The sequence below is a fragment of the Candidatus Nitrosopumilus sp. genome, from assembly GCF_028278985.1.
Classification (GTDB): Archaea; Thermoproteota; Nitrososphaeria; order Nitrososphaerales; family Nitrosopumilaceae; genus Nitrosopumilus.
On record NZ_JANQTA010000022.1, the window covers coordinates 1 to 56,117 of the forward strand.

The 56,117-nt window shown below is 33.3% G+C and carries 70 protein-coding genes and 2 tRNA genes (1 of these 72 running past the window's edge); 36 read left to right on the forward strand and 36 right to left on the reverse strand.

Translation table 11 applies throughout. From position 1 onward, the window contains the following. The first annotated feature begins 4 nt into the window (after positions 1-4). Together Q0941_RS07480 and Q0941_RS07485 are read left to right on the forward strand one after the other, a co-directional pair. Positions 5-97: transfer RNA gene (locus Q0941_RS07480), tRNA-Arg, on the forward strand. 45 nt (positions 98-142) lie between these two features. Beyond that, the gene (locus Q0941_RS07485; RefSeq protein ID WP_299292607.1) at positions 143-670 is read left to right on the forward strand and encodes an NADPH-dependent FMN reductase; all 528 of its coding nucleotides are present in this window, start codon (positions 143-145) and stop codon (positions 668-670) included. A gap of 310 nt (positions 671-980) precedes the next feature. Here Q0941_RS07485 and Q0941_RS07490 read toward each other — a convergent pair whose 3' ends face one another. Then, positions 981-1,463 (reverse strand): hypothetical protein, encoded by a 483-nt coding sequence (locus Q0941_RS07490; protein ID WP_299292609.1) that lies wholly within the window; start codon positions 1,461-1,463, stop codon positions 981-983. A gap of 86 nt (positions 1,464-1,549) precedes the next feature. After that, positions 1,550-1,780 carry a hypothetical protein gene (locus Q0941_RS07495; RefSeq protein ID WP_299292611.1) on the reverse strand — a complete coding sequence of 77 codons (231 nt, stop codon included), beginning with the start codon at positions 1,778-1,780 and terminating at the stop codon, positions 1,550-1,552. Positions 1,781-2,026: 246 nt separating this feature from the next. On the opposite strand from Q0941_RS07495, the gene Q0941_RS07500 reads away from it, so the two are divergent. Then, on the forward strand, positions 2,027-2,503 hold the full coding sequence (locus Q0941_RS07500) for a peptidylprolyl isomerase (RefSeq protein WP_299292613.1): 477 nt from the start codon (positions 2,027-2,029) through the stop codon (positions 2,501-2,503). Beyond that, entirely contained in the window at positions 2,504-3,400 is an 897-nt protein-coding gene (locus tag Q0941_RS07505; RefSeq protein ID WP_299292615.1) for a hypothetical protein, read from the forward strand. It begins immediately after the preceding gene. On the opposite strand, the gene Q0941_RS07510 is transcribed toward Q0941_RS07505, so the two are convergent. Both Q0941_RS07510 and Q0941_RS07515 read right to left on the reverse strand, forming a co-directional pair. Further along, entirely contained in the window at positions 3,387-3,542 is a 156-nt protein-coding gene (locus tag Q0941_RS07510; RefSeq protein ID WP_299292616.1) for a hypothetical protein, read from the reverse strand. The two genes, Q0941_RS07505 and Q0941_RS07510, sit on opposite strands and share 14 nt — an antisense overlap. Before the next feature lie 227 nt (positions 3,543-3,769). Further along, on the reverse strand, positions 3,770-4,246 hold the full coding sequence (locus tag Q0941_RS07515) for a hypothetical protein (protein ID WP_299292618.1): 477 nt from the start codon (positions 4,244-4,246) through the stop codon (positions 3,770-3,772). A gap of 131 nt (positions 4,247-4,377) precedes the next feature. Here Q0941_RS07515 and Q0941_RS07520 point away from each other — a divergent pair, with 131 nt between their 5' ends. From Q0941_RS07520 to Q0941_RS07530, 3 genes are read left to right on the forward strand one after another with little or no spacing between them, the layout of a single operon-like run. Continuing rightward, on the forward strand, positions 4,378-4,830 hold the full coding sequence (locus Q0941_RS07520; RefSeq protein ID WP_299292620.1) for a hypothetical protein: 453 nt from the start codon (positions 4,378-4,380) through the stop codon (positions 4,828-4,830). Between the two features lie 11 nt (positions 4,831-4,841). Beyond that, positions 4,842-5,735, forward strand: coding sequence for a PfkB family carbohydrate kinase (locus Q0941_RS07525; protein ID WP_299292621.1), 894 nt, complete (start codon positions 4,842-4,844; stop codon positions 5,733-5,735). Positions 5,736-5,772: 37 nt separating this feature from the next. Beyond that, on the forward strand, positions 5,773-6,126 hold the full coding sequence (locus tag Q0941_RS07530) for a dUTPase (RefSeq protein WP_299292624.1): 354 nt from the start codon (positions 5,773-5,775) through the stop codon (positions 6,124-6,126). Here Q0941_RS07530 and Q0941_RS07535 read toward each other — a convergent pair. Next, positions 6,120-6,599, reverse strand: a complete 480-nt coding sequence (locus Q0941_RS07535; protein ID WP_299292626.1) for a tetrahydromethanopterin S-methyltransferase subunit A — start codon at positions 6,597-6,599, stop codon at positions 6,120-6,122. The two genes, Q0941_RS07530 and Q0941_RS07535, sit on opposite strands and share 7 nt — an antisense overlap. Beyond that, positions 6,596-7,678, reverse strand: a complete 1,083-nt coding sequence (locus tag Q0941_RS07540; RefSeq protein ID WP_299292628.1) for a DegT/DnrJ/EryC1/StrS aminotransferase family protein — start codon at positions 7,676-7,678, stop codon at positions 6,596-6,598. Before Q0941_RS07540 ends, Q0941_RS07535 begins: the two co-directional genes overlap by 4 nt. A gap of 82 nt (positions 7,679-7,760) precedes the next feature. On the opposite strand from Q0941_RS07540, the gene Q0941_RS07545 reads away from it, so the two are divergent. After that, entirely contained in the window at positions 7,761-8,333 is a 573-nt protein-coding gene (locus Q0941_RS07545; RefSeq protein ID WP_299292630.1) for a hypothetical protein, read from the forward strand. Between the two features lie 43 nt (positions 8,334-8,376). Then, positions 8,377-8,565 carry a C2H2-type zinc finger protein gene (locus Q0941_RS07550; protein WP_299292632.1) on the forward strand — a complete coding sequence of 63 codons (189 nt, stop codon included), beginning with the start codon at positions 8,377-8,379 and terminating at the stop codon, positions 8,563-8,565. A 14-nt stretch (positions 8,566-8,579) separates the two neighbouring features. On the opposite strand, the gene Q0941_RS07555 is transcribed toward Q0941_RS07550, so the two are convergent. Beyond that, complete coding sequence (locus Q0941_RS07555; RefSeq protein ID WP_299292634.1) at positions 8,580-8,768, reverse strand: hypothetical protein; 189 nt, start codon at positions 8,766-8,768, stop codon at positions 8,580-8,582. Positions 8,769-8,853: 85 nt separating this feature from the next. Between Q0941_RS07555 and Q0941_RS07560 the strand changes: the two genes are divergently transcribed. Continuing rightward, entirely contained in the window at positions 8,854-9,894 is a 1,041-nt protein-coding gene (locus Q0941_RS07560) for a tyrosine--tRNA ligase (protein ID WP_299292636.1), read from the forward strand. On the opposite strand, the gene cobJ is transcribed toward Q0941_RS07560, so the two are convergent. The 6 genes from cobJ to Q0941_RS07590 are packed head-to-tail and all read right to left on the reverse strand — an operon-like array spanning position 9,891 to position 15,048. Next, positions 9,891-10,685, reverse strand: coding sequence for a precorrin-3B C(17)-methyltransferase (cobJ, locus tag Q0941_RS07565; RefSeq protein WP_367277483.1), 795 nt, complete (start codon positions 10,683-10,685; stop codon positions 9,891-9,893). The genes Q0941_RS07560 and cobJ overlap by 4 nt on opposite strands. A gap of 47 nt (positions 10,686-10,732) precedes the next feature. Next, entirely contained in the window at positions 10,733-12,196 is a 1,464-nt protein-coding gene (locus Q0941_RS07570; RefSeq protein ID WP_299292640.1) for a hypothetical protein, read from the reverse strand. A gap of 39 nt (positions 12,197-12,235) precedes the next feature. Next, entirely contained in the window at positions 12,236-13,639 is a 1,404-nt protein-coding gene (locus Q0941_RS07575) for an aspartate kinase (RefSeq protein ID WP_299292642.1), read from the reverse strand. A gap of 35 nt (positions 13,640-13,674) precedes the next feature. Next, positions 13,675-14,421 carry a proliferating cell nuclear antigen (pcna) gene (gene pcn, locus Q0941_RS07580; protein WP_299292643.1) on the reverse strand — a complete coding sequence of 249 codons (747 nt, stop codon included), beginning with the start codon at positions 14,419-14,421 and terminating at the stop codon, positions 13,675-13,677. A 34-nt stretch (positions 14,422-14,455) separates the two neighbouring features. Next, positions 14,456-14,767 carry a transcription factor S gene (locus Q0941_RS07585; RefSeq protein ID WP_299292644.1) on the reverse strand — a complete coding sequence of 104 codons (312 nt, stop codon included), beginning with the start codon at positions 14,765-14,767 and terminating at the stop codon, positions 14,456-14,458. 2 nt (positions 14,768-14,769) lie between these two features. Beyond that, entirely contained in the window at positions 14,770-15,048 is a 279-nt protein-coding gene (locus Q0941_RS07590; RefSeq protein WP_299292646.1) for an RpoL/Rpb11 RNA polymerase subunit family protein, read from the reverse strand. Between the two features lie 51 nt (positions 15,049-15,099). Between Q0941_RS07590 and Q0941_RS07595 the strand changes: the two genes are divergently transcribed. The 3 genes from Q0941_RS07595 to Q0941_RS07605 are packed head-to-tail and all read left to right on the forward strand — an operon-like array spanning position 15,100 to position 15,977. Next, entirely contained in the window at positions 15,100-15,636 is a 537-nt protein-coding gene (locus Q0941_RS07595) for a hypothetical protein (RefSeq protein ID WP_299292648.1), read from the forward strand. A gap of 30 nt (positions 15,637-15,666) precedes the next feature. Then, on the forward strand, positions 15,667-15,819 hold the full coding sequence (locus Q0941_RS07600) for a hypothetical protein (protein WP_299292650.1): 153 nt from the start codon (positions 15,667-15,669) through the stop codon (positions 15,817-15,819). An 11-nt stretch (positions 15,820-15,830) separates the two neighbouring features. Continuing rightward, positions 15,831-15,977: a hypothetical protein gene (locus Q0941_RS07605; protein ID WP_299292652.1), complete on the forward strand. Its 147-nt coding sequence runs from the start codon at positions 15,831-15,833 to the stop codon at positions 15,975-15,977. Between the two features lies 1 nt (position 15,978). Here Q0941_RS07605 and Q0941_RS07610 read toward each other — a convergent pair whose 3' ends face one another. Beyond that, the gene (locus Q0941_RS07610; protein ID WP_299292654.1) at positions 15,979-16,473 is read right to left on the reverse strand and encodes a dual specificity protein phosphatase 23; all 495 of its coding nucleotides are present in this window, start codon (positions 16,471-16,473) and stop codon (positions 15,979-15,981) included. Positions 16,474-16,517: 44 nt separating this feature from the next. Continuing rightward, complete coding sequence (locus Q0941_RS07615) at positions 16,518-17,159, reverse strand: cyclase family protein (protein WP_299292656.1); 642 nt, start codon at positions 17,157-17,159, stop codon at positions 16,518-16,520. Positions 17,160-17,235: 76 nt separating this feature from the next. Between Q0941_RS07615 and Q0941_RS07620 the strand changes: the two genes are divergently transcribed. Further along, complete coding sequence (locus Q0941_RS07620) at positions 17,236-17,493, forward strand: Lrp/AsnC ligand binding domain-containing protein (protein ID WP_299292658.1); 258 nt, start codon at positions 17,236-17,238, stop codon at positions 17,491-17,493. Here Q0941_RS07620 and Q0941_RS07625 read toward each other — a convergent pair. Then, complete coding sequence (locus Q0941_RS07625; protein ID WP_299292660.1) at positions 17,488-18,636, reverse strand: aminotransferase class V-fold PLP-dependent enzyme; 1,149 nt, start codon at positions 18,634-18,636, stop codon at positions 17,488-17,490. The genes Q0941_RS07620 and Q0941_RS07625 overlap by 6 nt on opposite strands. Positions 18,637-18,662: 26 nt before the next feature. Between Q0941_RS07625 and Q0941_RS07630 the strand changes: the two genes are divergently transcribed. From Q0941_RS07630 to Q0941_RS07640, 3 genes are all read left to right on the forward strand, one after another. Beyond that, on the forward strand, positions 18,663-19,268 hold the full coding sequence (locus tag Q0941_RS07630) for a hypothetical protein (RefSeq protein ID WP_299292662.1): 606 nt from the start codon (positions 18,663-18,665) through the stop codon (positions 19,266-19,268). A 109-nt stretch (positions 19,269-19,377) separates the two neighbouring features. Next, entirely contained in the window at positions 19,378-19,677 is a 300-nt protein-coding gene (locus Q0941_RS07635; RefSeq protein WP_007402606.1) for an ATP-binding protein, read from the forward strand. 178 nt (positions 19,678-19,855) lie between these two features. After that, positions 19,856-21,571, forward strand: coding sequence for a HAMP domain-containing protein (locus tag Q0941_RS07640; RefSeq protein ID WP_299292665.1), 1,716 nt, complete (start codon positions 19,856-19,858; stop codon positions 21,569-21,571). Here the strand turns inward: Q0941_RS07640 and Q0941_RS07645 are convergent. From Q0941_RS07645 to Q0941_RS07665, 5 genes are all read right to left on the reverse strand, one after another. Next, positions 21,568-22,722, reverse strand: coding sequence for a J domain-containing protein (locus tag Q0941_RS07645; protein ID WP_299292666.1), 1,155 nt, complete (start codon positions 22,720-22,722; stop codon positions 21,568-21,570). The genes Q0941_RS07640 and Q0941_RS07645 overlap by 4 nt on opposite strands. A 101-nt stretch (positions 22,723-22,823) precedes the next feature. Then, complete coding sequence (locus Q0941_RS07650; protein ID WP_299292668.1) at positions 22,824-23,246, reverse strand: universal stress protein; 423 nt, start codon at positions 23,244-23,246, stop codon at positions 22,824-22,826. Between the two features lie 78 nt (positions 23,247-23,324). Beyond that, positions 23,325-23,981: a hypothetical protein gene (locus Q0941_RS07655; RefSeq protein ID WP_299292670.1), complete on the reverse strand. Its 657-nt coding sequence runs from the start codon at positions 23,979-23,981 to the stop codon at positions 23,325-23,327. 80 nt (positions 23,982-24,061) lie between these two features. Further along, on the reverse strand, positions 24,062-25,507 hold the full coding sequence (glnA, locus tag Q0941_RS07660) for a type I glutamate--ammonia ligase (RefSeq protein WP_299292672.1): 1,446 nt from the start codon (positions 25,505-25,507) through the stop codon (positions 24,062-24,064). Between the two features lie 78 nt (positions 25,508-25,585). After that, positions 25,586-26,932, reverse strand: coding sequence for a lysine 2,3-aminomutase (locus Q0941_RS07665; protein ID WP_299292673.1), 1,347 nt, complete (start codon positions 26,930-26,932; stop codon positions 25,586-25,588). A gap of 127 nt (positions 26,933-27,059) precedes the next feature. Between Q0941_RS07665 and Q0941_RS07670 the strand changes: the two genes are divergently transcribed. From Q0941_RS07670 to Q0941_RS07690, 5 genes are read left to right on the forward strand one after another with little or no spacing between them, the layout of a single operon-like run. Further along, positions 27,060-28,802 (forward strand): mechanosensitive ion channel domain-containing protein, encoded by a 1,743-nt coding sequence (locus tag Q0941_RS07670; RefSeq protein ID WP_299292675.1) that lies wholly within the window; start codon positions 27,060-27,062, stop codon positions 28,800-28,802. Between the two features lie 42 nt (positions 28,803-28,844). After that, entirely contained in the window at positions 28,845-29,723 is an 879-nt protein-coding gene (locus tag Q0941_RS07675) for a ribose-phosphate pyrophosphokinase (protein ID WP_299292677.1), read from the forward strand. Further along, positions 29,723-30,670 carry a DNA methyltransferase gene (locus Q0941_RS07680; RefSeq protein ID WP_299292679.1) on the forward strand — a complete coding sequence of 316 codons (948 nt, stop codon included), beginning with the start codon at positions 29,723-29,725 and terminating at the stop codon, positions 30,668-30,670. Before Q0941_RS07675 ends, Q0941_RS07680 begins: the two co-directional genes overlap by 1 nt. Then, entirely contained in the window at positions 30,667-31,566 is a 900-nt protein-coding gene (gene rnz, locus Q0941_RS07685) for a ribonuclease Z (protein WP_299292681.1), read from the forward strand. Before Q0941_RS07680 ends, rnz begins: the two co-directional genes overlap by 4 nt. Then, on the forward strand, positions 31,563-32,291 hold the full coding sequence (locus tag Q0941_RS07690) for an NAD-dependent deacylase (RefSeq protein ID WP_299292683.1): 729 nt from the start codon (positions 31,563-31,565) through the stop codon (positions 32,289-32,291). The genes rnz and Q0941_RS07690 overlap by 4 nt, the downstream gene beginning before the upstream one ends. Here the strand turns inward: Q0941_RS07690 and Q0941_RS07695 are convergent. From Q0941_RS07695 to Q0941_RS07705, 3 genes are all read right to left on the reverse strand, one after another. Further along, the gene (locus tag Q0941_RS07695) at positions 32,286-33,017 is read right to left on the reverse strand and encodes a hypothetical protein (protein WP_299292685.1); all 732 of its coding nucleotides are present in this window, start codon (positions 33,015-33,017) and stop codon (positions 32,286-32,288) included. The two genes, Q0941_RS07690 and Q0941_RS07695, sit on opposite strands and share 6 nt — an antisense overlap. Before the next feature lie 69 nt (positions 33,018-33,086). After that, entirely contained in the window at positions 33,087-33,497 is a 411-nt protein-coding gene (locus tag Q0941_RS07700) for an RNA-binding domain-containing protein (protein WP_299292687.1), read from the reverse strand. Continuing rightward, positions 33,494-34,042 (reverse strand): AAA family ATPase, encoded by a 549-nt coding sequence (locus tag Q0941_RS07705; RefSeq protein WP_299292689.1) that lies wholly within the window; start codon positions 34,040-34,042, stop codon positions 33,494-33,496. Before Q0941_RS07705 ends, Q0941_RS07700 begins: the two co-directional genes overlap by 4 nt. 71 nt (positions 34,043-34,113) lie before the next feature. Here Q0941_RS07705 and Q0941_RS07710 point away from each other — a divergent pair, with 71 nt between their 5' ends. Genes Q0941_RS07710 through Q0941_RS07725 form a run of 4 tightly spaced genes read left to right on the forward strand, consistent with a single transcriptional unit; the run spans position 34,114 to position 36,716 of the window. Next, complete coding sequence (locus Q0941_RS07710) at positions 34,114-34,236, forward strand: hypothetical protein (RefSeq protein WP_299292691.1); 123 nt, start codon at positions 34,114-34,116, stop codon at positions 34,234-34,236. Between the two features lie 26 nt (positions 34,237-34,262). Continuing rightward, on the forward strand, positions 34,263-34,652 hold the full coding sequence (thpR, locus tag Q0941_RS07715; protein ID WP_299292693.1) for an RNA 2',3'-cyclic phosphodiesterase: 390 nt from the start codon (positions 34,263-34,265) through the stop codon (positions 34,650-34,652). Then, on the forward strand, positions 34,649-35,980 hold the full coding sequence (gene cca, locus Q0941_RS07720; protein ID WP_299292695.1) for a CCA tRNA nucleotidyltransferase: 1,332 nt from the start codon (positions 34,649-34,651) through the stop codon (positions 35,978-35,980). The genes thpR and cca overlap by 4 nt, the downstream gene beginning before the upstream one ends. Continuing rightward, positions 35,955-36,716, forward strand: coding sequence for an RIO1 family regulatory kinase/ATPase (locus tag Q0941_RS07725; protein WP_299292697.1), 762 nt, complete (start codon positions 35,955-35,957; stop codon positions 36,714-36,716). Before cca ends, Q0941_RS07725 begins: the two co-directional genes overlap by 26 nt. Here the strand turns inward: Q0941_RS07725 and Q0941_RS07730 are convergent. After that, positions 36,717-36,790: transfer RNA gene (locus Q0941_RS07730), tRNA-Pro, on the reverse strand. 55 nt (positions 36,791-36,845) lie between these two features. On the opposite strand from Q0941_RS07730, the gene Q0941_RS07735 reads away from it, so the two are divergent. Further along, positions 36,846-37,055 carry a hypothetical protein gene (locus tag Q0941_RS07735; protein ID WP_299292699.1) on the forward strand — a complete coding sequence of 70 codons (210 nt, stop codon included), beginning with the start codon at positions 36,846-36,848 and terminating at the stop codon, positions 37,053-37,055. On the opposite strand, the gene Q0941_RS07740 is transcribed toward Q0941_RS07735, so the two are convergent. Both Q0941_RS07740 and Q0941_RS07745 read right to left on the reverse strand, forming a co-directional pair. Then, positions 37,052-38,203: an FAD/NAD(P)-binding oxidoreductase gene (locus Q0941_RS07740; RefSeq protein ID WP_299292701.1), complete on the reverse strand. Its 1,152-nt coding sequence runs from the start codon at positions 38,201-38,203 to the stop codon at positions 37,052-37,054. The two genes, Q0941_RS07735 and Q0941_RS07740, sit on opposite strands and share 4 nt — an antisense overlap. Position 38,204: 1 nt before the next feature. Continuing rightward, positions 38,205-38,945 carry an SDR family oxidoreductase gene (locus tag Q0941_RS07745; protein WP_299292703.1) on the reverse strand — a complete coding sequence of 247 codons (741 nt, stop codon included), beginning with the start codon at positions 38,943-38,945 and terminating at the stop codon, positions 38,205-38,207. A 109-nt stretch (positions 38,946-39,054) separates the two neighbouring features. On the opposite strand from Q0941_RS07745, the gene Q0941_RS07750 reads away from it, so the two are divergent. Next, on the forward strand, positions 39,055-39,276 hold the full coding sequence (locus Q0941_RS07750) for an AN1-type zinc finger domain-containing protein (protein ID WP_299292705.1): 222 nt from the start codon (positions 39,055-39,057) through the stop codon (positions 39,274-39,276). Here the strand turns inward: Q0941_RS07750 and Q0941_RS07755 are convergent. Further along, positions 39,273-39,557, reverse strand: a complete 285-nt coding sequence (locus Q0941_RS07755) for a hypothetical protein (protein WP_299292707.1) — start codon at positions 39,555-39,557, stop codon at positions 39,273-39,275. The two genes, Q0941_RS07750 and Q0941_RS07755, sit on opposite strands and share 4 nt — an antisense overlap. Before the next feature lie 33 nt (positions 39,558-39,590). Continuing rightward, entirely contained in the window at positions 39,591-40,148 is a 558-nt protein-coding gene (locus Q0941_RS07760) for a hypothetical protein (RefSeq protein WP_299292709.1), read from the reverse strand. 53 nt (positions 40,149-40,201) lie between these two features. Between Q0941_RS07760 and glnA (Q0941_RS07765) the strand changes: the two genes are divergently transcribed. Next, entirely contained in the window at positions 40,202-41,662 is a 1,461-nt protein-coding gene (gene glnA, locus Q0941_RS07765; RefSeq protein ID WP_299292711.1) for a type I glutamate--ammonia ligase, read from the forward strand. Here the strand turns inward: glnA (Q0941_RS07765) and Q0941_RS07770 are convergent. Together Q0941_RS07770 and thsB are read right to left on the reverse strand one after the other, a co-directional pair. Beyond that, a complete protein-coding gene (locus tag Q0941_RS07770; protein ID WP_299292713.1) occupies positions 41,659-41,937 on the reverse strand; it encodes a hypothetical protein in 279 nt (92 codons plus the stop codon). The two genes, glnA (Q0941_RS07765) and Q0941_RS07770, sit on opposite strands and share 4 nt — an antisense overlap. A gap of 53 nt (positions 41,938-41,990) precedes the next feature. After that, a complete protein-coding gene (thsB, locus tag Q0941_RS07775) occupies positions 41,991-43,700 on the reverse strand; it encodes a thermosome subunit beta (protein WP_299292715.1) in 1,710 nt (569 codons plus the stop codon). A 105-nt stretch (positions 43,701-43,805) separates the two neighbouring features. Here thsB and glyA point away from each other — a divergent pair, with 105 nt between their 5' ends. Beyond that, entirely contained in the window at positions 43,806-45,128 is a 1,323-nt protein-coding gene (gene glyA, locus Q0941_RS07780) for a serine hydroxymethyltransferase (RefSeq protein WP_299292717.1), read from the forward strand. Between the two features lies 1 nt (position 45,129). Here the strand turns inward: glyA and Q0941_RS07785 are convergent, their stop codons facing one another. Together Q0941_RS07785 and Q0941_RS07790 are read right to left on the reverse strand one after the other, a co-directional pair. After that, positions 45,130-48,507: a DNA polymerase II large subunit gene (locus tag Q0941_RS07785; RefSeq protein WP_299292719.1), complete on the reverse strand. Its 3,378-nt coding sequence runs from the start codon at positions 48,505-48,507 to the stop codon at positions 45,130-45,132. Positions 48,508-48,519: 12 nt separating this feature from the next. Continuing rightward, complete coding sequence (locus Q0941_RS07790; protein ID WP_299292721.1) at positions 48,520-49,269, reverse strand: geranylgeranylglyceryl/heptaprenylglyceryl phosphate synthase; 750 nt, start codon at positions 49,267-49,269, stop codon at positions 48,520-48,522. Between the two features lie 65 nt (positions 49,270-49,334). Here Q0941_RS07790 and Q0941_RS07795 point away from each other — a divergent pair, with 65 nt between their 5' ends. The 3 genes from Q0941_RS07795 (at position 49,335) to Q0941_RS07805 (ending at position 50,727) form a co-directional block, all read left to right on the forward strand. After that, entirely contained in the window at positions 49,335-49,697 is a 363-nt protein-coding gene (locus Q0941_RS07795; protein WP_299292723.1) for a hypothetical protein, read from the forward strand. A 126-nt stretch (positions 49,698-49,823) separates the two neighbouring features. Further along, entirely contained in the window at positions 49,824-50,426 is a 603-nt protein-coding gene (locus Q0941_RS07800; protein ID WP_299292725.1) for a winged helix DNA-binding protein, read from the forward strand. A 139-nt stretch (positions 50,427-50,565) separates the two neighbouring features. Continuing rightward, entirely contained in the window at positions 50,566-50,727 is a 162-nt protein-coding gene (locus Q0941_RS07805) for an AbrB/MazE/SpoVT family DNA-binding domain-containing protein (protein ID WP_299292727.1), read from the forward strand. A gap of 5 nt (positions 50,728-50,732) precedes the next feature. On the opposite strand, the gene Q0941_RS07810 is transcribed toward Q0941_RS07805, so the two are convergent. After that, positions 50,733-51,119: a hypothetical protein gene (locus tag Q0941_RS07810; RefSeq protein ID WP_299292729.1), complete on the reverse strand. Its 387-nt coding sequence runs from the start codon at positions 51,117-51,119 to the stop codon at positions 50,733-50,735. A gap of 489 nt (positions 51,120-51,608) precedes the next feature. On the opposite strand from Q0941_RS07810, the gene Q0941_RS07815 reads away from it, so the two are divergent. Continuing rightward, complete coding sequence (locus Q0941_RS07815; protein ID WP_299292731.1) at positions 51,609-52,811, forward strand: AAA family ATPase; 1,203 nt, start codon at positions 51,609-51,611, stop codon at positions 52,809-52,811. Here Q0941_RS07815 and Q0941_RS07820 read toward each other — a convergent pair. Continuing rightward, positions 52,788-54,233, reverse strand: a complete 1,446-nt coding sequence (locus Q0941_RS07820) for a DNA-directed DNA polymerase II small subunit (protein ID WP_299292733.1) — start codon at positions 54,231-54,233, stop codon at positions 52,788-52,790. The genes Q0941_RS07815 and Q0941_RS07820 overlap by 24 nt on opposite strands. A gap of 110 nt (positions 54,234-54,343) precedes the next feature. On the opposite strand from Q0941_RS07820, the gene Q0941_RS07825 reads away from it, so the two are divergent. Next, a complete protein-coding gene (locus Q0941_RS07825; protein WP_299292843.1) occupies positions 54,344-54,850 on the forward strand; it encodes a stage II sporulation protein M in 507 nt (168 codons plus the stop codon). A gap of 73 nt (positions 54,851-54,923) precedes the next feature. Continuing rightward, on the forward strand, positions 54,924-55,838 hold the full coding sequence (locus Q0941_RS07830) for a hypothetical protein (protein ID WP_299292735.1): 915 nt from the start codon (positions 54,924-54,926) through the stop codon (positions 55,836-55,838). Here the strand turns inward: Q0941_RS07830 and cbiE are convergent. Continuing rightward, positions 55,835-56,117: the end of a precorrin-6y C5,15-methyltransferase (decarboxylating) subunit CbiE gene (cbiE, locus tag Q0941_RS07835; protein WP_299292737.1), read on the reverse strand. It continues 434 nt past the right edge of the window; the window shows 283 of its 717 coding nt (coding positions 435-717); its start codon lies beyond the right edge, outside the window — the gene reads right to left on this strand; its stop codon occupies positions 55,835-55,837. The two genes, Q0941_RS07830 and cbiE, sit on opposite strands and share 4 nt — an antisense overlap.

A 56,117-nucleotide genomic window follows, 5' to 3' on the forward strand; every position in this document is an offset into this window, starting at 1 on the left:
TGCTGGGCTTGTGGCGCAGAGTCAATTTGACGCGAAACATGGATAGCGTGGTAGCCTCCTAAGTTACAGGTCGAGGGATCGAAGCCCTCCAAGCCCGTTAAAAAATTTGGAAATTTAAATACAAAGACAAATTGTTCAATGTATGAAAGTTGTTGTGATTTCAGGAAGTCCTAGAAAAACAGCTAATACACAATATGTAATGAATTATGTTTATGAATATACAAAAACAAAAAATCAAGATACAAAACTAATCAATTTATCTGATGGTCAAGTTGAATGTTATAGAGGACCCGATGAGGACTATAATCAGGCTACAATTGATGCTGCAAATAGCCTAATGGATGCAGATGTTTGGTTAATTGGCACTCCAATCTATAATTCATTTTTTAGTTCTGCCTTGAAAAATCTCTTTGAGTATGTAAATTATAAAAAAACTGAGGGTAAAGTTGCAGGTATGGCAATTCTTGCAGCAGGCCAAATAGGATTCATAGATGTTCAAACTTTGCTTACCCAATTACTTTCATACTTTAGAATCATAACAAATCCTAAAGCAGTTTTCTTAACTACAGAATCAATATCTGAAAATTCTGTTTCAGATACAGATGCTCAAGATAGACTAAAACAAATGGTGGATGAGACATTAGAAATTGCTTCCAAGTTGAGAAAATAATTTGTTAAATAAAAAAAATTTTGAAACTAGAAAAAATTTGATTGGTTTTTAATTGAAAATTATGGTTTTTATTTAGAAAAAAAATAGATTTCAATATTTTTTCACAAATGCTGAATTTAGATAAATTTGGCATATTCTATTAAAATTAGAATGTAAAAGTAAAATATTATGAATATTCTAGGAACTTTGTGAGTATGAAAGAAGATCTAACCGAAATTTGTTCATGTAAATGTCATTTTGGTGGGGCAATCAGTTGTCCTAGTTGTAAAAGTAATCACGGAATGGAATGTTCTCACTGTAGTAAATAATTCTATTTTCCTTTAGTCTTTCGTTCAGATGCAAGCATTTTGAGATTTGCAAGTTCTGTTTTTAGTGATTCAATTTGTACAAGTGTTTGTAAATTAGATATTTCTTGATTTAATCTTTCAATCTCACTATCTTTTATCTTTACAGATTCTTTTAGATCATTTAATTCTGAAGATAATTCATTTTGAATTTGTTTTATCTCTGTTAGACTAACTTGTGAACCAGAAGTTGTTGTTTGAATAGTCTCTGTGTTACTCAAGCTTTTTTTTTCGCTGTGAGCGTGTGCTGGAGCATGATTATGCATGTAATCAGCACTTTTTTGTGCTATCCAACATGTGAAAACTAGAAACCATGTGATAGGAACTGCCATAATGAATACAAAATTCAATATTGGTGCCATGTCTACAAAGTAGGGCCACAAACCAGTAAGAACTGCAGCAAAAATACCTGTGGAAATTGTTGCCAAATGGTTTCCTAAATATCCCATAAATTAATTGAAAAAATCATTGTTTATAATAGTAATGCTGGGATCCGTGCCTTGATAATATAATTAAAAAGAAAAAGGAACCGTGTTTATTGGTCTTCTTCAGTAGCAGCAGTTGCTTTAGGCATATCGGATTGTAGAATTTGGATTTTTTGTAGTAGTTCAGTTCTCAGATCCCTTGCAACTCGTCTGACTGTTGGTCTTGGAACACCAAGTTCATCAACAACTTTGGTGTAGATATCTTGCTTGTCGGTTACCCCTTTGTCAAGATAAGAATTAATTGCTTCTTTAATGATTGTACTTTGGTTTGTACGATTCAACGAATTCTAAATTTTAGTTGTTCTATATAAGACTATAACTTTGAAAATTCTAAAATGTCATTTTTGAAAGTTGCAGATTTTTGTTTTTAAAAAAATAAAAAAATTTTCAAAGTCCTAATTCTAAAAATTGATCAACGAAAAACGTACAGAGAATTATGGATTTTTCAACATCCTTCATGTATCTATAAAAATTTTCAAGTATTGATTCACAAAAGACTCTTATGATAAGACATCAAATCGTTCTTAATGACAACAGCTAATATTGAAACAAATTTTGGAAAAATTTCATTTAACCTATTACCTGAATTAGCTCCTGAAACAGTCAGAAACTTTGAGAAATTAGTAAAAGACGGATTCTACGATGGAACTCTCTTTCATAGAGTTATTCCTGGATTTATGATTCAGGGAGGGGATCCAAATACAAAAACAGATAACAAAGGTTCATGGGGTATGGGAGGACCAGGGTATACTGTCAAAGCTGAATTCAATTCTCGTTCACATTTGAGAGGCATAGTTTCTATGGCTAGAGCACAAGATCCTGATAGTGCAGGCTCACAATTTTTCATCGTTACATCAGATAGCACTTTCTTGGATAGACAGTACACTGTATTTGGTGAAGTTACAGAAGGAATGGATGTAGCAGACAAAATTGTAAATCTTGACAGAGATGGCAATGACTGTCCATTAGAGAAAGCACAAATGGTTCGTGTAACTGTGGAATAAATGAAGAAAATTTTATTTTCGTTTTTAATTTTATTTTCATTAATTGTGATTTTACCTTCAGCATATGCACAAGAATTTAGTTTTGGAGAAAAAGCTAAACAAAAATCAGTTGAAGTAAATATTTCAGAAGATGGTAGATTATTTGTTACCCATATAATTGATTCATCAAATTCTCAACAACAATTAGATCTAATGGATGGAACAATCAAGAATCTGTCAGTAACAGACGAAAACGGAAATAAAAGACAAATTACAACAATTGGAGAGAATAGTATCTTAATTTTATCTTCACAAACAGATACAATTGTAAATTATGAGTTAGAAGATGTTTTAGAATTTAACAATGATTATTGGACACTAGAATTTTTGTATTTAGAATCTACCAAATTCTTCATGCCAGACAGAATACAGTCATTTTATGTAAATGATCAAATAGTAAATTTGGGAGACAAGCAAGGTTTTGTTTGTCATGGATGTCAAATGATTTTAGAGTATTCATTTGATGAACCAAGAATTATACAAAATGTAAAATGGGAAGAACAAAAATTTGATGTAGAAATAATTTCTCATGTAGAAATTAGTAATTTTGTTTTTAATCAGCCAGAAAAAAGTTTGACATTTGAGATTTCAGAAGAAAGTAAATTTTTGACAATTGTAATTCCACTGGAATTACTTTGGGAACCATACACAGTATTTTTAGATGATGAAATAATCAAAGTTCTTCCAATTAGTAGTAATGGAACTCATGTTTCTTTGTTGATAAAACCTGAAACTTCAGGAGAGATCAGTATTATTGGAACTACGGTTGTTCCAGAATTTCCTATAATTGCTCCCCTTGCAATAGGATTTTTGATAATTCTAGCTATGCCATTTGTAAAGAAATTCAATCTCCACTAGAGCCACAAGAACAAAATCCATATTCATCTATTCTAACATTACAAACAGGGCATTTTTCCCCATAATCGACTTCCCATGGTTCTTTTCCAAATAATCTAAAGTGATCATCAATTTCAATAGGAATTTCTCGCTTTTTTTCCAATGAATTGTATAAGTATACCAAGTATAGATAAGTTCTCAGAGAAAATTTGAAGATTGAATGCGGTTGTCATTGTATAAAATGCAAAAGTACTGATTTAGAGTCATTTCAAGTTGGAAAAACTGAAAAAGATGGGTATTTTGACATGCATCACACATGTAATCAATGTAATACACATTTTGATCATCTAGATGGACAAATTTTTGAAAAATGTGAAAAATGTAATTATTCTATGCAATAATTTGTTCTTCTACAAAATAATGTGTTCTGTTATCACTTGAATTTTTCATAATTTCTTTGTTTGATGCCATTTTGGCCAAAGCTTTTGAAACATCCAAAGGACTTGTAGCCCATCCATATTCTCTTAATTGTTCAACAGTTTCAGTAACAGTTCTTGGGGAATCAAAGAATTTACTTGTCTCTAAAATTCTTAATTTAGCTTTGATTTCTCTTTCATTGATTAATTTAGGTTCATTAAATTCAGGTTCAAATGCTTCTGCATCATCAAGATATTCTAAACCATATTGTGCTGGTTCAGATTCTGGAGTTTGTTGTGTATCAGTTTCATAAACAATTTGAGCCTTATTTTCAGGCAAGTGACTAGAAAGATTTTCAATTACTTCACTAATTGTTTGGTTGTCAACATAGAAATCTCTAGAATCAACCTCAATTTCATTCTCTCCAAGCTTTAGTTTTATTCTAGCCATTGAAAAATACTCATGTAATTTTGATTTATTTTGTTAGCTCTAAGGAGCTTTAAGATTAGATCAAAACTTTTACACAATTTATTCGGATTTTTTTCCATTTGAGTTAAAATGTTATTTTGTTATTATTAGGCATGAAATCATCCAAAAAAGGAGGCTTAATTGTATTATTTGTTCTAGCCATGAGTATTTTTGGATACTCTCAATATGCATCGGCTTCACAAATTGAAGTGAATATTACTCAAAGTGAATTACTTAGTGAAACCGATTCAGGCTCAAATTATAATGTAGAATTACAATTTCAAAATCCATCACTTTTGATTTTAACTGCTGGTGAAACTGAATTCTTTGTATTATCAAATGATGAAATGATTGGAAAGGGTGAGTTAGAACCATTTACTCTTCAGCCATTATCCAGTAGTTATGTTGGAGGAACATTCCACACTGATATTGAAGAAAATGATGAATCAAAATCAGTAAAAATTACTGGAGTGACAAAATATGATATGATTTTAACATCTATTGATGTTCCATTTGTCTATTACCCTACAGAAGAGCAAGCAAGAGAATTTATACATCAAGAGTAGTTTCATCTCAAATGCTAACAGTTTTTGGTTCTACAGCCTTAGATACTATTAGAACCCCAAAAAAAACTCTCAAAAATGTTTTAGGTGGAGCAGCTACATTTGCTGCAATTTCAGCCAGTAATTTTGTGGATACTGGATTAATAGCAGTTGTAGGAAAAGATTTTCCTAAAAAGCATCATAATTTGTTATCAGAGCATCTTGATTTGAAAGGCTTTACAATAAAAAATGGAAAAACATTTCGATATGATGGAAAATATGATGATACTCTAAGTACAAGATCAACATTAAAGACAGAACTAAATGTTTTAGGAGATTTTAAGCCAACTGTTCCTGAAGAATACAAGAAATCTCAATTTGTATATCTTGCAAATAATGATCCTGAGCAAAATACAAAATTAATCAAAGAGTTTGACAATGTTAAATTTTCAATGTGTGACACAATAGATTTTTGGATTGCAACAAAACGTCAAGCAGTTATCAAGATGATTAAATCTGTAGATGCAGTTGTGATCAATGATGAAGAGGCAAAATTACTCACAAAAGAATTCAATTTGATAAAATGTGCTAAAAAAATGATGAATTGGGGGGCAAAATACGTGATAATTAAGAAAGGAGAACATGGTTCTCTCATGTTTTATGATGATGTAATTTTCCCAACTGCAGGTTTTTCATTAGAAGATGTTGTTGATCCCACTGGTGCTGGAGATTCATTTGCAGGTGCAATGATTGGTTATTTGGCTAGCAAAAAATCTACTAGTCTATCTGAAATTAAAAAAGCAGTTGTTTATGGAAATGTAATGGGATCTTTTGCAGTAGAACGATATGGTTTAGATGGATTACTAAAAATCAAGAAAGGAGATATTGGTAAACGAGTCAAAATGTATGAAAAGATGATTAGATTCTAAAAAGACTTAAGTCTAATTATTTTTCAAATCATTCTAGTTGACACAAGAAATTTCTGAAGATGTAGATCGATTAGAAACTATATTCAAACTTCAAAAAGGACTATCAGAAATGATGAAACTAGATAGATATCCAAAGGATTCTGAAGGAAGGGTTTCAGCATTATCTACTGCAATAATGCATGAAGCAGTTGAATTACAAAGAACCACAAATTGGAAATGGTGGAAAACGCCTACAGAATTTAATAAGGCAGAAGCAAGAGAAGAGCTTATAGATATTTGGCATTTTGTTGTACAAGCATCACTAGAGCTAAATCTTTCTCCTGATGATATTGTCGAAGAATATAAAAGAAAAAATGAAATCAACAGAGAAAGACAAAGAAACGGTTATTGAAGTAACTTTATCTTTTTTTCAATAATATCAAAATCAATTTCATTAATCATATTCTCTAAATGAATATATTTTTGAAAATATTTTATTTTGTTTTCAGAGCAAGTGACAAATGGATCTGGGCTTTGTGAATTTATAATTCTATTTTTTGAGTCAATTCCATTTTTATGTAATTCGAAAAGTGAATGACCAGCCTTGTGTCCCCAAACTTCTTTTCCACACACGATAATGGTCTTGACATTTTTGTTTTTGAAAACATAATCAATCATTGAATCAATTCCTTTATTTTCAGATAATAATCTCCCAGCAATACAAATCTGGTTCAAAATATCAGAATTTTGGAATTTTTTTAGTAAATCTATGCTTGAAAGAGTACATACTGCCACAGATGAGCCTGAATTGCCCAGAAATCTTTCTTCAGGAATAGGCAAAATTACCTTGCATAGTTCTCCAATTGCTTCTCCTAATGCATTCATAAAACTTCACGCATAATCTTTGCAATTTCATCGAGATTCTTTTTTGTTACTTTAGGATGAATAGGGATGGAAAGAACATTTGCTGCTGCCCAATCAGTAATCGGCAATTTTGTTTTTAATTTGTAAAATGGAGTTTTGTGAACTGGGGTTGGATAGTAAGCTGCTGCACCGATTCCTTTTTCATTTAATTTCTTGAGTAATTTGTTACGTTTGTTTGTAGCAATTGTGTACAAATACCAATTAACATTTTCATATTTTTTTACTTTTGGTAAATCAATTTTTAGATCAGAAATTAGTTTTGATAAATAATTTGCATTGTTCTTTCTTGCTTTCAAAAATTTTGGTAGTTTTTTCATTTGTATTGTTGCAATAGCTGCACTGATTTCTGGTAATCTAAGATTTAGGCCAAATATCCTAGTATCATATCCTTTTACCATACCATGATTTCTAATCATCAATAGTTTATCATGTAATTTTTTGTTGTTTGTTACAATAAATCCTCCTTCTCCAGCTGTCATAACTTTTGCAGGATACATGCTGTAGCATCCCATTTCAAAAAATGTTCCAGTATGTTTACCTTTGAATGTTGAACCTAATGACTGTGCTGCATCCTCAATAATTGGAATATGATATTTTTTTGAAATTTCTGATAGTTGTGATACATCTGCAACATTTCCATAGAGATGGACAGGAATTATTGCTCTTGTTTTCTTTGAAATTTTGCGTTTACAATCTAGTGGATCAATAGTATAATCTTCTTTCTTAATATCTACAAAAACTGGTTTTGCACCAACTGACAAAACTGCATTTGCTGTTGCAACAAATGTGAAAGATGGTAGTAATACTTCATCACCTTTTTTGATATCTAATGCTAATAGAGCAGCTTGAAGGGCAGCAGTTCCAGAATTTACAGCAATGGCAAACTTTGATTTTGTAAAGGATGAAACCTGCTTTTCAAATTGTTGAACGTGTTTTCCACCATGATTGGCAGCAGATGTAAGTGCTCCATTTCGTAAGATTGAGGTTACGGCTGAAATTTCCTCTTTGCCTACTATAGGAATGTTGATTGCAACCTTCAATAGTAGTTGTGCTTATAACTAGTCTATAAATCTCCTCAGGAACGCATGAATTTTTATATTTCAAAATTTGGCAAACGGCATTATGAAATCACGACATCTAGAAAGAACGGATCCAGGTTACAAAGTCTACCTGTACATTTTCTATGTTTGTGGTTTCATCATGGGTGCATCTTTGGTCTTTGGTGTTTATGTTACGATGCAAGAATGGTTAGCAAATGGAACCTATGTAATGGGAGAAACAATTCACAATACAACAATTCCTTTTGAGAATTTTGCTAGAGTTTCAACATGGATTTTCTTTTCAACAATAATTGGATGGTATTGTGTTTCAAGAATTGGATGGAGAAGAACTGCAGGAAATAAAATTGTTGGAGTCAAAATGGCTTTATTACAATTGATGTTACTAGGATTCTCAATCATTACCCTATACGAAGTATTATACAATTTCACTGTTCTAAATGCCCAGATTGCTGCTGGAGTAATTGACGGAATGGTTCCAGATATTGATAGATTATCAGTAGCGTATCCAGATCCTGATCGTCCGTGGAACTTAGTTTTTGCAACAAAAGTATTTCTTGCTGCATTCATTATCAGTACACATGCATTCTATCTTAGCATAAAGCCAAGAAAGAGTTTAGATGAATCTGAAGAGTAGAAATCTCTAAAAACTATTTTTTCTAGTTAGTCTATAATTTATCATGGGATTGTTTGGCTCAAATACAAATAATCTAAAATGTAAAAAATGTGGAACCGTTCTTCCAGATTATGATCGCCTCAAAAGACATCAAGAAAAAGCTCACAACAAAAAGAAAGAAAAATGCAGAGTTTGTGGGGCTGAATTTAACACAACTGATGAAATTAGAAAGCACGAGAAAAATTGCAAATAAATGAAATTATGATTTTATTTTGCTGGTCGTTTTAGTGCTTTTTCTATAGATTCAAGATTAGCAATCTCATTTTTTGAGTTTAGGGTCAATGTTTGGATCATTTCTGAGCCTAATTGAACAGATTGTTCAGGTAAAGTTTCTAAAAATTTCTCCAGTCCTTTCTTATAATTTTCAATTAACTCTAATCCTTCCTCAAGAGTCATACTAATTCACAGGGGTTCCATTATACAAAGTTTCAAAATTATTTTGAATAGCTTTATAGGCTAACTTTGTAAAAGTTGTTTTGATTTGGATGTATTAGAAAAAGTTGATTTAATTGAAAAACCTCCAACTGAAGAAGTAGTTACCAGAGATGAGTTAACAGAGTTATTCAAGACAAATTCTTCACCAAACCATTACATTGGATTAGAGATTTCTGGATTTTTGCATCTTGGAAGTTTAATTAGTACTGGTTTCAAAATTAATGATTTTGTAAAGGCAGGTGTTAATTGTAAAATTTTTCTTGCAGATTGGCACACATTGATTAATGATAAGCTTGGTGGAAATTGGGAAACAATTTCTAAAGTTTCAAAATATTATCAAGATGCTTTCAAATTAGTTTGTCCTGATGCAGAAATTATTTTGGGATCAAAATTATATGAAGAAAAAACTGAATATTGGTCTGAGCTTGTACGATTTACAAAACATATGTCAATAGCAAGAACAATGAGAACACTTACAATTATGGGACGTTCTGAAGATGATAATAAAATTGATGTAGCCAAATTACTTTATCCAGCAATGCAGGCAGTTGATATTCATTCGTTAGATGTTGATATTGCACATGCTGGAATGGATCAAAGAAAAATACACATGTTGGTTCGAGAGATTTTTCCAAAAATGAAATGGAAAGTTCCAGTAGCTATTCATCATAAACTACTTCCAGGACTATCAAAGCCCGCTGATCCAAATGAAATTGTAGGTAAAATGAGCAAATCAGATCCAAATTCAGGCGTATTTGTTCACAATTCTGATGAAGAAATCAAGAAAAAGATTAGCAAGGCATGGTGTGAAGAAGCAAATATCGAGAATAATCCTCTCTTAGAGATTGCACGAACTGTAATTTTCCATGAATTTACTGAGATGAATGTTGAACGTCCAGAAAAATTTGGAGGAAATGTTTCATATGCTAATTATGAAGAATTAGAATCTGATTTTAAAAATAAAAAATTGCATCCAGGAGATTTGAAACAAACTGTAGGAAATTATCTTGTAAAGATCGTATCACCAATTAGGGATAAACTAAATCTTAGTGATGAGATTTTTGAAGCAATAAAGAAAAGTTACTAAACTTTAAGATCAGGGTTTGTTTGTTCTTCTAGATTGTATTTTGATTTGTATCCTCTTGGATTAATCATTAAATCTTTGTAAGTATAAGTTGAAGAATTTCCTATAATGACCGTACTAACCATTCCAAGTTCATCTGAATGGTTTGGTAAGTTTTCTAAGTCAGTCATCACTATAGTTTCAGATTCTCTATATGCACTTTTGATAATTGCTACAGGTGTTGTTGGTTTTCTATACTTTAGAAGAATTTTTCGAGTATCTTGAAGTTGGTGAACTCTTTTTTTGCTAGCAGGATTGTAAACGACAATAACAAAATCACCTTTAGCAGCTGACTCTACTCTATTTTCAATAACTTCCCATGGAACAAGTAGATCACTCATACTAACTACTGCAAAATCAGTCATTAATGGAGAGCCAATAATTGATGCACATGAATTCAAAGCTGAAACGCCTGGAACAATTTCTACTTGCAATCCATCCTCAGGATTCCATCCAGTTTCTGCTAGAGTTTCATAAATTAAACCAGCCATTCCGTAAATTCCTGGGTCTCCACTAGAAACTAAAGAAACAATTTTACCTGATTTTGCAAGATCAATGCACTGATGTGCACGCTCAACTTCTTGTGTCATAGCATAACGATAAACAGTTTTACCTTCAATAAGATCTTGAACTAAATTTACGTATGTTTCATACCCAACAATTGTATCACTTTCAGAAATTACCTCTTTTGCTCTAAACGTCATATGATCATGGTGTCCAGGTCCAACACCTACAATGTTTAATTTCCCAGTCAACATAAATTGAAATTTTTTTGAATAATTTATCCGTTTAGAGATGATTCCTATTGGAAGGGATCAACAAATGGACAATTTACAATATGATCACTGTTTGTTGGTCTTGCAATACTAACCGAGATCATATTATCATCTCTAAAAGAATCAATATCTGATTTTGTCTCAAGTAGTTTTGCATTATTACTATCATTCCACTCTACAAGATAGATTCTCCACATCGGACTGTAATTTTTATCACCTAATGCAGCTGAAGCAATTCCTGGTTGGAAACCTAATGGACCAGTTCCTGTTATTCCGTTTTTGAATTGGAATAAATCAACTGCTGCAAGACTTGTGATTAAATTAGAAGATGATGGAGATGAAATAACACCCATTGTTTGAGCTGGACCAGAAGGAGTTGCATCAGTAACAATATAGTAAATTGTTCTTCCATCAGGTCCCCATCCTCTATGAGCAACAAAAGTTACAGTCATCTCTTCAGAATTAATTTCAGTAATTTGACCACCACCATATGGCATGTCATCTGTGATAGTACTATCAGGACGAACTTGCATTTGACCTTCAGGCCAAACAATTTGAGGAGTATTCAATACAATTCCAGTTTCATTAAATTCAATTCTTTCTTTTTCTTTAGCTTCAAGAATTTCTTCTTCAGTTTCAAAAATTGTTTCTTTTTGTCCAGGTTTCCAAGTAATTTCAATTAAAGAACTTAGTGCACTGTATTTTGATTCTTGTACAGGAGTAGATGAAAATACTTCGGCTTGATATCCAAGTATTCCTTCTCCTTCAACACCATTTTTGAAGATGTAGATTTGTTCTAATGCATCTTCAGGAGTTTCAGCAAGAGGGGGTGCAGGTTCAACTTTCCAGCCTTGTTTTTCAGTAAGGAAATTAGAATATTCTTCATCACTTCCGTCAGTAATGATGTACAATACTTCTTTTCCTTCAAAAATTCCCTTATGCATTGGAATTGTGGCAGGAACATTAGCTTTTGCAAGTAGTAACGATGGTTCTTCTTTTTCAAATTCAATTTTTTGCATAATAACTTCAGTTGGTTGCCCTCTAATCCAACCATCCACACTTATTGTAGATGTAAATTGTTTAGAATTTGATGAATGTAATCCTACTGCCGCACCTGTAAATTCAAAACTTCCAGCTTTTTTCTCCGAATCAATTAGTGATAAACCATAGATGGTTTTTCCATCAACACTCCAAGTAGGTTGGCCTTTGGCCTCCTGAGGACTTATTTCATGAAGAATTACTAACTGCACAGGCTCACTTGAAGTATATGTGATAGAGCCATCATAAATTGTTCCTTCATTTGGAGATAAGATTAATGATAATTGATGATTTTCATGTCCCTGACCAGGATCTTGAGAAGATTGAATAGTTTGAGTAAAGTGAATTTTTTTTCTAGAGCCAGCATCTGCAAATTGATCAGAAAATGTAGATATTGAAATTATTCCTAAAGCTAAAACGCCAATAACAGTAATTGCAACTAGTTTTTTCATTATAACATTGAATCCTTTTTTCCTTTAAATGATTTTGTCTTAATTGATTTTGTCAAGTTCAAATTCATTATGTAATGCACGAACAGCTGCACTAGTGTCAGAATTTTTTACAATAAATGCAAGATTCATTTCTGATGAGCCTTGTGTAATCATTGAAACATTTACTTTGTTTTTCTGGATTGAACCAAAAACTTTGGAAGCCACACCTACAGTTCCTCGCATTCCAGAACCTATCAACGCAATTATTGCAACATCAGTTGTAACTTCAAGTTTCTTGATGATTTTTCCTAATAACTCCATTTCAAGTGCACTAACTGCTTTGTCAAGATCTGAATTTTTTACTACAATGGTAATACTGGATTCAGAAGGATTCTGAGAGATCATCATAACGTTGATTCCAGCCTTGGCTAATGTTGCAAATATTTTGGCAGCTGTACCTGGATTTCCAACCATACTTCCTCCACGAATATCAATTAGACCATTATTTTTCACATTACTAACACACTTTACAGTATTTTTTACAGATGCAGAGGGAGAGGCAGTTACAAGAGTGCCTTCATTTTTTACATTAAAAGAACTTCTAATCTTCATAGGAATTTTCTTTGAGATTAATGGTTCAAAGGTACGTGGATGAATTTGTTTTGCTCCAAACAATGCCATTTCAACTGCTTCAACATAAGATACTTCTTTGAGTAATTTTGCGTTTTTGACAATTTTTGGATCTGCTGTCATTAATCCATCTACATCACTCATTAGCCAGATCTCATCTGCTTTCAAACAAGAAGCAATAGTAGTTGCAGAATAATCAGAACCGCCTCTACCAAAAGTTGTTACATGTCCATGCTGATCAGCACCTGCAAAACCACCTACAACAGGAATTGTTTTCTTTGAAAATAATCCATCTACTGTTTTTGAGACACGAAGTCTAGTAGTATCCATTAATGGTTTTGATTCACCAAAGTTTGAATCAGTAACAATTCCTACTTCTTTTCCAGTAAGTGGTATTGATTTTTTCCCAATATCACGAATAGCAGCAGATACTAATTTTACTGATAATCTTTCTCCAAATGAGATCAAATAATCCATTGAACGAGCGGTTACTTCTCCTAACAGAACCATACCATCAATTAATGCTAATAATTCTGCAAAATCTTCTTCAAGTTTTAAGATTAACTTTTTTCTAACATCACTTTTTTTGATTGTTTGTTTTGCTAGTTGTTTATGACGATTAGTAATTTTTGATGCAAGTTGTTCTGCTTTAGATTTATTTTCTTTTTTAATTGATTCAGAAATTTCAATTAAATCATCTGTGGTCCCACTAGTAGCAGAACAAACAACTACAATTTCATTTTTCTTTGATAGTGTACTGATATACTTTGCCACATTCTGAATATCTTTTGCAGATGAAATGGATGTTCCTCCATATTTTATTACAAGTCTCATTTCAAAATACCTGAACTAGTTAATCTTTAAATGCTTTAACTTTCCACGCGTGGAGCCAAGTAAAAGTGAATTCTTCCTATATTGGCAACTTTGAATTCAATTCTAAGGGGTTTTGCGCTTGAAAATTCACAGGTGATAAATCCTGCATTAGCTCCTACTGCCTTTACAACTGGATTCAGATATTCAAGGCTGTATGTTCCTACACTATCTTCCTTGGATGAAATTTCTTCGATATCCTCTTCTGATTTGTCTAAATCAATAGTTACCTCACCAGAATCTCCTTTTCCAGAAAAGTCTGCTTTGGAATCAGAAGTCTGGATTGTTAGATAATCTGATACCACTTGGACATCCCCTAAAATTTTATCAAATTTAGAAGAAGACAAGCTAATCTTTGAATCGTAAGGAATTTTTGGTAATGGAGTATCAGTTGCTGAGCTTTCAATTAATCTCATTTTGTATTTTTTATTTTTTCCAACCGTTACAAGCAACATGTTCTGCTCTGAAATGCTAATTTCAATACTGTCTTTTTTGTCAGCTCGTTTGATCAGTTTTGAGAATTCATCAATTCTAACTCCAAATTTAATTTCATTATCGCATTCATATTTTTCAAATGCAGAATTAGGCCATGAAATATCAATTAAAGCAACATGAGAAGGATCCATTCCTCTAAATGAAATTCCTTCAGCTGTAGCGGTAAAAGTGGCTTCTTCAACTAAAGTTGAGATAGCAGATATGATTGCTTTAAGATCATCCGATCCACTAGTTTTAGCACCAAATGTCAAATCAACTTTCCTGACGTAATGTTCCAGTTAAACGTTATGCGTAGTTACGCCAAGTATACGAACATTTTGTACAACGATAAAATTGGGTAGTAGGTTCATCAGCACTTCTTGTTTGCAGCATCCACCAAATTGCCTCATCATGTCCACATTTTTCACATTCAATTTTGATTGTTGGATGAGATTCTTCTCCTTCATTTCCTTCAAAAGCTAGAATAGATTCTTCTACAGGTTCATCAACTTTTTTGGTTTGTTTTTCTTCTTGTACTTCAGAATAATCACATTTAGGACACTGAAGTCCAGAATCACCTTTCTTTAATTTGACCTCACATTTGGGGCAAAACTTCAATTCTAATTTACCTGAATTTTTGAATTGAATAATTGCTTGAACTCATCAGCCTTTTTGATTGCTGAATCAGCTGCTTTTTGGATTTCTCCTAGTGGTTTTGATTTTGAATTGATTCTCATCCAGCATTCATTTGTGAGTGGATGTTTGACTATAACACCTGCAAAATCAATATTTGAATCCTGTAGGAGTTCATGTTGAATAATATACAAAATTCCAATATCAGTTTCTGTCACTGAAAGGCTAATTTCTTTAGGTTCGGAACTGATCACTTGTGCGTTCATGTATTCAGAAAAAGCACTTATTGCGGATATAAATCATTATGAGCAGTTAGAATGGGAGAAAGCAAGATTTCAGCAATTGAACTGGTTAAATCTGAGGATGAATACTCTTCAGAAGACAAAATTGAGGTTAACGTACAATTTTCAGTGCAAGGAGACCTTAGAGATGCCTTCAATGAGGTAAATTGGACAAAGGCATATGATGCTAATGATGTTTCATTCAAGCTGAAATATGGAGTCAAATTGACTTCAGGCGGATTCAGAAAAAAGGAGCTTGGAAGAACTATTGACACATATCGAAAAGCATCAATTTTTTGGACCAGAAATCCAAAACTAGTCAATCCAATGAAAGAAAGAAGAATTTGGATTCAGGTAGCAAAGAACTTTGAGCCCTTTATCAGACTCTCAGAAGAAGAAGTGAGAGAGGAATTGTTTGACTTTAATGAAAAATTTGTATTCAATGCTTCAGACTTGGGTAAAGGAAAACACAAGTTAAGTGCAGAAGCATTTGCATCATGGCAAAAGCATGAATTTACAGAACCAGGAAGTGTCAAAAACAGTTCTGGTGAAATCGAGATTACAATCAATTAGGGATATAAGGAACTTTTCAGAGTAATCATTATGGCAAAATACGATGGTCTTTTAGGACAACCAGTTCTTGAAGTAGAAGATCCTGACAAAGAAGGTGGAATTACATTTATCTTCAAAGACAACAGGTTCATGTTTATCAAAGCAGCTGATGGAAAGATTGAGACAGTATCAATTCCAGAATAGGTGACAGATGAATGGAAAAATACGACCCAATCAAAATGCTTGAACTAGTAAAAGTTGAAGATCCTGATTCTGAAGGTGGACTCACTTTGATCTTTCAAGAAAATAAAACTCTAAAAATCAAAATTGTAGATGGAAAGTTAGTTTCTGAATTTGTTTAAACTAATTTCTCACATGTTTTTCATAATATCCGATAGCTAATTCCTGTACTTCTGATTGAATAGAACCAGGACGTTCATCTCGAATTTTTTTAATTGCATCAACAGCTGTAAATTTCTTGTATTTTACAAAATAACAAGCAAGTATAGTTCCTGCTCTTCCCATTCCGGCTGCACAATGAACCATTACTGATTGATTGTTTTGGATTTGATTATGAATAAACTCTACAGCTGAATCAATTTTTTCCATATCAGGTGCAGTCAAATCTGGAGTTGGGACATGCAGATAACCAATTTCTTTTGTCCATTCATCAGGCAATGAATTTTCAGTCATTGTTACAATATTTTGTACGCCTTGACTACGAAGCCATTCAAATTCATCATAGCTTGTTGGCATACCAGAGCCTGCTAATTTTTCTTCAATTAGCCACGAAAAGTTTGTCGGTTTTTTGGTAATTTTCCCGTGTACTTTTCTCCAGATATTTCCTGGTTTGCTCATGATAGAATGTGAATTGTTCTATATTTTTAGGATTACGAAATCTCCTAGTGTGCAATTGCTCTTACTGGTGATCCAGTAGCATCTTTGAGTTTTAGAGGAAGAATAGTAAAATTGAATTCAGTCGAAGGGATTTTTTGAAGATTAGCAAGATTTTCAACTATTAAGACATTATTTTTAGAGAAAATATGATGCACAGAAAATGATTCGTCTTTTCCAAGATCTATACTAGGGGAATCAATTCCAACAAGATTAACTTTTTTTGATGTCAAATACTTTGCAGCAGATTTATTCAGTCCAGGATTTTCAAGAAAATAATTATCTTTTTTGAGATTTTTTTGCCATCCTGTATAAAAGAAAATAGAAGAATGGTTGGGAATTTTTCCAAATTGTTTTTCAAATAATTGAATATCAGACATTGAAATTGCAGAATTTTTGGATTTTGGTATTTTAATCAGTAATCCAATACCTGTCAGTCTATCTATTGGTATTTGATTAATTTTAATTCCATTTTTTACAAAGTGAAATGGTGCGTCGATATGTGTTCCTGTATGAGAACTTAGAAACAATAATTCTAGATTATATCCATCATCATGAAGATCCGACCAGGAAAGGAATTGTGGTTTTGGAGAACCAGGAAAACTAGGAATAGAATTTGAAATTGTTAATGTAAGATCTAGTGGTTTCATACCTAATTGTCAATGGAAGTAATTAATCAATTTTGAACCTATGAAAGGTTAAATACTGATTGATGAAAATTTGCTTGTGCCAACTGCATATGTTTTATTGAATTCTGACTTGGGTTCAGATGAATCAATCATCAACGAAGTAAAGCAAATTCTTGCTGAAGAAAACATTACCTATGAGGTTCAGGGAGTTTACGGTGTCTATGATATCGTGCTGAAATTATCATCAGATGATGCTGAAAGACTACGTGGAATTATAACAAATAAGGTGCGTAAAATTAGCAAGGTACAATCAACTTTAACCATGATGGTTATTGAGGAACAAGAAAATCTATAGATTTTTGATTGCTTCAACTACTTTCATCATTTCAGATTCCGTATTGAAAAAGTGAGGAGACGCTCGTACAATTTTTTGTTCGTTTATTTCACGAACTGCTAAAACAATATTTTGTTTTTCAAGTCTATCGACAATGTTCTGCGATTCTTCATTTTCAATGTTGAATGAAATAATACTAGTTCGCTGTTCAGGATCATCAGGTCCATACAAAATAATTTTTGGAATTTTTGATAATTCCTCTCTTAGTAAAGATGATAGATGTTGATTTTTTTGACGAATATTGTTCAGACCAAATTTCATTAAATAATTTACAGAAGATTCTAATCCAACTATTCCAACATAATTTCTAAATCCAGTTTGAAATTTGTCTGGTAGTTCTTTGTATGCAAGATTTTTTTCTTCGTATAACATTGCAGATTCGCCCCCAATTGTTGTTGGTTCTAAAAGCTCACTTGATTTTCGATTACAGTAAAACAAGCCAGTTCCCATCGGACCGCAAAGCCATTTTGATCCATTAAATGACATGAAATTACATTTTATGTCAGATATGTTCATCTCGCCAATACAGCCTATAGTTTGAGCACTGTCAATAAAATACGGAGTATCTTCTAGAATTTTTCCAATTTCATTTACGGGTAAAATTGCTCCAGTATTGTATAATGCATGACTCAAAGCAACAAGACTAGTATTCTTATCGACTAGATCCTCTAATTGCTCCATTGTAAATAATCCATCTTTGTCAATTGGAAGATTTTTGATTGAAATCCTATTTCCTAGTTTAAGCCAAGGGTAAAAATTTGCATGATGTTCATGAGTCATTCCTCTAATTACAATGTTAGAATCATTATAGAAAGATAGACCATTTGCAACAAAGTTGATTCCATCAGTAGTACTTTGGGTAAGAACAATTTCATCAGGCTGGCAATTAAGAATTTTAGAGATTGAAGTTCTAACATTTCTTAATTTTTCTGTTATGAATGGTTCAGATTCCTTAGAGTCAGGTCCAAGAGAATTATAATTAATTAGAAATTCTTTCATTGCATCAATGCTTTGTAAAGGCATCAAAGAAACTGATGCATTATTTAGATAGATTTTTCCAGAATTTGGGAAATCATCAGAAATATCATTTGAGTTAAAATTCATTATTATATCTGTAGAATTCTTAGATTGTGTTGGATAAAAATCCTGAGAAAATTATCACAGCAGACTTGAATTTGATTAAAAAGGAATTTGAAAATAATGTTCCAAGTTTGGTTGTATGTTCTGAACCATTTAACAAAGCTGAATTTCTAATTCACTTGGTAAATTCAATTGATTTTCCAATAATTTTTGTTGATTTGGATTTTCTATATTCAGGATATGTAAAATCTGGAATGATAGAAAAGAAAGACAACATAACAATAATGCAACCTACCAAAGATAATTGGAATGAAACCTTTACTGAAGTTATATCTAAAGCATCCAAAGAAAAATTTTTGATAGTTATTGACTCACTAAATGGAATTTACAACATGTTTGATAACTTGGACTCTGTAAGATTTGTAAATTCTAGTTTGATGCTCTTATCTTCAGTAGGTAAGCAAGTTAATTCATCTGTAATCATTACTGCAATGGTGAGAAAAAAAGAAAATGAAGAGTGGGTATTAGCTCCAGGTGGAAAACAACTAGTAAAATCATCTCAAACTAGTATGTTTTATGCCAAAAAAGTGAATAACCAATTGATTTTGTCAAGATTAGGGAAGAGTAATTCTGAAAAATTTTTGATCGGTAAATAATTCTAAAATGCGATCAATTTTCAAACGCCGTTATAAAATTTCAAACGCCGTTATAACTCCAAAAATCTAGGTAAATTATATTAATGTCGGATTAGGATTTAATTTTGTTATGCCAGTAGGAATTATTCCAGACATCAGCGAACAAATGTGTATCGGATGTGCACTATGTGTAGAAATCTGTACAACATTAGGTCCAGATGTCCTTAGAGTAAAACCAGTTGAAGGCTGGAAGAGAGGTAAAGCATTTGTTTTCTACCCAGAGAGATGTATTTCTGACGGTGCATGCATCGGTGTATGCCCAACAAAAGCAATCTTCTGGATGAGACCAATGGACTTTACTGTTGGACAACCAGTTCCACTCTACAAGAACTCAGTCTTCGTCAAAGGTTGGACTGAATTAATCGATTAGATTAGTTCTTTTTAATTTCTTTTTATTATTTTTCTCCTAAAATTAACTAGGCACACATCATTATCAAATCGAAGAATTACTTTAAGGTGTAAATATCAATTCTTTAAAATCTAGTTGCCGTAGAAGAAGTAAATTGTCAATCTCATTTAATTTAGATAGAAAACTCATTTTTTTAGTAATGATAGTTTCGGTTGTTGCCTTAACTATTACAGGAATTTTGAGTTTTAATTATGCTGATCAAATTCTTACAGAAAGAGCTTCAGAACAACTGATAGGAGAATCCACTGTGAGAGGTGAAACTCTACGACTATTATTTGAATCACGTGTTGAACAAAACAATATTCTAGCAAATGACCCAATGATTCAGATTCTAGTTTCAGAAATGAATCAAATTACTGATGAGGAATTCAAGGAAGTAAAAGACAACAACAGAAGAGATTTTCTAATTCAAGTTCAAGCTTTCCAAGAACTAATTGGATTCTCAATAGGATTTGAAGATGTTAAGATTGTGGGTGCAAATGGAAATGTATTTTTTTCCTTGGTAGGAGTAAAGAATGAAAATTTTTCAGATAACCCAATGTTCCAAAGAGGATTAACTGAATCATATATTGACTTTGAACCCAGTACGGGTGGCAAAAAGATGATTGTTGTATCTCCAATTTATGCTGAAGACAGTAAATTTGGTGATGAACCAATTGGAGTAATCATTTCAAGAATGAGAACAGCTGCTATAGACAATATTTTGATCAATAGAAGTGGATTAGGTGAAACTGGAGAAGTGTATATTGTAAATGAAAAATTTGAAATGCTATCTGAATCTAGATTTATTGAAGATGCAGTTTTTCAAATTAAAGTAGATACACTTGGAGTTCAGAAATGTTTCATTGAAGGAGAAGAGCACTTAGGACTATACGATGACTATAGAGGAATTCCAATTTATGGTTCATCTTACTGTGCCAAAGATTTGGGAATAGTTTTGCTTGCAGAAATTGATGAAGCAGAAGTTGCAAAACCCATAGGAGTATTGGAAGATAGGATTATGCTTACTGGAATAGTTATTACCATTGGTATGGGAGGTGTTGCCTTTGTAATTTCAAAGTCTCTTTCAAGGCCATTAAACAAGCTAAAAAATGCTGCAAATAAGATTGCTAGTGGGAATTTTGATGTTAGAACAAATATCAAAACAAGAGATGAGATTGGTGAGCTATCTAACGCATTTGATTCCATGGCACAAAAGCTGCAAGACTCTTTAATTGAAATTAAGGAAAAAGAAGATGTTATCAAACAACAAGAAGAAATATTGTTGAAATTTTCTCAACATGCTCAAAATGATTGTGTAGGAGTAATTGACATGAAAGATTCTACAAAAATCTCTGCAGAACTTTCAGAAGAAGAATTTAGTAAAATGTACGAAATTTTCTTAAATTTTATGGCAAAAATCATTCGAGAACATAATGGTGAAGTCGTTAAGAGTATTGGAGATGCATTGATGTTTAGATTTTCTGATATAAAACCACATGATTCAGTAGCCATGAAAAATGTTGTAGAATGCTGCTTGTCAATGCTTGATAATCATGAGAATTTAAAACAAGAATTAGCTGCAAAGAATCTTCCAGAATTAAATTACAAGATTAGTGCAACATATGGTTCAGTAAAAGTTGCTGAAAGTGCAACATCAAATATTGCAGATATTTTTGGACCTACAGTTAATCGATGCTTTAAAATCAATTCATTATGTCCTAAAAATAGCCTAGTAGTTGGAATAAATCTCTATGAATCTCTAAAAGATATGCCTGAATATGCTTTTACAGAATTATGTATAATAGAAATGAAACAAAAATATGGTTATGAAATTTTTGAAGTGAGAAGAAAACCAGAAAATACTAGTAACTAATTTTTAGAAAAACCAAATTTGGATGCCCAACTGCTCTTTTGTTTTTTAGTTGGTTTCTTTGATAGATTGTTTAGCATGTCATATGTAATGGTAAATCCATGACCAACCATAGTTGCATCTTTGTTGAAATTTTGCTTTTCAGGCACAAATTCATCTGCTAAATCTTTGATTTTCTTTGTTTTCAAATCAAATAATCTAATTTTCTTTCCATTTTCAAGTTGGACAATTGCATCTCCGCTTAAACCTTGAATTGAGAAGGTTGCAAAAAATCTGATGGTTCCACCTTCTTTTAGATTGATTACAGAATCATAAGTTAATTTTTCACCATAAAACAATATTTCACGTGCAGTTATTTGCACATCATCTTCAACATTTAGAACAATTATGCTGTCAGCGTCTAAAGAAACAGTATTAACAACATTTTCTGCAACAATTTTTCCTTTAGGTGCAGAAACAAAAGTTCTATGTTCTTGAATTTGGTAAATTCCTACTCTTCCTTCCGGATCTTCAACTCTGAACTTTCTTCCAAAAATATTTCCAACAACGATATTTCCTTGATCAGCAACAATTCTTGCACCATTATCAATTCTGTATTTGTTTTCAACCGGATCAACAAATTTGAAATCACCTTTTGTTAGATGAATGTTAGTTTGAAATTCTTTTGTCCATGATGGACTAGTAATACTTCCTTGCATGATTATTGGACCATCATATCTCAGACTTCCTGCCATAAAATTTCCTTTAATTGATAATGCACCATTAGCTTTTCGTTCTAATTCAATTTCACCAAGAGTTTTTGAACCAAATAATCTTGTTGCAGTTGAATTTGCTCGGTTTAACGCTGCAGCCCATTCTTCTGCAGTTTTCATTTCTTTTGAAAGCTGTTGTCCTAGAATCTGATTTTTCCTCCTTACATCAGCTTCTGAATCTCCTGTGTAAACCCTAGAATTTTTTATTTTTTCAACATCTGTTTCAGGATATTTTTTCCCAATTTTGAGATCCTCATAAGCTTGTTTAATTTTGATAAATTGTTCATTCTCACCACCACGATCAGCATGAAATTGAAGGGCAAGTCGTCTAAATGCATCTCGGATTTCTTTTTCAGTAGATCCTTCTACAATTCCCAAAATATCGTAATTACTCTCAACCATCGCCTTTCCCCAATAAAATTAATTTTTCTTATTTCCTATACTTGTATCTTATTGAAATACTGAATATCAAGGATATGAAAAGAAAAGAGTGAATCTAAATGCTACTTTACAATTAGAACCGGAATGTTGGTTTTATGCATAACATAATTGGATGTACTTCCTAGAAATGTTTCTTTAGTTGCACCCAAACCTCTTGCACCAATCACAACCATGTCAAAATTTCCTTTTTTAGCAAATTTGACAATTTCAGAACCAGTGTTTCCACCACCAGTTTTGTAACTGAATTTTGCACCTGCCTTTTGAACTCTGTTCATTGCTGGGCCAATTGCCTTTACAGCTTTTTTCTGAGCTTCATCTTTCATTTTTTTAGTATATTTTATTCCAGCAGCTAGTGGCAAATGAAATACATAAAATCCAGTGATTTCAGCATCGCTACCTTTTGCAATTTCAATGGCTCTATCTAATCCTCTAGTTGAGTTTGCTGAACCATCAACAGGCACAAGAATTTTTTTAAATTTTGCCATGTAAAAAATCTCGAATAACTCAATATAAGAAACGATTATGATTTTCAAAAATGGTTTTGATAATTGATAATTAGAAAATTATTTTTTTGATTTTGCTAAAGCTACTACAGCAATTGCAATTCCTATTACTCCAACTCCAATTCCAATATAGCCTACATCCATTTGTGATTTCGAATTTTCAAGATTCTTGACCGATTCTTTTAGATCATTGATATCAGAAATAAGAGCAGTATGTCCATCAATTATTTGAGTAACTGTTAGATCAGCTGGTTCAGGAAATTCAATGTAAGAACGCTCAGCAACTTTAGGAGGATGCATTGATAGACTGATTGGTGTTTCTTCAATTGTACCAAGAACATTTGCCTGATAAAATCCTGAAACAGTAGGATTGACAAATGCGTAATATTTACCCGGAGTATTATGATCTGGTACTAAAGGAAGAGTAATGCTATCGGCTTTGTAAATCAATTTCATTTTTACAGTATTTTTTAATCCAGAAACTCCATTTTGAAATGGTTGTGATTCAGCACACTTGATTGGTTCAGGGATATCTGGACACGGAATTAATGGACTAGCAAAAAACTCAATTGCGTTTGTTTCACCAGAAACAACAGGTTCATTCATCCAACCAATTTCAACGCGATAATTTCCTACAGCATCAACTGTATGAGCATGAGCTATTCCAACAAAACCAGGTACAAGTAAAAGAAACAATGCAAAGTACTTTATTTTCAATATAGAAAAAAATCGCTTTTGATTTTAAAAACGTTCTACTATTTTATCAAAAAATTATTCAATTTTGATATTTGTACCAACTATGCATCTGCATACATTGAGACTTCCCAAGCAGTAGGAGTTTGGGCAAAAGCAGTATATTCTTTGTATTTTAATTCAGAATAGACATCAAGGAAATCTTTTGTAAATACCTCTTCTAAAAAGGAAGAATCACTTGAAAGTGAGTCTAATGCACCCTTCAGAGATACAGGTAATGAGCCAATTTTGTACTCACGCTTCTTTTCAGCAGTAAGTTTGTAGACATTTTCTTCTATAGGATCACCAGGATCAATTTTGTTCTTAATTCCATCTAATCCTGCTAAGAGTAAAGCTGCCTCTAAGAGATAGATATTAGCGGTTGGATCAGGAACTCTATATTCAAGTCGTTTACTTTTTTCTTGATTTCTGTTATACATTGGAACACGAATTGCAGCTGAACGATTTGCTAATCCCCAACACACATTGACTGGAGCTTCAAATCCAGGAACTAATCGTTTGTAAGAATTTGTGGTAGGATTTGAAATTGCACATAAAGCAGATGCATGACTAAGAATTCCACCAATATAGTATCTTCCAGTTTGACTCATCTGTGCTAGTTCATCATCTTGATCATACATTGCATTTGAATCACCATTCCAGAGACTTTGGTGAGTGTGCATTGCAGATGCATTATCACCAAAAATTGGTTTTGGCATAAATGTTGCAACTTTGTTTTTTCTTTTTGCCTTAACTTTAACTAAATTTTTTACACCAATTACATTGTCAGCCATAGCAATCATTTCATCATAGACAAGATTAATCTCACATTGTCCAGATGTTGCTACTTCATGATGTTCTGCTTCAATTTTGATTGAAAAATAATTATACAAATCATCACATACATCTTTTCTAAAACCTTCTAGAGTATCTTTTGGTTGTGATGGATAGTATCCCTCTTTGATATCAATTGCTGTACTGACATTACCTTTTGCCCAAGGGGATTCTTTTGATTCAATTGAGTAGCCAGAACCACCATAAGAATGGGTAGCAGCATATGGAGATGGATATACATTGATTGTATCAAATACAAAAAATTCAATTTCTGGACCCCAGTTTGTATGAGTGAATCCTAATTCTTTTAATTTTTCAGAAGCTTTGAATGCGATACTTCTTGAATCTCTGTTATATCTAGAATCTTTAGAAGTACTTCCATCATACAAATCACAAAATATACGAGCATTTTTTCTATGTCCAGGATCATAATCGGGTGGAAGAATTTTAAACGAATTTGGATCTGGCATGAGAATCATATCAGAGTTGTTAACTGATTTAAAACCAACAATGGAGCTTGCATCTAATTTTTCAAGACCATTTACGAAACTATTTTCATCAATTGCATAACTTGGCATTCCAACATTATGTAGTTCTCCAAAAATGTCTACAAACCAAAAATCAATAAATGAAATTTGTTCATCTTTTATAGTCTGTAAGACTTGGGTTGAATTCAACTATACATTTTAGAAAATTAATTTACTAATGCTATCTAGTAAGATAGATTTGTCAATATAGTCAGGGAAATTATAAGATTATTTGGTCTTTGATGCTTTGAATTGTTCTAATTCTTCTTCGAAAAAGAATTTTTCACCTGATGCAGGTTTAAGATCATCTAACCAAATTGCATTTTCATCATATTTTGCAAAGAATGGTTTGTGGGCCCAATCTGGGTTTCTTCCCTGTAAAAATCTCAATATCAGTAATTTTTCCCCATTAAGTTCAGTAGTACCTACAACTTGGACTTTGCCAGGTGTTGCAGACATACTTGGACCTCTGACAGTTCTAGCTAAACCACTTACTGAGGAATATGCTTTGATGAAGATTTCATATGCCCTCACCAGAGGGACGCCAAAGTAATGTTGGGCTCCTGTATCTCTTACAACAAACATGTAATATGGAATACAACCTAGTTGAACCTGTTTTCTCCACATTTCTGCCCACATTTCAGCATCGTCATTGATGTGAGCTAAGAGAGGTGATTGTGTTCTAATTTGAGCTCCAGTCTTTCTTACTTCTTTGATAGCAGCTTTGACTGCAGGTGTTGATAATTCGTTTAAGTGATTAAAGTGGGCCATGAATGCAAGATGTAAACCACTATCAGTAATTTTTGTAAAAGTTTCTAGCATTTCTTGAGAATCAGAATCTGTCAAAAATTTGTAAGGCCAATATGATAATGCTTTTGTTCCAATTCTTATTGTTCTAAGATTTGGAAGTTTTGCTTCAATTAGTGTATCAATATATTTTGAGAAAATCTTTGCTTTCATAATCATTGGATCTCCACCAGTAAAGAGAATATCAGTAATTTCTGGATGCTCAGAAACGTATTGAACAAGTTGTTGTCCTTCTTGCATTGCAAATTTCATCTCATCCATTCCAACAAATTGTGGCCACCTAAAACAAAAACTACAATATGCATGACATGTTTGACTTTGACTGGGGAAAAACAAACATGTTTCTTTGTATTTATGTTGCATTCCATATAATTTTGTTCCATCATTAAGAGTTGGAACATTAAGTTCCATTTGTCCAGCAGGATGTGGATTTAATTGTAAACGAATTTGATTTGCAACTTCTGCAATTTCTTTTTTATCAGAAGTTTTTTGCAGTGTTGCTTCCATTAACTTGTAATGTTCTGGTTTTAACATTCCTTTTTGAGGAAATGTTAGAACATACATTGAATCAGTTGGAATTTTTTCCCAGTCAATTAATTGTTCAACAACGTAATTGTTTGCTTTGAAAGGAAGAACATTTCCAACAACTTCCATTTCAAATTTTTTTTCTTCAGGAAGTTTTTCAATTTGTGGAATATCTCTAAAGTTTGCTAAAGTATATGATTTTAAAGATGGAGATTCATCCCAAACTGATTCCTGATAGGTCATTTAGAAAATAGTACGTTTACCCTTGTTAAAGGTTACAGGCTCACTACGCACAAATTTTCTAAATAATGATAATATGGCTTAAGGTTTGTATTCTAGTACATGAATTGGAGTAAAATAGTGATTTGAAATGGCTGAAGAAGAATTATCACAAATTTCAGTAGGAGAATTTGAAACAGTTTCTCAATTATTAGCATCGTCAGAAGCCTTGCAAATGGCTTTCTTGGTAATGATAGTTGGAATTATTGGAATCGTAATTGGTTATACAAAATTTTCATCATGGGTTGGAACACGAAAGATCTACTATTCTAGACCACATTTGTCTAGATTTGTAAGAAGAGCTGTCCTTCCGTTTTTTGCTATTGCATTAATTACTGCAATTAATGTACATATTCAAACAGGTGTCTTACTTGGAGAAGATCTAACAATAGTAGGAGATGAACATGTATCTGCTGAAGAAACATTTGCAAAAATTCTGAATACCTTCAATATTCTAGTTATTGGATATACAATATCTCATCTAGTTCCTATAGCCCTGACAAAACGTGATAAATCAAGTTTGGAAAAAGAGGACTTTGATGGATGGTTTGAATTGCGTGGATTTATCGACGATGATGGAGACTTGTTTCATAAATTGTACAAATGGGTTCCACCTAAAATTAGACCGGATGAGATTGATGAAGCAGAATTTGAGGAGAAATTAAAGACGCCAGAAGGCCAAGAATATTTAGAGAATTTTAGAACGATTAAAGGAAATCCAATTGGAGGATATGAGAAATTAGTTGATGAACCATTTGAAGAATGGAAAAAATCTGAAAGAACAAAATATGGAAAATATTTTGAAAATTGTGTTTCTGGAAATAATCAATCAGGAAGAAAATTAAGACCTGGAGCAAAACCTGATGAGATTTTCCCAATTGATGTTTGGAGAGAAGAGAAGAGAACTCATGGATTTGAACCAATTATTCCAAGTCATCGTCCACCTGGTTATGCAAAGAAAAAAAGAGAAGGTATTCCAAAATCAGCAAAACAAATTCTTCCAATAGGAATTTTTATTGCAACAATTTTGGGAGTTGTTGCATGGTGGGGAGTAGATTTGATAGTTTTGGCTACAGCTACAGGAGGTTTAGCCATTGGTTTAGGATTAGCTTTGCAAGAAACCATGCAGAATTATTTTGCATATATTTTCATTAGAAAAGACAAAATTTTCGTTGAAGGTGAACGTGTAAAATTAGATACGGGTTACAATGGATATGTACATAAAATCACGCCTAGAGTCACATATGTTAGAGATGCATTAAACGAATCAATGGCCATAATTCCTACCAGACAATTAGTCAGTGCTCAAATTGTTAACTACACTCAGGGTGTAAAGATGGTACCTGCTGTTGTTGATGTGGGTGTTTCTTATCTTAATGATCCAAAACAGGTTTCTGCAATTCTTGTTAAAGTTGGAAAACGTGCTATGAAAGAAGTTGTGGATAGCAAAGGTAGACATCTAATTAGACAAAGGAGATGTCCATATCTAGAGAAAAATAAACCAAGTTGTGGATGTGACAAAGACATTCATGTTGACATTAATCAACCAGTTGTAAGATTTAATCAGTTCAATGATTCTGCACTAGATTTTTCGTTATGGGTTTATGTCAGAGATTATGGAGCTCAATTCAAAACTAAAACAGACCTTAGAATCATCATGTATGAAGAATTCAAGCGATATGATATTAGAATTCCATGGCCAATTCGAACTGTATACCAAGGAGATGAGAAACGTGAGCAAGAGGAAATTGACAAACTTACAGAAGAAAGAGAAAGAGTCATTGATGAGTTTGGAACCGGCGATATTGGTCGCGGTAGTGGAGAAGACGAGTAGGTTTCTCAAAACTTAAGAAACCCAACAAACCACAATTTTGTATTGAAGAATATTTCTGTAATTTCTGGAAACACAACTGAAGATTTAGCAAAAAAGGTTTCAAGAAAGATTGGTGCCAATTATGTAAAATCTGAGATACGAGTCTTTCCTGATGGTGAATCAAAAATTACCCTATCAGGAAAAATTTCCAAAAAAAGATCTATTGTAGTTCAATCAATTTTTCCACCAGTCGATACAAATCTACTTCATGCCCTATCACTAATTGCTAAAGCAAGAGAAACTTCTTCAAAAGTGACAGCAGTCATTCCATACATGGGGTATGCTAGACAAGATAGAGAATTTTTACCTGGAGAAATTGTCACAATGAAAGTTCTGGCAAAATTGTTCAAAGGAGCAGGAGCATCAGAGATTGTAGCAGTTGATATTCACAGTTTGATTGGGCTCAAACACTTCAAGTTTAAGACCAAAAATATCAGTGCAATTCCTGATTTAGTAAGATATTTCAAGAAAATGAGGCTAAAAGAACCTCTTGTAGTTTCGCCAGATCAGGGTGGAAAAGAAAGAGCTGCGGAGTTTGCTAAAGAATTAGGTTCAGAGTTTATTGCACTAGAGAAAAAGCGTGATAGAAAAAGTGGAAAAGTTGAGATCAAAACAAAAAATGCAACTGAAGTAATTGGTAGAGATCTAATTTTAGTTGATGATATGATTAGTACTGGAGGAAGTATTGTAAAGGCAACACAATTTCTTAAAAAACAAAAATGTAAAAAAATTTTTGTTGCATGCACACATGCTCTCTTAATGAATGATGCAGATAAAAAAATTAGAAAAGCTGGAGTTTCAAAAATTATTAGTGCAAACACAATCCCAGGAAAAACATCAATAGTTGATATTTCTAATTCAATTGCAAAGGCAATAGTATAATGCCAGAAAGTTTTTTTGTTTTAAGTAAAGAACAATTAGAATTAGCAACAGATGAAATAGTTGCAATAGCAAAAATGTATGATCGATTTTCTAAAATAAAAATAATCTCAAACTTAATAATTATTCAATCAAAAACTAATTGGGAAAAAATTGCACAACGTGCAACTTTTGTTAAAACGTCAGGACAAATATTAAGAAAAATGTCGGGATTATTTCTTAATGAAGAAAAATTTGAAGTGCTAAAAAATGCAAAAACATTTGTTTGTAGAATAATTAATTTATCTTCAAATCAGTTTAACATTCAAGAATTGGAAAGCTCTATGGGAGACATGATTTCAAAATTTTCAAAAGCTAAAGTAAAGTTTGACAATCCTGATATCATAGTTTACTTAATTTTTACTGATAAAGAGAATTTCTTTGGTTTTTCTAAAAAGAGCAAAGATAAGGACAGGCCAAAAAAAGTGAAAAACCATCCTAATGAATTAGATTGGAAGTTAGCAAGAGTGATGCTTAATTTGATTGGATTAAAGGAAGGCCAAACAGTATGTGATCCATTCTGCGGCACAGGAACCACTCTCTTAGAGGCAGAGTTAATGAAAATTAAAGGAATCGGCATAGATTTCAATAAAGAAATGTGTGAAATTTCTAAAGGCAATATCAAAGCAAATAACTACAAATCAAAAATAATTCAGGATGATTTCCACAAATTGACTGAAATTGCTAATGAATTCCAAGGAATTGTGACTGATTTACCCTACGGTAGAAACTCAAAAACAACAAAAGATCCCAAAAATTTGCTAAAAGAATTACTGTCAATTATTCCAAAAAAGAAGAGATTTGCGATAATGTTCAAAAAAGAATTAGGAGAAGGGCTGAAATTGGACGGATTCAAAAAATATGAAATCTATAGGCATAAAAGCTTGACAAGGACAGTTTTGATTAAATGAAATTAGTTTTTTTGGGAACATCAGCTGCACAACCAACAGAAAATAGAGGACTCTCTTGTATTTGTCTTGAAAGAGAGGGCGAAGTAATCATGTTCGATGCAGGGGAAGCTGCACAAATTTCCTATATGAAATCTGGATTAGGTTGGAATAAAAAAATGAAAATTTTTGTTACTCATTTACACGGAGATCATTGTGTAGGAATTTTAGGACTATTGCAAACAATGTCAATGCAAAAAAGAACAGAGACATTAGAAATTTTTGGACCAAGTGGGATTGAGGAATTTATTGCAGCAAACATCAAAGTTTTGAATTTTGGTTTATCATTTCCAGTTTTAATTAATACAATAAAAGAAGGAAAAATTTTTGAAGACACAAAATATTCTATGTATGTTTCAAAAGCAAATCATTCTATCACAGCTTATTCATATAGATTTGAAGAAAAAAACAAACCTGGGAGATTTAATGTTGAAAAAGCAAAAGCACTAGGCATCCCCGAAGGAGAATTGTGGAATAGGCTTCAAAATGGAAAAGAAATTTCAATAGATAATAAAATTTTCAAACCTGAACAGGTTTTGGGAGAAGAACGTCCTGGTAAAAAAATTGGAATTTCAGGAGATACAATGCCTACAAAAGAATTAGAAGTTTTTTTCAAAGATTGTGATTACCTAGTATTTGATTCAACATTTTTAGATGAAGAAAATCAAAAGGCACTAGATACATGTCATTCAACTGCAAAGCAGGCTGCAACACTAGCAAAAAATGCAAATGTAAAGAATCTAATTTTAACACACTTTTCTGCAAGGTACAAAGATGAAACTGGTCATATGCAAGAGGCTTCAGAAGTACATGATTCAGTAATTACAGCAAAAGATCTTTTGGAAATAGAGATCAAATGAATGCCTTTGAATCTATCAAAAATAAATTACTAGAAGCAAAAAAAATTGTATTTGTGACAGGTGCAGGAATTTCTCAAGAAAGTGGAATTCCAACTTTTAGAGGAAATGACGGGCTGTGGAGGAATTATGATGCAATGAAATTGGCTACAATTGATGCATTTTATGAAAATCCCAAGCTTGTTTGGGAGTGGTATAATGACCGAAGGAAGAATATTTTTCAGGCAAAACCAAATGATGGACATTTAGCAATTGCAGAATTAGAAAATTTTGTTGATGTGACTGTATTAACCCAAAATATTGATGGATTACATCAAAAAGCAGGCAGTAAAAGAGTTCTAGAATTACATGGAAGTATAATCAAAATAAAATGCACTGTTTGTGATTTTAAAACAGAGATTGCTGATGAGATTTTAGAAGTTCCGCCCAAATGTACTTGTGGGAATATTTTGAGACCAGACGTAGTCTGGTTTGGAGAGGCTCTCAATCAAGAATTATGGCAAAATGCGATGATTTTAGCAAATCAATGCGATTTAATGGTAATAGCTGGAACTTCATTAGTTGTTTCTCCTGCTAACACATTACCAATTTATGCAAAACAAAATAATGCATTTCTAATTGAAGTAAACCCTGAAGATACAGAAATGTCATCTCAGATGGATTTAACAATAAAAAATACTAGTGCAATTTCATTACCACAACTAGTTTCAATTTATAAAAAATTATGATTGTGAAAATATTCCGTTAATGTTAGTATCTGAATTATCTCCAGGATTGAAAACCGATGATGAGACTATTCCATACTCTTCATGTTCAACTACCATATCAATGAAATATGGAATTCCGGTAGAATCGTTAATTATAGTTTCAAAATCAGAAGTAAAAAATGTTCCAGAAAAAAGTTCTTGTTGATCAGTTCTTAAAACTACACTAACACTTTTCGTTTTTCCACTAGAGTCTTCATAGGATAATAGAATATTTTCATCTGTACTTTGTTTTGTTGTTAGAGATAGTGTTTCATAAACTAATGGAGTATTCAAAGGAATTGGAGTCGAAGTTGGTGTTGGAGGATTTGAACTAGGAGTTCCTTTGGAGTTTGTTCCTCCCTCAAAGAAATTTTGAATAGTTTCTAAAGGATCAAAATTTGAAACTTCTTCAGAAATTATTTTTTTAGAAGAATCTCCTGCTTCGCTAATTTCATTTTTGATGGAATCTCCTGCTTCGCTAATTTCATTTTTGATGGAATCTGTTGTTTTGTCAACTATTTTATCAACTGATTCATCTATTCTCTTTTCAACAGATTCGGATGCTTTTGAGCCAATATTAGATACATCATCTTTGATAGAATCAATTACTGTTGCAGAAGTTGTAGGAAAGAAAGTGTCAATTTCATTGGAAAATACCATGCCACCTAAAATAATGATGCCTGCAATTATGCCTAATTTTATGAACATTTCAAATAATCAGAAAAAATGGATTTTAGACTGGAACTAAAAAAAATACTCAAAATTGATTGAATTTTCTTAGCTAATTTCTTCTTCCCCAAAAGCAATCCAATCAATTATCCTATCAATCTGGGATGAAGTAAGAATAACTTTGATTGGACCTAGGGGAGATTCCTCAGCCTCTTCACAAATGGCTACTTTTTGAGCAAAAGCTGCTTGCTTGTTGAGATAGATCCAAGTTGAATTGCCATCCAAATTTCTCTGAAAATGCTTTCTATATGTTTTTTGAGAATGTCTTGAATGAATTGATTCAACGATTTTTTCAAATGATGAAAGAGATTCGGAAGTTGCTGAAATAGAAAATTTTTCATTTTTTATTTCAGAGTTTGGAAAAATGTTGGATATTGATTGAATAATTTTTTCTGGATCTTCACTAGGATTAATAGAAGTAAAAAATTCAATTTTGCATGCAATCGATGGAATTTTCATTCTGTCCAGCTTTGGATAATTAGATATGCAGAAGAAATTAGTTCATCTTTTGTCAAGTCAATATTTGTAATTGCATGATCAGATAATGCAATTGGATTACTAATTCCAACTCCTAATTCTCTGTTGTCTCGTTCTTCGAAATGTTCTTTGGTTTGAGGATCATCTGAACGTCCACGTTTTTGTAGAAAATCAAATCTAGTATCTGTAGATGCATGAATTGCTAAAAGTTTGACATTGCCAAATTTTCGAAGAACATCAATTTCATCATTTGAGCGAATACCATCAATTAAAATTACATTTGAAGAAGAATTTTCAATTTGATTTTTAATTAGTTCCACAACAGCTCCTGGCCCATTTTTTTCTCTCAGTTCTAGCATTAATTTTCCAAGATTTGAACGGGAGGGTTCCAGGTTTCTACGCTTTGCTTCTTCTCTAACTGCGTTTCCCATGTTAATTATTTCATAGCCTTTTAGTTTTAGCCCATCAGCAATAGTTGATTTACCTGCTCCAGGCATTCCAGTTAGGCATACAATCAATTTCGTCAATACATGAGAAAAAGTAATCTGGTCTATGAAGTTACCGGAAATTATTATAAACATACTTCAAAGAATCCAATATGCGAACCTTTGTTGCTATAGACATAACTAATCAACAAGTAATTGATTCAATTAAAAAATTTCAATTAGAATTAAGCATCAATGCAAAACCAGTTGAATCAAAAAATTTCATTTTACATTAGAATTTTTAGGAGAAATTTCAGAGGAAATGGTTCAAAAAGTAATTTCAGCACTAAAGACAATCGAATTTTCTAGATTTGATGTAATCCTAAAAGGCGTAGGGGCATTTCCAAAATCAAAATTTCCAAGAGTAGTTTGGGTCGGAACTGAAGAAACAGGAGGAAAATTGATGGTGGATTTGGCTAAAAAAGTGGAAAATGTACTTGAACCTCTGGGCTTTTCATCCGATAAACCATTCAAACCACATTTGACAGTCTTTAGAATTAAAAAGAAGATCGGGGATATAACGGAGGAATTGAAAGAAAAAGAAACCATGGAATTTGGAAAATTAGCAGTCACAGGAATCAAATTGAAAAAAAGTGAATTAACACCTGATGGACCAAACTATTCAGATTTGTTGGAGGTTAAAGCAATTTGAAGAAAATTACATTTCAAGTTAGTAAAACAACAATTCCATCTAAATCCCAATCAAGTTCTAAAGATCTTATTGCTGAAACTGCTTTCAAGCTTGTTGAAGATGAAATTAAAAAATTTCCAGATGTTTTAGGTATTGAATATGGGGGATCATTTGCAAAAGGTACATGGCTTCCAAAAGATGCTGATATTGATATTTTTATTAAATTTAAGAAATCAACATCAGAAGAAAAATTTGAAAAAATTTCAAGAAAGATTGGATTTCAGGCATTAAAGAAATTTTCTCCATACGTAAGATACTCTGAACATCCATATGTTGAGGCTAATATCAAAAAGACAAAAATCAATGTGGTTCCATTTTATGATGTAAAAATTGGACAATGGAAAAGTTCAGCTGATAGATCACCATTTCACACAAAATTTATGAAAAAATCATTGACATCAAAAATGCGAAATGAAGTAAGAATTTTAAAACAATTTTTAAAATCAAACAAAATCTATGGTACTGAAATTGCAAAACAGGGTTTTAGTGGATATATTTCTGAAGTCTTAATTCTAAATTATAAAACATTTGAAAATGTGATTAAACAAATCTCTGATATTAAAGAAAATCAAGTGATTGGAAAAACTACAAAAAAATTTGATACTCCAATTGTAATTATAGATCCAATTGATAAGAATAGGAATTTAGCTGCTGCAATTTCTGAAGAAAATATTGGTAAGTTTGTCCTAACTGCACGTGCTTTTCAAGAAAAACCATCATTAAAATTTTTCAAAAGTAGAAAAACTGCAATTACAAAAAAACATTGGAATAATATTTTGGTAGTAAAATTTGCTTACAAAGCAAGAAGTCCTGATGTAATTTGGGGACAAATTAAACGAGCAAATGCCATATTATCCACCCAACTAGACTTGGCAGGATTTAATGTGATAAGAAGTGATTCATTTACCGATCAAAAAACTGATGCCTTTTTGTTCTTCTTACTAGAAGATACTGAAATTTCAAAAACATATCAGAAAAATGGTCCTGAATACTTTAGAAAAGACAGTTCAAAAGGCTTCATTTCAAAGAATCTATCTAATACAGAATTGATGTGGGTTGGAAAAGATAGAAAGATAATTTCATTAGAAAAGAGAAAATTTACAAATGCTGAAAAATTTTTAGTAGATTTTCTAAAAAATAATCTTCAAACTGGCATTCCAAAGGGACTTCAGAGTGATTTTAAGCGTGGATTTAAGATTTCTAAAGGAAGTAAAAATTTCAGCAAATCAATTAAAGAGGCAATCAATGAAATGATTTCAACTGATGGCGCAATCCTTCATTTCAATTAAAAAATTTGTTAATGAGCCATATTCTGATATTCTTGGATATCCAAAAGCTACTTCACGTCAACTAAAGTCAAGAATTACTGAATTAGAAAAACTAAAAATCAAATCAATTTCTTTAGTAGGTCCTACTACAATTGGAAAAATTGCAATTCTTGGTAAAGGGTATGTTGGAGTCGTAGTACTTGCTAAAAGAGGAAGTAAGCCTGTTGCTCTAAAGATTAGAAGAATAGATTCACAAAGAAATGAAATGAAACAAGAAGCAAAATTTTTGAAATTAGTAAACACTGTTGGAGTTGGCCCAAAAATGATTGATTCAAGTAAAAATTTTCTTGTAATGGAGTATCTAGATGGAATTAAAATTAGTGAATGGATTAAACAGTTATCAGGTGTTGGTAGTTCTAAAAAGCTAAAAACTACAATTAGAAAAATTTTAGAAGATTGTTACAAATTAGATATGTTAAATTTTGATCACGGAGAATTGAGTAATATTTCAAAACATGTCATTGTTGGAAATTCTAAAACATCATTAATTGATTTTGAAAGTTCGAGTACTGAGCGTAGACCATCAAATGTAACCTCAATTACACAGGCAATCTATATTGGTTCAGGAATTGCAAAAAATGTTCAAAAAATTTACAAAAATCCCTCAAAGAATTCCATTATCAAAGCTTTGAAAAATTACAAGAATGAGAAAACTGGAGAAAGTTTTGAGAATTTGTTAAAAATTCTAAAATTATAATGGGATTGGCAGGATTTGAACCTGCGACCACTAGTCCCCCAGACTAGTATCATACCAAGCTAGACGACAATCCCTTGTGACAGAGGCATAAGTTGAAATTATTAAATCGTCGTATTCTAAACTAGAGATATGAAAATTTGTAATATTTGTCACAAGATTTCTGCAACAGATCAAGATCATATTGATTGTGTTCAAAAAAGAAGAATTGAGCTTGAAGATGAAGATACAAAAAGTAAGCTTCAAGAAAAACTGAATTTATCTAATGATACTCAGGATTTAGGAATTGAAGTTAAAGCAATTTTAGAACATTTAACAAAAGAAAAATCTGAATCTGATTAGCTTAACCATTTTGTTAATCTCTCTTTTTCAAAATCATGTTTCTTTGAAAGATTTTCAGGCGTTGATTCAGTCAAATTAGTTGTAGGTTTTTCATTTGTAAACATATCAACTTCAATTAGTGATGCAGTATCTTTTCCAGATTCAATAAAACATCCACCCTTTCCATCAAATAATGTTGAATCATCTATTCCTTGGATTTTTCCAATAATATTTTTTGCTACTGCCAATCCTTCTCCTTCAGCAAAAACACCTGCTTTTGGAACAGCAGCAGTTTCTGTCACTACTAAACTTGTTACATCGCCTACTGCATAGACATTTTCAAAACTTGTCTTACAATCTCTGTCAATTGGGATAAATCCTGATTCTTTTGCTAGTTTAGAATCATAGATTACTTGTGGAGCAATATGAGGAGGCACAGCTAAAAGTAAATCAAAATCATCTTCTCCATTTTCAAAAATTAGTTTTTGTGATTCAACAGATTTAATCTTAGAAGAATTATGGAATGTAATTCTTTCAGAATTAATCAAATCAAGAATTTGTTTACTTACTTCAGGACCTGCTGCGGGAAGAGTAATTGGTGCAGGACTGTAAAAATGAATTTCAACTGAATCACGTTTTCCCATTTTTCTAAGCATGGAATCTATTAGTAAACTAGCCTCAAATGGTGCAGGAGGGCATTTGTAAGGCATTCCCATAATTGAGATTGCAATTTTTCCAGACTCTATATTTTCTAATTTATTACGAATTTCTAAGAGCTGATTGTGATCATACAAATTAAAACCGTGTTCTACCAATCCAGGAATTTTTTCTGGTGCCAATACAGCTCCTAATGAAATTAACAAGTAATCATATGAAATGGATTGCTTGGAGGTTTTCACATTTTTATTTTCTAAATCTATTGATGTAATTTCTTCTTTAATGAAATTGATTTCTTTTTTTTCTAGTTCTTGAAGTGAACCAATAGAATTTTCAAATGTTCTACTTCCATTTAGAATCCATAACTTTGCAAAACCTACCATAAACCAATCTTTTTTGTCAATCACAGTGATTTTGACTTGATCAGACGATAATGAATTTCTAATTTCAGTAGATGTAGAAAGTCCACCAAAACCTCCACCTAAAATTAAAACATGAGGAATTTCTGTCAACTTATCGTTCTTGGGTAGTTGGTCTAATCAATACTTCATTGACATTTACGTAATGAGGTGTTTCTACTGCATATAGAATTGCATTTGCTATATCTTCAGCGTGTAAAGCTTCCATCTTCTTTGCATTTTCAACAAATCCTTTTAGAGATTCATCTGTAATTGTGTCATTTAGTTCAGTGTCTACAACTCCAGGTTCAATACTAGTAACTCGAATGTTAGAGCGTACACTGAATTCCTGTCTTAATCCTTCACTAAAGGCTGCAATAGCATGTTTAGTTGCACAATATACAGTACCTGCTGGGAAAACGATTCTTCCTGCAACAGATGAGAGATTTACAATGTGTCCTGATTTTTTCTCTTTCATGTGAGTGATAACTGCGCCTGTACAATACAAAACTCCCTTAATGTTGACATCAATCATTCTGTCCCATTCATCAACTTTGAGATTCTTGAAGAAACTTAGAGGCATCAAACCTGCATTATTTACAAGAATATCAATTGAGCCCCACTTTTCTAAAACAGCTTTTGCAAAATTATCACATTCAGATCTTTGTGTAACATCTAATTTTTGATAAAATACTTCTCCACCATTTTCAGTAATTTTATTTGCCAAATCTTCTAATCGGTCAACTCTTCTAGCACCGATTGCAACTTTAGCACCAGCTTTTGATAGTGCCATGGCTGTTGCATATCCAATGCCGCTACTTGCACCAGTAATTATTGCAACCTTATCTTTGATCAATTTTACTCAATCAAAGTTAATTCCAACATCGTAAAAATGTTTAGTAAACAAAACCAAAAGTAAAGAAATCATTGGCAACTTTATTAAAAGAAAAATTCCAAATAATATTATGCAGTCTGAAAAATGTGCTTATTGTGGGGATTTAACTGATATGCCATTCCAATGTAATTACTGCAAAGATCCATTTTGTTCAGAACATAGACTTCCTGAAGAACATAGATGCGTAAAACTCAGTCAAATTAGAGCAAAAAGATTTGGAGAGAGAAAAGTAATCCGTGATGGAGGAAGAGACAGACCAAATATTTTACGTAGAATTTTTGGAAGATTCTAGTAAGGGCTTTTATCTGGAGAAATTTTTGCACGTCTTCCTTGATAGATTAAAGCTACTGCTAATGCAAACATCACCATAGCTGTAAGCGGGAAATTTTGTGGAGCTGGAAGAATAAACCAATAGTAAACACCAAATCCAATTGAAACTGCTGCTTGAATCCATAGTTTAATCCATTTAGGTGGTTTTACAATTCTGCTAACTCCTTCAACAGCAAAAATACCAATTACTGGATATATTGTGTAAAACAAAAAATCAATAACATCTACGCCTGTATGTGACATACAATATCAAAATATTTCAGGTATAATTTCTAGCTAATCTTCCCAGCGCACTTTGGTTGCAATATTTTTTGAAATCAGTGCCTGAGCATTTTCATATGGAATTGTTGCAATATCTTCAGTCTTAAAAGGACCATATTTTTCAAGATCAGCACCTACTAATTCGTCAACTTCTTTGAGGAATCTGATAACAACTTTCTTTGTTTTATGATTCTGAGATAATGATTCTAAAAATTTTGATTTTCCATTGATAGTAGCTGAAAGAATCATTTCAATTCTTTCAGATTGTTCTTCATGAGAATCTAGAATGAATTTTTCTTCATCAAGAAGATTTCCAAATTGAACATCAGAAGATTTGGTGATTTTTTCTAGTCTAATACGAATAAGTAATGATGTGAGTTCGGATGCCATCTCAATCATAGTATTTTTGATTTTACTTTCAACTCCATCAAATTCTTGTTTTCGTAAATTGCCAATGAATTCAGAGAGATTTCTGTAAAAACTAGGATCCATTTCTAAAATAGAGTCATTTTCTGTTTCTCGCAAAACAAGATGATGTAAAGAGTGGATATCTATTTGATTTGATTCGGACATTTCTTACCTAATCCTTAAATGCTGGATGTATTTGTGTTTGATTGAAGTATAAATTGCCCTATAAAGTCAGTCACGGAAAAGCAATTCAAGTATCATATTCACCTGACGAAGTTTTCTCTAGAATTCAACACGAAGGCATTCAATTCATCGATCTTCAATTTACAGGCTTAACTGGTCATTTTCATCATACTACAATTTCAGCTGATACTTTTACTCCTGAACAAATGAGAGATGGTCTTCCAAAACTTGATGGTTCATCAATTGTTGGTTTCACTAGTATTGACGATTCAGATTTACTTTTGAAACCAGATCCAAACACATTTGCAATTATTCCATGGATGACAGAAAACAAAACTGCAAGACTTCTTTGCGATGTTTATTGGGGAGAAGGCAGAGGGAGACTTTCAAGAGATCCTAGAGGAGTTTCTCAAAAAGCTGAAGAGTATATCAAAACTCAAGGATTTGATTTTAGTACATGGGGTCCTGAGGTAGAATTCTTTGTGTTTGATAAAGTTCATTGGGATGTACTAACACCTTACAAAGGACAGTCATATTCAATTGAATCTAAAGAAGCACCATGGAGCCAAGAAGGTGACGGATATCCAATGGGATTACAAGAAGGATACTATCCAAGTACTCCATCTGATACATTAACACCTTACAGAAATGAATGTGTAAATATTCTCAAGAATAATTTTGGAATTTTGTGTGATAATCATCACCACGAAGTTGCAACTGCAGGACAATGTGAAATTGATATCAAATATGATTACATGACAAATGCAGCTGATGCTGCCCAGTCTTACAAATATGTCATTAGAAATGTTGCTCAAAAATATGGTAAAGTTGCAACAATGATGCCAAAACCAATTGCAATGGACTCAGGTTCTGGCATGCACGTTAATGTTAGTTTGTGGAAAGGAAAAGAAAATGCATTCTATGATCCTGATGATGAAATTGAGTTGAGTCAACTGGGCAGATATTTCTGTGGAGGAATTGTAAATCATGCAAAAGCTCTATCAGCAATTTGTAACCCAACTACAAACTCATACCACAGATTAGTTCCTGGATATGAGGCACCAGCATACATTGCATGGAGTTCAGGAAATCGTTCAGCAATAGTTAGAGTTCCAAAACATCTCAAAGGCAAGAATTATTCTCATTTGAAGAGACTAGAGTTTAGAGCACCTGATCCTTCATCAAATCCATATCTAGTTTTTGCAGCAGTAACGGCTGCAGGCATGGATGGAGTTAAGAAAAAGATGGATCCTGGAGATCAAGTTAGTGAAGATATTTTCAAGATGACAAGATCTGACAGAGCTAAAAGAGGAATTGGTGTTCTACCAAAGAGTCTTGGTGAAGCATTAGATGAGTTGGAAAGTGATAGGAAATTCCTAAATCCAATTTATACAAATGATGTAATCGACAAGATTATTGAATTAGAAAGAAGAGATCAACGTGAGATTTCAATTAGACCACATCCTCACGAATTTTATCTATACTTTGATGTCTAAGCTCTTCCAGTAAATTGGAAGATATAGAACAGAGATATTCCCATTAAGGCAAATCCACCTCCAAGGAAGATTGCTCTTTTAGATTCAGAAGTGGCTGCTCTGTATAACAAAACTCCACCAGCTAAACCAACAAACAATACAAGAACACCAGCAATTACATTATCAAAACTAGTGTTAGTGATTAATGGATGGAAGAGTCCTGCTAATAGTGCAAAAAATGCAACAAGATAGACGTACTTGAAACCAGTTAATGCTTTTGAAGATGCTTTATTCAATGTGAATCGTTAATGTAGTAATCAAATAAACTTTTGAAGAATTTCAAACGAAATTACATCATACCGCCCATGTCAGGCATTCCGGGCATTCCACCCATTCCTGGCATGCCGCCCATACCACCCATACCTGGTGGCATTCCACCCTCAGCACCTGGAGGTGGTCCACCTGCAGATTTTTGAGTAGCAATTACATCATCAATTCTAAGAATCATACATGCAGCTTCTGCAGATGCAGAAACAATTTGAAGTTTAACTGCTAATGGTTCAATAATATCACTGGATTTCATGTTAGCAATTTTTCCTTTCATAACATCAATTCCAGTCCATTTTTCACCTTTTTGTTGTTTAGAGCGAAGAAGAGTAAGTGTGTCAATAGGATCCATTCCAGCATTTTCAGAAAGTGTCAATGGGATTGCTTCTAATGCATCAGCAAATTTCTCTGCTGCAAGTTGTTCTCTACCCTCAAGTGATTTTGCCCAGTTACGAAGTTTTGTAGCTGCATAAGTTTCAGGAGCACCTCCACCTGCTACAATTGATGGGTTTTCAATGACGTCTTTTACAACCATTAAAGCATCATGAACAGAGCGTTCTACTTCGTCAACTACTCTTTGAGAGCCTCCACGAAGAAGTAAGGTGACTGATTTTGGATGTTTGCAGCCTTCTACAAAGACCCATTTGTCTTCTTCAATCTTTCTTTCTTCAACAAGATCTGCTGTTCCAAGATCTTTTTCAAATAAATCATCAAGGTTTGTAACGATTCTTGCACCAGTTGCTTTTGCAAGTTTAGTTAGATCACTTTCTTTAATTCTTCTTACTGCAATAATTCCTGATTTTGCTAGGTAATGTTGAGCCATATCATCAATTCCTTTTTGACATAAGACTACATTTGCACCAGAACCAATGACCTTATCTACCATTGTCTTTAGCATTCTATTTTCTTCATCTAGGAATGATTTGAGTTGTTGAGGATTTTGGATGTTAATTTTTGCATCAGTTTCAGTTTTACTAATTTCTAAAGCAGTATTGATTAATGCTATTTTTGCATCACTTACTTTTCTTGGCATTCCGCCATGAACAATTTCTTTATCTAAAACAATTCCTTGGATAATCATAGAATCTTTGATTGAACCGCCAGCTTTCTTTTCTACTTTAATGTCATCAATATCTACATCATATGATTCTCCATCTTTCTCAGATACTGCAAGAACAGATTTAACAATAATATCTGCTAGTTGAACAGAATCATTTCTAACTAGTTTTGTTTGCATTGAAGTTTTAGCGATTTTATTTAGAATATTTTTATCATTAGCAGAAACTTGGTCGGCAATACTTTCAAGGAATTGTTTTGCTTTTCTTCCTGCTTTTCTGTATCCATCAACGATGATGGTTGGATGAACATCTTGATCAATTAATGATTCTGCATTTTCTAACAATGCACCAGCAAGTACTACTGCTGATGTTGTACCATCACCAACCTCATTGTCAGTGGTTTTGGAAATTTCAACTAACATTTTAGCAGCTGGATGTTGGACATCAATTTCTTTTAGAATAGTTGCACCATCATTTGTAATAGTAACATCTCCTAGTGAATCTACAAGCATCTTATCCATTCCACGAGGACCTAAACTGGTATGAACAATTTCTGCAATAATTTTAGATGCTGCAATATTGTTTTTTTGAGCATCTTTGCCTTTGGTTTCAGAACCGCCTTCTTTTAGAAGAACTACTGGCATATTTCCTTTTGAGGTAGCTTGCATACCCATAGTTGCAAAAACTCTGGATTCCCCTTTTATACCTTCCAGATCAAAATGGCTTCTTTTTCAATTTACTATCGGTGTTTTTAAATTGGGAAAATCTTGTTTCAAATTATGGCTAAATCACAAAATAAAGAATCTTACAATAAAATTTTCACAAAATTAAAAGAACATCACAAATGGTTTGAAAATTCAATTCCCTTGATCGCAAGTGAAAATATTCCAAGTCCTGCAGTTAGAGAGGCAGTAATATCTGATTTTGGAAATAGATATGCAGAAGGATGGCCTGGGGAGAGGGTCTATGCTGGATGTATCTACATTGATGATGTAGAGTTCGAGTGTATGAAATTAGCCAAAAAACTATACAAAGCAAAATTTGCCGACGTTAGACCAATTTCTGGAGTTGTTGCAAATCTTGCAGTATATTCAGCATATTCAAATCCAGGCGATGTAATGTTGGCACCTTCTATTCCAGCAGGTGGTCACATTTCTCATGGTAAAAAAGAGCATTCAGGTACAGCAGGTTTAGTTCACGGATTAGAAATTGAGTTCTATCCATTTGATGCAGAAGAGATGACAATCAATGTAGATAAAACAAAACAGAAAGTAAAGGATCTAAAGAAAAACAATCGTCTTCCAAAAATTGCAATGTTTGGAGGTTCATTATTCCTGTTCCCTCATCCAGTCAAAGAATTATCTGATTTTCTAAAAAGTTATGATATGCACATTAACTATGATGCAGCTCATGTTGCAGGATTGATTGCTGGAGGAAAATTCCAAGATCCGTTACGTGAGGGAGCTGATACAATGACAATGAGTACACACAAGACTTTGTTTGGTCCTCAAGGTGGATTAGTTCTAGGTTCCAAAGAACATGAAGAGCCAATTAAGAAAGCAACTTTTCCGGGATTAACCAGTAGTCACCACATCAATAACATGGCAGGTAAAGCAGTAGCTTTTGCTGAAGCTTTGGAATACGGTAAAGATTATGCTTCTCAAGTAATCAAAAATGCAAAATTCTTTGCAGAAGCACTAAGTGATGGAGGATTCAAAGTTCTAGGAGAAAGTAGAGGATTTACCAAATCACACCAAATAGCTGTAAATGTATTAGATTATTCAGATGGAGGAAAAGTCGAAGCTGATCTTGAAAAGGCCAACATTATTGTTAACAGACAATTAATTCCAGGAGATATCAAAGCTGGAAGAAACTATTTCCATCCAGGTGGAATCAGATTAGGTGTTTCTGAGATCACTAGACTGGGAATGAAAAAGAACGAAATGCAAGAGATTGCATCTTTCATCAAACAAGTAGTCATTGATAAAAAGGATCCAAAGAAGATTCTCTCTAAAGTAAAATCATTTAGAAAAGACTATCAGAAAGTAAAGTTCTGTTTTGATAGTAAACTAGGTGCCTACGAATACGTCAAATTGAGATAATTTAGGCATAATCAGTGAGTAAGGACTGATCTCCTTGACTTTTACCAAAAACTAATTCTATTTCGTCTGATAATGCATGAATTCTGCCTTTTTGATATTCACCTACATCATATTTCTCAACAAGTCTTTTTGCCAATTTGAGATATTTTTCAACTGAGCCTCTTGTAATTGTAGGAATTAGTTTATGGCCACAAACGCAAGTTTGAATTAAAGGCATTCTTCGATATGATTTTCCACATCCAGTACATCTAAAATTCTGTCTGGCATATGCTCTTAGATTTCCCATTATGTCTGGTACCAAATGTGTAGAAATTACATTTGAAACAATTTCAGATGTATTTACTGCATTAATCAGTTCTGCATTTCTTATTTGCATATCAAATTTGTCAAGCATTGAACCCAAAGTAGAATATGCACTTCTTGATTTTGAAGTGGTTAAAGATGAGGTGGTGTGAGTGAAAAAATAATCATAAAATTGTCTTTCAGTCTCTAATCGAGATTTTATGATTTCAACTGATTCAACGTCTGGGGCTTTGGTTTGTTCCAAAGTTGATTCAAAGAATTCCAGAGGAAGTGTTTTTGTGACCTCAAGATTGTGAGCTTGAGGTTGGGATTCATGTGGAAGTACAAGAGGCTGAACAAGTAGTGGAGCATCCATTAGACCACCAATTCTATCAGAAAGAAATTGTCTTGAAAAGTTAAGCAGGCTGTCCATTAACAGCATAATAGAATCTGCATCCCCATCAGCATCTCTTCTTTTAGCAGAGTGCCAGTTGGGAGTTCCAAAACAAACATGTGTTTCAGTATAACCGATAATTCTTCCTACAATTCCAACAGATGTGTGAGGAGCTAATCCGATAATTAGATGGCCAATTAATTCATCAGAATTTGTAACATTGTAGAAAGGAGATTTCTGGTAGAATTTCTCAAGTAGAGTATCAATATACTTGCAAGTTGAAACAAGATAATTTCCACTTTCATAGGGAATTACTACATCTTGCATTTTGAGTTCTAAGGTTTGTTCAGTATTTTCAAGTGGATTACCATCAATATCATGGGTGTATCCAAGACTGTGCAACTTTTCAATCGACGTTCCAATCCACGAAGGTTTGAACTGGGTTAATGGAGAGTTTGTAGCATCAAATCTAACAGTTCCATCTTTGAAGACAGTTAATCCAAATTTTTGACGGGTAAGACCTTTTTCAAGTGGTTCTGCTATTCGGTCTTGACTGATGAGTTCTTTAACACCTTTGAAAGGCTCTTGTGCACGAATTCCCATTTTTTGTTGGGCTGCAAGCAATCTATCCTTCAGAGGAAATTCCTTGTGAGAATGAGCAGGTGCCTTACGTTTACATTTTTCACAGTATGGCTCAGTTAGTGTATCGCGACAGTTTGAACATCTGTATGAAATTGAAGTTTTAGTTTCACATTTTGAGCATTTTATTCCAATTGAGGGTTCATTGCATTGTGAGCAACTTCGATTGAAAATATTTGTAAAAAAATGCTCATTTCTTGATGCCTTTAACAAGTCTCTGGTTGGTCCACCCTTGTCACTAATTGGAAACAACACGTGTGTAGGAGGTTTCATTTGTCGTGCAGCAGCCTTTTCTGGCCTTCCAATTCTTACTCCAATTGATGTTGAGTACTTGTTTCTGATTTGAATCCCTGAAGATTCTGAGATTATTTTTGGAACAGACAAATCAGAAATTATTGGTTTTTCTCTAAATAGTAAATTAAAGAAGATTTTTGCTTCTAGATTTTCAAGAGTTAAGAGTTCATTTTCAATTTTATGTGGAGTTCCAAGTTTTTCTAAAATTGGTTTTTTGGCTACAGAGTATTGGATTGATGAATCATTAACATTGATTGGATCAAGTAATTTCTCAAGTTCTTCTGCTGAAATTTTATCCCAGAAATACAGAAAAGCAGGATGTAGTGGAAGTTTAAAGTCTAAAGAGATTTTCAGGGCTTCATCGATTGATGGAATTTTTTGGAGGAATTGTTTTAGATATTGATCCTCAGGCTCGTATTTCTCAATTTTTTGCCTTAATTCCTCAACCCAGAACTCTTCAACATATGCTGATGGAACCAGTTGGGCATTATTTTCAAGAAAATCTCCAAATGAAATCAAAATATCTCCTAGGTGGAGAATTTTCTCAATTTCATTTTTGATTTGAATTCCGTGTTTTACATCTTGAATTTTTACGACATTTCCATTTTTTAGACGAACTATAGGAGTGTCAATAGAATCAACAAATGCTACAGTAGCTCCTTTTCCAGGAATGTCAATTTTGACTTGAGTTCCAACTGCAATTGTATGATCTAAAATTTCAGCAATTACTGGATGCAGACCTACAGCTGCAAAGCCGGTATTACAGGCTCGACCATATCTTAAACGAAATCCACCCAACTTGTTAGGCATAGAAAGCACAGATCTGCCGGTAATGACTTCACGCATCCTCTTGGCGGCAGCATCTTCTTGATTATCGCCTGTTTGAACGGCACCTTTAAGATCATTGAGCCATTCCCATCCATCTAAATTGTATAATTCGATTCTTTTCAGTAATTTCTTTGATCTTCCAATAAGACCGTCATTTAGAACACGTAATGCACCACCACGGACCCTATCAGTCTTGATTCGAGCCATAGATTTGTGATTTACAACCTCATATGGATCTGTATCAACACCATCCAATTCTACTGGAAGATTAGAAATTACATGTTCAATATCCTCATCAAGAATATGGAATTGGAAACTACTTGCTTCTCTTTCGTAGATTCTTAATTCTTCAACAAATCTTCCTGTTTCATCATCAAATGAATTGGCTTGGAATTTCGATATTCCAACTGCTTTTCTGACATGATCAGCAATCAACATTGTAACAGCTGATTCTGTTCCTCCAGCCGAACGCATTGGACCTGCAATAGATACTGAGAGATAATCTGAACCATCTTTGTTTTTCTTAATTTTCACTTCACTAATTCCTTGGAGAGGAGCAATGGTCACTCCTTCAGTAACTATTGCTAATCCTACTCTTACTGCAAGATCTAGTTTTTCTTCAAGAGTGGAGTCGGGAAGAGAGTATTTTCCTAGGGCAATTTCTTTGGATAAAATCAGAGCTGAGAGTTCCTTTCCATTGGTTTTGAGTAACTCACGGAGAGGCTCAGCAATGTCAATTTCGTGCATTTTTGCTACACGATCAGCAAGATCAAATGCGATTTTCGGCTCAATTATGCCTGATGAGTCAAAAAGGCTTGATTTTGCCGAGGCTGCATTCTCAAAAATAGTATAAGTTTCAGAAGATAGTTGTGAATAGTAATCCAAGTAATAATCTGGCATTTTGATGCCTTTAATTCTAGAAATAGCATCATTTTCAGACATAATACAGTCCTACTACTTGCTAGTTTGAATTGCTTTTGCTATATCTTGGAGTTTTTTCAAACTTCCGCCTTTTTCAAGGAATGTTCCAATAACAAGGGCATCTGCACCGGCTTTGGAGAGACTTTGGGCAGTTTTGACATCTTTGATTCCTCCACCAACTATCAAAAATCCGTTGAATGTTTTTCTGACAGTTTGGACCATTTCAGGTGTGACATTGGTCTTTGCACCAGAACCTGCTTCCAAGTAAACAAACCTCATTCCAAGGAATTGTGCAGCCAAAGAGTAAGCAGCTGCAATTTTTGGTTTTTCAAATGGAATTCCTCTTGCAGAGCCTACAAACCAAGCGGAAGTACCATCTCCAATTACCAAATATGCTGTTGGTAATGGTTCGAGTCCAAATTTGGCAACACTTGGAGCACCAAGTGCTTGAGCCTGAGTGATAAAGTATGGATTTTCTGAATTCATTAATGAGCTAAACAGAATTGCATCTGCATCAGGCACGACTCCTGTAACATTACCTGGGAATAGGATAATTGGGATTTTGATGCCTTTTTTGATACCTTTTACAACTTGGGCCATCTCAATTTGATCAGTAGCAGACGAGCCACCTACCAATATTGAGGAGGCACCGATTTTTTCTACATCTTTTGCAAGTTTTGCAGAAGCATCAAGATTAGAGACCTCTGAATCTATTAACACGAACAATAATGTCTTTTTTTTCTTTAATTCTGAATTTAGGAATGATTCTACTTTTCCAGCCATAAATGAGGTTTGTACATGACTCTTTAAAGTTTAATTGGAATACCGGTATACAGATTTGTATAGCTATGTCGGAGTTTGAAGGTTCTAATTTTAACAATATTATACGAGAAATTATCAAAAAATCACTGTTTACAGAGCGACAAATTGAAATTATTTTAAATCAGAAGGATCTTCTAGAATCAAAGTTTTCAATAACAAAAGGTGCGTATTACAGGCAAGTAGGACAGTCTAGAGACAAATTAATTGCATTATTCTACTCAATCATTCTTTTACGCGGTTTAGGCATACTTTTGCCTGATGATATTGATGTGATATCAAAACTTTCTGAACAGATTAGTGTGATTAATGAGAGTGATATATTCCCAGAACGTGAAGAAGAAGTGATGAGTGTGATAGATAGGCTCATTCGACAGGCATGTAATATGTGATGATGTGATTAAGGTGAGTTTGCCTTGCCTATGATAGTTGTGACAAAATGTGTGAGTTTGTTAATCTAAAGTGTGAATTAATGTTGTTCAATCACGATAAATCACAATATAGGCATAAAATTTGTGATGTTAGTAGAGATTCCTGACCCTGAAGTGATTTTAGGTGTGATTGTTGCATTTTTGGTAGGATTAGGTGGGTTGTATGGTTACTACAAGATTAAACCATTTATCAAATCTAGGAGTGAGATGACTGATGCATCACAATCTGAACGCCTAGAGTACTATGAAAGACAGTTAATTGATATGAAAATACGCCTAGACGCCCTGGAGATCCAAGGAATTGAACAGAAAACAGAGGATCCTAACATAGAACTAAAACAATTCTTAGAAAAGTTAGCAAGCAATCAAGTTCAAGAGCAGCCTGTAGAACAAGTTATTGAGGTACCAGAAGTTGAGGAAAAGCCTGTTTCCACGCCTAAAACTAGTCATGTAGAGTTTGCAAACCCTACAGATTACGTGTTGCACCTAATCACAAACAAAGCTATGACATCACGTGACATACAAATCACATTAAAGAGAAGTAGAGAGCATACTTCAAGATTAATGAAGAAATTATTTGAGGATGGATATGTTCAAAGGAATACAAATTCCAAACCATACACTTACTCAATCACTGAAAAAGGAAAAGCAAAGGTTGATGATGTTCAATCAGAACCTCAAATTGCATAAGAAAGTTTTTCAAGTTTTACAAAGTTCTAATCAAAGTATTTTGAAGGGAAAATCACGAAATTGCACCTATTTTTATTATTAATTATAAATAAAATAATACATTAAATTATATATATTATTAAATTATAATAGAAATTACATGTCTGTTCAAGAAAATGAAGTTTTAATCAAGATCACATCAGCGGGAACTATATCCATTCCAAAGCAATTTAGGAAATTTATGGACATCCAAAAGGGTGAATATGTCAAAATGATCCTTGGAAAAGACCGATTAATAGTTAGAAAAGTGACTATTACCTAGGGGTTTTAGGGTTGTTTTTGGCCTATTTTGATAGTTTGGTATGTCCATTCACGGCCAGTTCTCATTCTGTCGATTTTTCCTTTAGTTGAGAATCTGGAAAGATATGTCGAAATTATGCTAAGTTTTACTGGTTCGTTAAACTCGTCTTCATATTTTTCTAAAATGTTTGTTGATGTGAACTTGCCCATCGGATAGAATTTGTCAACAACATGCCAAATTTTAGAACCAACAGAATCTATGTTAACTGTCTCTTGGTCTTCTTCAATATTCATCAAGTCCATCATTTCAAAAATTTTGAGAACTTTGTCTCTTGTTACATTGCCTTCTAATTTGATATCATAACGAGCTCCATCAGAGTCTTCCATGTCTATCCTAATGCGTTTTTTTGCCATCTTTGAGATCTAGAGAAACTGATGTTAACAGTTCAAGTGATCCGCTAAACTTTGTTAACAAAATGGTTTGTTAACATTGACTGCGTAGCCCACGCCTAGGGGTTTTTTTGTTATTAACAACTATTCATCAAAATTAGCCTAATTATAGGGGGTTTTCACGCCTGGAATGGAAATAAAGGGGTCTGAATTTCTATATTCACAGTGTTAACACCCATCTTAACGCCTGGAATGGAAATAAAGGGGTTAAAATGGCCTTTTTTGGAATTTTCTTAACATCAATTTAACACAATGTTAACTTCCACCCAATTACGAGCCCAACCCACACACCTATCTTTCCACTCTATCTTTTTTCTAATTTTTTTTTGAGAAAAACAAAAACTAACTAAAAATAATTAATTACAAACTTAACTAGAATTACTATTCTATTCTATACTCTCTTAATTGAGATAGTGATGTGTTAGTATTGAGAGGAAACAAAGGTGTGTGAGTATGTCAGATCCGATAGATAGATTACTTGATGCAGCTGAATCTGGAAAGTCAATTATTCAAAATAGGGATATCTTACATTTTACCTATATGCCAGATATTATTTTACATAGAAACTCTGAACAAGAGCAGGTCACTCAATCACTTTTACCTATTCTAAAACAATCTCGTCCATCTAATCTTCTAGTTTATGGAAAACCTGGAACTGGTAAGACTCTAGTTGTTAAAAAAGTAATTTCTAAAATCCAAGAAAGAGTTGAAAAATCAAATTTCCCAATTAAACTGGTTTATTCGAATTCTAAAGAAGAAACCACCCTCTATGGTTTGTTGGTAAGTATTGGTCGCCAGTTGGGATTAGAAAAAGAAGAACTTCCAACAACCGGATTGGCTATCAGTGAGGTCTTTAAACGAATTTTAGAGAAAATTGATCAGAACGGACTTAATGCAATTTTTGTTATAGATGAGATTGATTATCTTGCCCAACTGGTCTCAAAAACAGGCAAAGACATTCTATATCAATTAACTAGGGCAAATGAGAGGCTCAAAAATGGCTCATTAACCCTAGTAGGCATCTCAAATGACCTTACATTCAAGGAAAAACTTGATCCTAGAGTCATTAGCAGCCTAGGAGAAGAGGAGATTGTCTTTACAAACTACAATGTCGAGCAGATTAAAAAAATTCTAGAGGAGAGAATCAATGAGGCATTCATTCAAGGTTCAGTTGAAGAGCCTGCCCTAAACCTATGTGCTGCCCTTGCAGGTGGAGAACATGGTGATGCCCGTAGGGCTATTGACTTAATTCGAGTTGCAGGAGAACTAGCTGAGAGACAACAATCTGAAATTGTTACAGAAGGACATGTACGAGAGGCTTCTCAAAAAATAGAGGAAAACAAAGAGGAGACCTCACTCAAATCATACCCCTTACATGAAAAACTAGTCATTTTAGCAATTATGAAGGCAAACGGCTCTTCCACTGGAGAAATCTACACCTCATACAAAAATCTCTGCAAAGTGGTTGGAAAGGACGAACTCACTCAAAGAAGAATTACTCAAATGCTAAGTGAGATAGAACTTTCTGGAATTATTAGTGGAAGACTGGTCCATCAAGGAATTCATGGAAGGACCAAAAAATACAAACTTACAATATCATCTGAAATGGTAAAAAAGACATTCAAAGATGACTTAACTTTGCAAGACATTGTTTGAGTTTGAATTGTAATTTTCATGAAAAACTTGGAATGTTTTCAAATTTACTAAAATCGCAATTCCTGGATTTGGAGTCATTCCGACACTAGCCTGAAATGGAGTCTGCTTTTGCCAAGAGCCAGAATTGACCAACAAAATTCCTTTGTACATGTCTAGTTCAGCCCTGTGGACATGTCCCACATGGAAAATATCTGGAATCTCATCAATTACCATCAAGTCTTGCATCTCAGGGGCAATTGGAGTCTGGCTTCCATAAATTGGACTGAGGTGTCTTGCCCTGAGTAGGTGTTTCATTACATTTGTTGGCTTATCATAACTTAGACCCGGAGTGGTCTTTACAATATCATCAATACTTTGACCATGAAACATTGTCACTTTAACTCCATTAAGGGAGACAACAGCTGGATTGCCCACCATAATGATATTTTCTCTATCCCATAATCCAGAGTTGTACTTTTTGGGAATGGCTGGCTGTGGTAGTGCTCTTCTTCCTGGATCGTGATTTCCAGGCATTATGATGATTTTGACATTTTTTGGAATTTTATCCAATAATTGCTCAACCTTGTCTAACTGCTCTTCAATGGTTTGGCAGACTAGCTCTTTGTTCTGATTCGGGTAAATTCCAACACCATCAACTACATCCCCACCAATCAATACAAATCGAATCTTTTTTGCAACTGGATCTGGACTTGATATCCAATCAACAAATTCTGCAAACTCATCTTCCATGAAATATTTACTTCCAATATGCAAGTCTGAGAGAAAAGCAGCATATGCTTCTGATTCAGATTTGTTTGTGGCCTGGTCTGGAATGTCAGGTAAAATGATATCTTTAATGATAAATCCCGAGTTTTTACCCAAACTTACCCTAGCCATTACAAACTGATCAGATAGTAGAGTTCCTGCGACCTTTTGCAATTCATTATCAAATACAATTCCCTCAAAACTACCTGATGGGTCTTCTAGGTGCAATTTCGTGATATTTCTCTCAGCATTTCGTGCAGTAACCAACCCACAAATGTACATATCATCTTCAGATTTTGCTGACTTTACAGAAGCTATGGATTTGAGCATTCTTGATTCTGGTCTTTCTGAGACAATTCTCTTTAACTTGTTAAACCTACTTGAAAATAATGCATTATACCCCTTTACTCCCTCACCTGTTGTAATATTGTCAGTTGGGTCTGATAGCACCTTGACTTCGTTTTGAATTGAAGGATCATCTTTGATTCCAAGATAGGTCTCCAAATCATCTTGATTGATTTGAAACATTTTCTGTTTGGTCTTTTCTCTTACAATTTCTTTGATAATTTTCTCTAGTTTTCTTACATCAACATTTTCTAGAATTTTAAAAGCATCAGGATGAATCTGGAATCCCTTGTTTAGAGCATAGTTTAGTGCAAAAGAGAGTTCCTTTTTCATATCAAAAAATATCATGTGGTTTAATTAAATCTGACCTAGCTAACCCTCAAATATTGTTCTAAAAGTAATACACTATGAATAAACTCAGAGTTGGAATTTTTTTCATCTTTATGGGAGCATTTGCTGCAGCATATCAAATCGGTTCAATGTCTACTGTTGGCGAAGAGGAAGCTGCATTATTCATGAAAGAATTTGAAGAACTTGTATTAGATATTGATGGATTTGGAATCTTTACCCATAATACAACTCTTGCCTTACCCATGTTTATTCCTGGATTCGGTGTTGCATGGGGCTTGTTTTCTGCATGGTCAACTGGATTTGCATTTGCAGCAATTGTAACCGTTGCACCTGAACTAAGCGCAATTCCTCCACTATCAATTCTATTCTTGTCTCCATTTGGAGTAATGGAGTTAGTTGCATATTCGCTTGGAATCTCTAGAAGCTATATTCTGATTCGAGCAATTGCAAAGAAAATCAATCTAACAACTTTCATCAAACCCACAGTAATTGAGATTGGAATAGTTGTAGGACTACTCTTGGCTGGAGGGTATCTTGAATTTTACATGATTGAACTAGCTGAAGAAGGTGGGCTTGATCTGCCTGGGTTTGATGTGTGACCTTTGGATTTGCCTACTAAGTCTAAAATAATTTAGTAGCAAATTATAAACCAAATTAGGCAAGAAAATAATCGTGAAAGCAACTATAGCATTACTAGCATTACTTGTAGTTTCTATAGGATATTTTACAAACAATGCATATGCTGAAGTTTCTGAAAATCAGGCATTTCTCTTAGAAGGTTCTGGCTTTGCAGTAACTGAAGACGAGATCAAAACTTCCGAAATTGACATTGGTTTATCATCTCAAGACAGACGTGGCAGCTCTATCAATTTTGTTACAGAAGATGGTTTTGTTACACTTGGTGAGGATGACTTTATTATTTCAGAATTGGAAGGAAAATTTTTGCGTGATGGTAGATACATAAGATTAAACGGCAACATTGAAAGCTCTTCAGGTCCAGAGACATCAATTAGCTTCTTTGGAAGATTGATTGATGAAAGCAAGGATGCATCAGTGTATGGATTTACAGGAAGAATTACAACCAATGATGAAACATACAAAATTATCTACACTACCAAACTAACTACACTATCAAAAATTGATCAAGTAACAGAGTCTGTAACTGCTAATGATAACGCACTACGTATTCTAAAATTTGCATCTACTCAAGGAATTGATGAAAACAAAGTTCCTGGACAACAAACAACTGGAACCAAACTAGCATTTTTCTCTGAAGATAGAATTTCTATCGAGCCAGGAACAACAATTACTATAGTTAATGATGATACAGTATCCCATAGTATTCTTAGTGGAAAAGAAAACTATGGTGATAGATATAATCCATTTACTCCAGACATTGAATATCTTGGTGTACAAAGAATTTCAACTGGACCACTTGAGCCAGGAGAATCAGTCACTATAACATTTGAGGATGCAGGATTTTATCGACTATATGATCCTGATTATCCATGGATGAAAATTGTAGCATATGTCTTCCCAAATACTGAACAAACTATTTTTGGTGAAGGTCAGAACCTAGGAAACTAGTTTTCCCACTGCCATCTATAATTCATGTATGAATCAAGACTAGCTTGATTAAACACCATTACTGACAAATCTGAAAACTCTTTTCCTTCCAAATCTTTTACAGTACCCACAAAACTGGTCTCATTTTCTGTAGTAATGGCCTCAAAGACATGAACTTTCATTTTTGATGTATCAAAATTATTCTCTCTAAGATAGATTGCAATTTCAGATGGCATGAAGTGTTTATCAGGCTGTTTTGGCCACGGCCTTGGCACCAAAATTACACTAAATCCATCAATC

Bases quoted from the DNA above. Each gene is read 5' to 3' on its own strand.
- Q0941_RS07590 (WP_299292646.1), bottom strand. From the start codon at position 15,048: ATGAACGCACAAGTGATCAGTTCCGAACCTAAAGAAATTAGCCTTTCA.
- Q0941_RS07690 (WP_299292683.1), top strand. From the start codon at position 31,563: ATGAATGCCTTTGAATCTATCAAAAATAAATTACTAGAAGCAAAAAAA.
- Q0941_RS07500 (WP_299292613.1), top strand. From the start codon at position 2,027: ATGACAACAGCTAATATTGAAACAAATTTTGGAAAAATTTCATTTAAC.
- rnz (WP_299292681.1), top strand. From the start codon at position 30,667: ATGAAATTAGTTTTTTTGGGAACATCAGCTGCACAACCAACAGAAAAT.
- Q0941_RS07525 (WP_299292621.1), top strand. From the start codon at position 4,842: ATGCTAACAGTTTTTGGTTCTACAGCCTTAGATACTATTAGAACCCCA.
- Q0941_RS07800 (WP_299292725.1), top strand. From the start codon at position 49,824: ATGTTAGTAGAGATTCCTGACCCTGAAGTGATTTTAGGTGTGATTGTT.
- Q0941_RS07805 (WP_299292727.1), top strand. From the start codon at position 50,566: ATGTCTGTTCAAGAAAATGAAGTTTTAATCAAGATCACATCAGCGGGA.
- Q0941_RS07760 (WP_299292709.1), bottom strand. From the start codon at position 40,148: ATGTCCGAATCAAATCAAATAGATATCCACTCTTTACATCATCTTGTT.
- Q0941_RS07695 (WP_299292685.1), bottom strand. From the start codon at position 33,017: ATGTTCATAAAATTAGGCATAATTGCAGGCATCATTATTTTAGGTGGC.
- Q0941_RS07680 (WP_299292679.1), top strand. From the start codon at position 29,723: ATGCCAGAAAGTTTTTTTGTTTTAAGTAAAGAACAATTAGAATTAGCA.
- Q0941_RS07755 (WP_299292707.1), bottom strand. From the start codon at position 39,557: ATGTCACATACAGGCGTAGATGTTATTGATTTTTTGTTTTACACAATA.
- Q0941_RS07570 (WP_299292640.1), bottom strand. From the start codon at position 12,196: ATGAAAAAACTAGTTGCAATTACTGTTATTGGCGTTTTAGCTTTAGGA.
- Q0941_RS07825 (WP_299292843.1), top strand. From the start codon at position 54,344: ATGGGAGCATTTGCTGCAGCATATCAAATCGGTTCAATGTCTACTGTT.
- Q0941_RS07635 (WP_007402606.1), top strand. From the start codon at position 19,378: ATGCCAGTAGGAATTATTCCAGACATCAGCGAACAAATGTGTATCGGA.
- glyA (WP_299292717.1), top strand. From the start codon at position 43,806: ATGGCTAAATCACAAAATAAAGAATCTTACAATAAAATTTTCACAAAA.
- Q0941_RS07595 (WP_299292648.1), top strand. From the start codon at position 15,100: ATGGGAGAAAGCAAGATTTCAGCAATTGAACTGGTTAAATCTGAGGAT.
- thpR (WP_299292693.1), top strand. From the start codon at position 34,263: ATGGTTCAAAAAGTAATTTCAGCACTAAAGACAATCGAATTTTCTAGA.
- Q0941_RS07625 (WP_299292660.1), bottom strand. From the start codon at position 18,636: ATGAATTTTAACTCAAATGATATTTCTGATGATTTCCCAAATTCTGGA.
- Q0941_RS07670 (WP_299292675.1), top strand. From the start codon at position 27,060: ATGGCTGAAGAAGAATTATCACAAATTTCAGTAGGAGAATTTGAAACA.
- Q0941_RS07735 (WP_299292699.1), top strand. From the start codon at position 36,846: ATGAAAATTTGTAATATTTGTCACAAGATTTCTGCAACAGATCAAGAT.
- Q0941_RS07645 (WP_299292666.1), bottom strand. From the start codon at position 22,722: ATGGTTGAGAGTAATTACGATATTTTGGGAATTGTAGAAGGATCTACT.
- Q0941_RS07710 (WP_299292691.1), top strand. From the start codon at position 34,114: ATGCGAACCTTTGTTGCTATAGACATAACTAATCAACAAGTAATTGAT.
- Q0941_RS07505 (WP_299292615.1), top strand. From the start codon at position 2,504: ATGAAGAAAATTTTATTTTCGTTTTTAATTTTATTTTCATTAATTGTG.
- Q0941_RS07600 (WP_299292650.1), top strand. From the start codon at position 15,667: ATGGCAAAATACGATGGTCTTTTAGGACAACCAGTTCTTGAAGTAGAA.
- Q0941_RS07575 (WP_299292642.1), bottom strand. From the start codon at position 13,639: ATGAGACTTGTAATAAAATATGGAGGAACATCCATTTCATCTGCAAAA.
- Q0941_RS07615 (WP_299292656.1), bottom strand. From the start codon at position 17,159: ATGAAACCACTAGATCTTACATTAACAATTTCAAATTCTATTCCTAGT.
- Q0941_RS07790 (WP_299292721.1), bottom strand. From the start codon at position 49,269: ATGGCTGGAAAAGTAGAATCATTCCTAAATTCAGAATTAAAGAAAAAA.
- Q0941_RS07515 (WP_299292618.1), bottom strand. From the start codon at position 4,246: ATGGCTAGAATAAAACTAAAGCTTGGAGAGAATGAAATTGAGGTTGAT.
- Q0941_RS07555 (WP_299292634.1), bottom strand. From the start codon at position 8,768: ATGACTCTTGAGGAAGGATTAGAGTTAATTGAAAATTATAAGAAAGGA.
- Q0941_RS07725 (WP_299292697.1), top strand. From the start codon at position 35,955: ATGGCGCAATCCTTCATTTCAATTAAAAAATTTGTTAATGAGCCATAT.
- Q0941_RS07490 (WP_299292609.1), bottom strand. From the start codon at position 1,463: ATGGGATATTTAGGAAACCATTTGGCAACAATTTCCACAGGTATTTTT.
- Q0941_RS07605 (WP_299292652.1), top strand. From the start codon at position 15,831: ATGGAAAAATACGACCCAATCAAAATGCTTGAACTAGTAAAAGTTGAA.
- Q0941_RS07535 (WP_299292626.1), bottom strand. From the start codon at position 6,599: ATGAATGCATTAGGAGAAGCAATTGGAGAACTATGCAAGGTAATTTTG.
- Q0941_RS07810 (WP_299292729.1), bottom strand. From the start codon at position 51,119: ATGGCAAAAAAACGCATTAGGATAGACATGGAAGACTCTGATGGAGCT.
- Q0941_RS07650 (WP_299292668.1), bottom strand. From the start codon at position 23,246: ATGGCAAAATTTAAAAAAATTCTTGTGCCTGTTGATGGTTCAGCAAAC.
- Q0941_RS07785 (WP_299292719.1), bottom strand. From the start codon at position 48,507: ATGTCTGAAAATGATGCTATTTCTAGAATTAAAGGCATCAAAATGCCA.
- Q0941_RS07820 (WP_299292733.1), bottom strand. From the start codon at position 54,233: ATGAAAAAGGAACTCTCTTTTGCACTAAACTATGCTCTAAACAAGGGA.
- Q0941_RS07700 (WP_299292687.1), bottom strand. From the start codon at position 33,497: ATGAAAATTCCATCGATTGCATGCAAAATTGAATTTTTTACTTCTATT.
- Q0941_RS07610 (WP_299292654.1), bottom strand. From the start codon at position 16,473: ATGAGCAAACCAGGAAATATCTGGAGAAAAGTACACGGGAAAATTACC.
- Q0941_RS07545 (WP_299292630.1), top strand. From the start codon at position 7,761: ATGAAATCACGACATCTAGAAAGAACGGATCCAGGTTACAAAGTCTAC.
- Q0941_RS07815 (WP_299292731.1), top strand. From the start codon at position 51,609: ATGTCAGATCCGATAGATAGATTACTTGATGCAGCTGAATCTGGAAAG.
- Q0941_RS07665 (WP_299292673.1), bottom strand. From the start codon at position 26,932: ATGACCTATCAGGAATCAGTTTGGGATGAATCTCCATCTTTAAAATCA.
- Q0941_RS07485 (WP_299292607.1), top strand. From the start codon at position 143: ATGAAAGTTGTTGTGATTTCAGGAAGTCCTAGAAAAACAGCTAATACA.
- Q0941_RS07795 (WP_299292723.1), top strand. From the start codon at position 49,335: ATGTCGGAGTTTGAAGGTTCTAATTTTAACAATATTATACGAGAAATT.
- Q0941_RS07550 (WP_299292632.1), top strand. From the start codon at position 8,377: ATGGGATTGTTTGGCTCAAATACAAATAATCTAAAATGTAAAAAATGT.
- Q0941_RS07640 (WP_299292665.1), top strand. From the start codon at position 19,856: ATGATAGTTTCGGTTGTTGCCTTAACTATTACAGGAATTTTGAGTTTT.
- thsB (WP_299292715.1), bottom strand. From the start codon at position 43,700: ATGGGTATGCAAGCTACCTCAAAAGGAAATATGCCAGTAGTTCTTCTA.
- Q0941_RS07750 (WP_299292705.1), top strand. From the start codon at position 39,055: ATGCAGTCTGAAAAATGTGCTTATTGTGGGGATTTAACTGATATGCCA.
- Q0941_RS07520 (WP_299292620.1), top strand. From the start codon at position 4,378: ATGAAATCATCCAAAAAAGGAGGCTTAATTGTATTATTTGTTCTAGCC.